Annotated in this window: 52 protein-coding genes (1 of these 52 cut by a window edge); 22 read left to right on the top strand and 30 right to left on the bottom strand. The window is 62.4% G+C overall.

Annotated elements, in window-relative coordinates:
• A protein-coding gene (locus tag OKC44_RS20450) for a bacteriohemerythrin (protein ID WP_270814822.1) crosses the window boundary here: on the top strand, window positions 1-1,788 show its 3' portion. Its footprint begins 249 nt before the window's first position; the window shows 1,788 of its 2,037 coding nt (coding positions 250-2,037); its start codon lies off the left edge, out of view; the stop codon is at window positions 1,786-1,788.
• A 77-nt stretch (window positions 1,789-1,865) separates the two neighbouring features.
• Here the strand turns inward: OKC44_RS20450 and OKC44_RS20445 are convergent, their stop codons facing one another.
• Entirely contained in the window at window positions 1,866-2,447 is a 582-nt protein-coding gene (locus tag OKC44_RS20445) for a DNA-3-methyladenine glycosylase I (protein ID WP_270814821.1), read from the bottom strand.
• A 209-nt stretch (window positions 2,448-2,656) separates the two neighbouring features.
• On the opposite strand from OKC44_RS20445, the gene glyQ reads away from it, so the two are divergent.
• Both glyQ and glyS read left to right on the top strand, forming a co-directional pair.
• On the top strand, window positions 2,657-3,580 hold the full coding sequence (gene glyQ, locus OKC44_RS20440; RefSeq protein ID WP_005339464.1) for a glycine--tRNA ligase subunit alpha: 924 nt from the start codon (window positions 2,657-2,659) through the stop codon (window positions 3,578-3,580).
• A 9-nt stretch (window positions 3,581-3,589) separates the two neighbouring features.
• A complete protein-coding gene (glyS, locus tag OKC44_RS20435) occupies window positions 3,590-5,659 on the top strand; it encodes a glycine--tRNA ligase subunit beta (RefSeq protein ID WP_270814820.1) in 2,070 nt (689 codons plus the stop codon).
• A gap of 192 nt (window positions 5,660-5,851) precedes the next feature.
• On the opposite strand, the gene OKC44_RS20430 is transcribed toward glyS, so the two are convergent.
• Together OKC44_RS20430 and OKC44_RS20425 are read right to left on the bottom strand one after the other, a co-directional pair.
• On the bottom strand, window positions 5,852-6,508 hold the full coding sequence (locus OKC44_RS20430; RefSeq protein WP_270814817.1) for a hypothetical protein: 657 nt from the start codon (window positions 6,506-6,508) through the stop codon (window positions 5,852-5,854).
• Window positions 6,509-6,766: 258 nt separating this feature from the next.
• On the bottom strand, window positions 6,767-7,273 hold the full coding sequence (locus OKC44_RS20425; RefSeq protein WP_270814815.1) for an AAA family ATPase: 507 nt from the start codon (window positions 7,271-7,273) through the stop codon (window positions 6,767-6,769).
• A gap of 230 nt (window positions 7,274-7,503) precedes the next feature.
• Here OKC44_RS20425 and OKC44_RS20420 point away from each other — a divergent pair, with 230 nt between their 5' ends.
• Entirely contained in the window at window positions 7,504-7,908 is a 405-nt protein-coding gene (locus tag OKC44_RS20420; protein WP_073348582.1) for a g-type lysozyme inhibitor, read from the top strand.
• 111 nt (window positions 7,909-8,019) lie between these two features.
• Window positions 8,020-8,499 (top strand): DM13 domain-containing protein, encoded by a 480-nt coding sequence (locus tag OKC44_RS20415; protein WP_270814813.1) that lies wholly within the window; start codon window positions 8,020-8,022, stop codon window positions 8,497-8,499.
• A gap of 90 nt (window positions 8,500-8,589) precedes the next feature.
• Here OKC44_RS20415 and OKC44_RS20410 read toward each other — a convergent pair whose 3' ends face one another.
• The 5 genes from OKC44_RS20410 to norV form a co-directional block, all read right to left on the bottom strand.
• Window positions 8,590-9,816: an aromatic amino acid transporter gene (locus OKC44_RS20410; protein WP_270814811.1), complete on the bottom strand. Its 1,227-nt coding sequence runs from the start codon at window positions 9,814-9,816 to the stop codon at window positions 8,590-8,592.
• Between the two features lie 287 nt (window positions 9,817-10,103).
• Window positions 10,104-11,321, bottom strand: a complete 1,218-nt coding sequence (locus tag OKC44_RS20405; protein ID WP_270814809.1) for a 4Fe-4S binding protein — start codon at window positions 11,319-11,321, stop codon at window positions 10,104-10,106.
• A 121-nt stretch (window positions 11,322-11,442) separates the two neighbouring features.
• Window positions 11,443-11,784, bottom strand: a complete 342-nt coding sequence (locus OKC44_RS20400; RefSeq protein ID WP_016348974.1) for a DUF1971 domain-containing protein — start codon at window positions 11,782-11,784, stop codon at window positions 11,443-11,445.
• A 51-nt stretch (window positions 11,785-11,835) separates the two neighbouring features.
• The gene (norW, locus tag OKC44_RS20395) at window positions 11,836-13,002 is read right to left on the bottom strand and encodes an NADH:flavorubredoxin reductase NorW (protein WP_270814807.1); all 1,167 of its coding nucleotides are present in this window, start codon (window positions 13,000-13,002) and stop codon (window positions 11,836-11,838) included.
• On the bottom strand, window positions 12,999-14,483 hold the full coding sequence (gene norV / locus OKC44_RS20390; RefSeq protein WP_029305246.1) for an anaerobic nitric oxide reductase flavorubredoxin: 1,485 nt from the start codon (window positions 14,481-14,483) through the stop codon (window positions 12,999-13,001). Before norV ends, norW begins: the two co-directional genes overlap by 4 nt.
• Window positions 14,484-14,653: 170 nt before the next feature.
• Between norV and norR the strand changes: the two genes are divergently transcribed.
• Window positions 14,654-16,180 (top strand): nitric oxide reductase transcriptional regulator NorR, encoded by a 1,527-nt coding sequence (norR, locus tag OKC44_RS20385; protein WP_073348576.1) that lies wholly within the window; start codon window positions 14,654-14,656, stop codon window positions 16,178-16,180.
• Between the two features lie 78 nt (window positions 16,181-16,258).
• Here norR and OKC44_RS20380 read toward each other — a convergent pair whose 3' ends face one another.
• Complete coding sequence (locus OKC44_RS20380) at window positions 16,259-16,966, bottom strand: GntR family transcriptional regulator (protein WP_010635556.1); 708 nt, start codon at window positions 16,964-16,966, stop codon at window positions 16,259-16,261.
• Between the two features lie 284 nt (window positions 16,967-17,250).
• Between OKC44_RS20380 and OKC44_RS20375 the strand changes: the two genes are divergently transcribed.
• Both OKC44_RS20375 and OKC44_RS20370 read left to right on the top strand, forming a co-directional pair.
• The gene (locus tag OKC44_RS20375) at window positions 17,251-18,837 is read left to right on the top strand and encodes an alpha-glucoside-specific PTS transporter subunit IIBC (protein WP_270814806.1); all 1,587 of its coding nucleotides are present in this window, start codon (window positions 17,251-17,253) and stop codon (window positions 18,835-18,837) included.
• A 2-nt stretch (window positions 18,838-18,839) separates the two neighbouring features.
• The gene (locus OKC44_RS20370) at window positions 18,840-20,159 is read left to right on the top strand and encodes a 6-phospho-alpha-glucosidase (protein WP_270814804.1); all 1,320 of its coding nucleotides are present in this window, start codon (window positions 18,840-18,842) and stop codon (window positions 20,157-20,159) included.
• A gap of 69 nt (window positions 20,160-20,228) precedes the next feature.
• Here the strand turns inward: OKC44_RS20370 and OKC44_RS20365 are convergent, their stop codons facing one another.
• Window positions 20,229-21,233: a substrate-binding domain-containing protein gene (locus tag OKC44_RS20365; protein ID WP_011704143.1), complete on the bottom strand. Its 1,005-nt coding sequence runs from the start codon at window positions 21,231-21,233 to the stop codon at window positions 20,229-20,231.
• 435 nt (window positions 21,234-21,668) lie between these two features.
• Between OKC44_RS20365 and OKC44_RS20360 the strand changes: the two genes are divergently transcribed.
• The 6 genes from OKC44_RS20360 (at window position 21,669) to OKC44_RS20335 (ending at window position 27,469) form a co-directional block, all read left to right on the top strand.
• Window positions 21,669-22,790 (top strand): branched-chain amino acid ABC transporter substrate-binding protein, encoded by a 1,122-nt coding sequence (locus OKC44_RS20360; RefSeq protein ID WP_044798807.1) that lies wholly within the window; start codon window positions 21,669-21,671, stop codon window positions 22,788-22,790.
• 64 nt (window positions 22,791-22,854) lie between these two features.
• Window positions 22,855-23,781, top strand: a complete 927-nt coding sequence (gene livH / locus OKC44_RS20355; RefSeq protein ID WP_011704141.1) for a high-affinity branched-chain amino acid ABC transporter permease LivH — start codon at window positions 22,855-22,857, stop codon at window positions 23,779-23,781.
• Complete coding sequence (locus OKC44_RS20350; protein WP_017410832.1) at window positions 23,778-25,046, top strand: high-affinity branched-chain amino acid ABC transporter permease LivM; 1,269 nt, start codon at window positions 23,778-23,780, stop codon at window positions 25,044-25,046. Before livH ends, OKC44_RS20350 begins: the two co-directional genes overlap by 4 nt.
• Window positions 25,047-25,146: 100 nt before the next feature.
• The gene (livG, locus tag OKC44_RS20345) at window positions 25,147-25,920 is read left to right on the top strand and encodes a high-affinity branched-chain amino acid ABC transporter ATP-binding protein LivG (protein WP_024945484.1); all 774 of its coding nucleotides are present in this window, start codon (window positions 25,147-25,149) and stop codon (window positions 25,918-25,920) included.
• 10 nt (window positions 25,921-25,930) lie between these two features.
• Window positions 25,931-26,632: an ABC transporter ATP-binding protein gene (locus OKC44_RS20340; protein ID WP_011704138.1), complete on the top strand. Its 702-nt coding sequence runs from the start codon at window positions 25,931-25,933 to the stop codon at window positions 26,630-26,632.
• 3 nt (window positions 26,633-26,635) lie between these two features.
• Window positions 26,636-27,469, top strand: coding sequence for an AraC family transcriptional regulator (locus tag OKC44_RS20335; protein ID WP_270814801.1), 834 nt, complete (start codon window positions 26,636-26,638; stop codon window positions 27,467-27,469).
• Here OKC44_RS20335 and OKC44_RS20330 read toward each other — a convergent pair.
• Window positions 27,466-28,152: a LysE family translocator gene (locus tag OKC44_RS20330; RefSeq protein WP_270814800.1), complete on the bottom strand. Its 687-nt coding sequence runs from the start codon at window positions 28,150-28,152 to the stop codon at window positions 27,466-27,468. The genes OKC44_RS20335 and OKC44_RS20330 overlap by 4 nt on opposite strands.
• 70 nt (window positions 28,153-28,222) lie before the next feature.
• On the opposite strand from OKC44_RS20330, the gene glpE reads away from it, so the two are divergent.
• Both glpE and glpG read left to right on the top strand, forming a co-directional pair.
• Complete coding sequence (gene glpE, locus OKC44_RS20325; RefSeq protein WP_011704135.1) at window positions 28,223-28,546, top strand: thiosulfate sulfurtransferase GlpE; 324 nt, start codon at window positions 28,223-28,225, stop codon at window positions 28,544-28,546.
• Entirely contained in the window at window positions 28,543-29,376 is an 834-nt protein-coding gene (glpG, locus tag OKC44_RS20320) for a rhomboid family intramembrane serine protease GlpG (RefSeq protein ID WP_011704134.1), read from the top strand. Before glpE ends, glpG begins: the two co-directional genes overlap by 4 nt.
• Before the next feature lie 140 nt (window positions 29,377-29,516).
• Here the strand turns inward: glpG and OKC44_RS20315 are convergent, their stop codons facing one another.
• Window positions 29,517-31,940 (bottom strand): VolA/Pla-1 family phospholipase, encoded by a 2,424-nt coding sequence (locus tag OKC44_RS20315; RefSeq protein ID WP_139393786.1) that lies wholly within the window; start codon window positions 31,938-31,940, stop codon window positions 29,517-29,519.
• Window positions 31,941-32,241: 301 nt separating this feature from the next.
• On the opposite strand from OKC44_RS20315, the gene ubiK reads away from it, so the two are divergent.
• The gene (gene ubiK, locus OKC44_RS20310; protein ID WP_005307315.1) at window positions 32,242-32,499 is read left to right on the top strand and encodes a ubiquinone biosynthesis accessory factor UbiK; all 258 of its coding nucleotides are present in this window, start codon (window positions 32,242-32,244) and stop codon (window positions 32,497-32,499) included.
• A 129-nt stretch (window positions 32,500-32,628) separates the two neighbouring features.
• Here the strand turns inward: ubiK and fre are convergent, their stop codons facing one another.
• The 5 genes from fre to trxA all read right to left on the bottom strand — a co-directional run bounded on the left by fre (window position 32,629) and on the right by trxA (window position 37,909).
• Window positions 32,629-33,327 (bottom strand): NAD(P)H-flavin reductase, encoded by a 699-nt coding sequence (fre, locus tag OKC44_RS20305; protein ID WP_270814798.1) that lies wholly within the window; start codon window positions 33,325-33,327, stop codon window positions 32,629-32,631.
• A 168-nt stretch (window positions 33,328-33,495) separates the two neighbouring features.
• Window positions 33,496-34,965 (bottom strand): 4-hydroxy-3-polyprenylbenzoate decarboxylase, encoded by a 1,470-nt coding sequence (gene ubiD, locus OKC44_RS20300; protein WP_029305255.1) that lies wholly within the window; start codon window positions 34,963-34,965, stop codon window positions 33,496-33,498.
• A gap of 30 nt (window positions 34,966-34,995) precedes the next feature.
• Window positions 34,996-36,003: a hypothetical protein gene (locus OKC44_RS20295; RefSeq protein ID WP_270814796.1), complete on the bottom strand. Its 1,008-nt coding sequence runs from the start codon at window positions 36,001-36,003 to the stop codon at window positions 34,996-34,998.
• 106 nt (window positions 36,004-36,109) lie between these two features.
• Window positions 36,110-37,375, bottom strand: coding sequence for a transcription termination factor Rho (gene rho, locus OKC44_RS20290; RefSeq protein ID WP_005307308.1), 1,266 nt, complete (start codon window positions 37,373-37,375; stop codon window positions 36,110-36,112).
• 207 nt (window positions 37,376-37,582) lie between these two features.
• The gene (trxA, locus tag OKC44_RS20285) at window positions 37,583-37,909 is read right to left on the bottom strand and encodes a thioredoxin TrxA (protein ID WP_005307306.1); all 327 of its coding nucleotides are present in this window, start codon (window positions 37,907-37,909) and stop codon (window positions 37,583-37,585) included.
• 113 nt (window positions 37,910-38,022) lie between these two features.
• On the opposite strand from trxA, the gene rhlB reads away from it, so the two are divergent.
• From rhlB to OKC44_RS20265, 4 genes are all read left to right on the top strand, one after another.
• Entirely contained in the window at window positions 38,023-39,312 is a 1,290-nt protein-coding gene (rhlB, locus tag OKC44_RS20280; protein ID WP_043165727.1) for an ATP-dependent RNA helicase RhlB, read from the top strand.
• Between the two features lie 14 nt (window positions 39,313-39,326).
• The gene (gene gppA / locus OKC44_RS20275) at window positions 39,327-40,817 is read left to right on the top strand and encodes a guanosine-5'-triphosphate,3'-diphosphate diphosphatase (RefSeq protein ID WP_065480373.1); all 1,491 of its coding nucleotides are present in this window, start codon (window positions 39,327-39,329) and stop codon (window positions 40,815-40,817) included.
• 204 nt (window positions 40,818-41,021) lie between these two features.
• A complete protein-coding gene (locus OKC44_RS20270) occupies window positions 41,022-42,002 on the top strand; it encodes a DUF4382 domain-containing protein (protein ID WP_270814793.1) in 981 nt (326 codons plus the stop codon).
• Window positions 42,003-42,027: 25 nt separating this feature from the next.
• Window positions 42,028-42,297, top strand: coding sequence for a Rho-binding antiterminator (locus tag OKC44_RS20265; RefSeq protein ID WP_139389030.1), 270 nt, complete (start codon window positions 42,028-42,030; stop codon window positions 42,295-42,297).
• Between the two features lie 58 nt (window positions 42,298-42,355).
• On the opposite strand, the gene OKC44_RS20260 is transcribed toward OKC44_RS20265, so the two are convergent.
• From OKC44_RS20260 to OKC44_RS20200, 13 genes are all read right to left on the bottom strand, one after another.
• Window positions 42,356-43,102, bottom strand: a complete 747-nt coding sequence (locus tag OKC44_RS20260) for a class I SAM-dependent methyltransferase (protein WP_270814791.1) — start codon at window positions 43,100-43,102, stop codon at window positions 42,356-42,358.
• A 94-nt stretch (window positions 43,103-43,196) separates the two neighbouring features.
• Window positions 43,197-45,740, bottom strand: a complete 2,544-nt coding sequence (locus OKC44_RS20255; protein ID WP_270814789.1) for a sensor domain-containing phosphodiesterase — start codon at window positions 45,738-45,740, stop codon at window positions 43,197-43,199.
• A 204-nt stretch (window positions 45,741-45,944) separates the two neighbouring features.
• On the bottom strand, window positions 45,945-47,987 hold the full coding sequence (prlC, locus tag OKC44_RS20250) for an oligopeptidase A (RefSeq protein ID WP_029305261.1): 2,043 nt from the start codon (window positions 47,985-47,987) through the stop codon (window positions 45,945-45,947).
• A gap of 222 nt (window positions 47,988-48,209) precedes the next feature.
• Window positions 48,210-49,229, bottom strand: coding sequence for a porphobilinogen synthase (gene hemB / locus OKC44_RS20245; protein ID WP_024945496.1), 1,020 nt, complete (start codon window positions 49,227-49,229; stop codon window positions 48,210-48,212).
• 3 nt (window positions 49,230-49,232) lie between these two features.
• On the bottom strand, window positions 49,233-50,018 hold the full coding sequence (locus OKC44_RS20240) for a TatD family hydrolase (protein WP_270814785.1): 786 nt from the start codon (window positions 50,016-50,018) through the stop codon (window positions 49,233-49,235).
• Between the two features lie 111 nt (window positions 50,019-50,129).
• Entirely contained in the window at window positions 50,130-50,885 is a 756-nt protein-coding gene (tatC, locus tag OKC44_RS20235; protein WP_011704121.1) for a twin-arginine translocase subunit TatC, read from the bottom strand.
• Entirely contained in the window at window positions 50,882-51,325 is a 444-nt protein-coding gene (gene tatB / locus OKC44_RS20230) for a Sec-independent protein translocase protein TatB (RefSeq protein ID WP_042065848.1), read from the bottom strand. Before tatB ends, tatC begins: the two co-directional genes overlap by 4 nt.
• A 3-nt stretch (window positions 51,326-51,328) precedes the next feature.
• Window positions 51,329-51,577: a Sec-independent protein translocase subunit TatA gene (gene tatA, locus OKC44_RS20225; protein WP_011704119.1), complete on the bottom strand. Its 249-nt coding sequence runs from the start codon at window positions 51,575-51,577 to the stop codon at window positions 51,329-51,331.
• Between the two features lie 39 nt (window positions 51,578-51,616).
• Entirely contained in the window at window positions 51,617-53,257 is a 1,641-nt protein-coding gene (gene ubiB / locus OKC44_RS20220; protein WP_043165743.1) for a ubiquinone biosynthesis regulatory protein kinase UbiB, read from the bottom strand.
• Complete coding sequence (locus OKC44_RS20215; RefSeq protein WP_270814784.1) at window positions 53,257-53,865, bottom strand: ubiquinone biosynthesis accessory factor UbiJ; 609 nt, start codon at window positions 53,863-53,865, stop codon at window positions 53,257-53,259. Before OKC44_RS20215 ends, ubiB begins: the two co-directional genes overlap by 1 nt.
• A gap of 8 nt (window positions 53,866-53,873) precedes the next feature.
• Window positions 53,874-54,626 (bottom strand): bifunctional demethylmenaquinone methyltransferase/2-methoxy-6-polyprenyl-1,4-benzoquinol methylase UbiE, encoded by a 753-nt coding sequence (ubiE, locus tag OKC44_RS20210; RefSeq protein ID WP_011704116.1) that lies wholly within the window; start codon window positions 54,624-54,626, stop codon window positions 53,874-53,876.
• A gap of 65 nt (window positions 54,627-54,691) precedes the next feature.
• Complete coding sequence (crcB, locus tag OKC44_RS20205) at window positions 54,692-55,069, bottom strand: fluoride efflux transporter CrcB (protein WP_016348946.1); 378 nt, start codon at window positions 55,067-55,069, stop codon at window positions 54,692-54,694.
• An 87-nt stretch (window positions 55,070-55,156) separates the two neighbouring features.
• Window positions 55,157-56,422, bottom strand: a complete 1,266-nt coding sequence (locus tag OKC44_RS20200; RefSeq protein WP_270814783.1) for a cytosine deaminase — start codon at window positions 56,420-56,422, stop codon at window positions 55,157-55,159.
• A gap of 93 nt (window positions 56,423-56,515) precedes the next feature.
• Between OKC44_RS20200 and OKC44_RS20195 the strand changes: the two genes are divergently transcribed.
• Complete coding sequence (locus OKC44_RS20195; protein WP_016348944.1) at window positions 56,516-56,770, top strand: hypothetical protein; 255 nt, start codon at window positions 56,516-56,518, stop codon at window positions 56,768-56,770.
• Window positions 56,771-56,893: the final 123 nt, after the last annotated feature.

Below are 56,893 nucleotides of genomic sequence, written 5' to 3'. Positions count from 1 at the left end.
GAGGCCGAACAGCATGCCCAGGCGGCCCGCCAGTTGCTGGAGCGGCTGCCGCAGCTGAAAGCGCCGCTCACCCCGCTGCTGGCCCGCCAGCTGGAGATCGGCAAGCGGATGGTGGATATCTATCTGAAAGAGGGGCGCGAGGCCGGCAACCAGCTGATGAAGCAGCCGACCGAAGGGTTTGACGCCCTCACCGACAACATCGCCAGCCAGGTCGAAGCGGTGCTGGAACAGCAGCAACACCAGTTCCAGCAACGGGAGCAGGATATCCGCGGCCAGAGCGAGGCCCTGCAGCATCAGGACATGCTGCAGCTGGCCGTCAGCCTGGCCATCATCCTGTTGATGCTGCTGCTCATCTACTTCAAGACCGTCGGCCCGCTGCAACATCTGATGGGTCAGCTGGTCGAACTGGCCAACCACAGCCACAACCTCACCTTCCGGCTGCACAGCCAGGGCAAGGACGAGTTCGCCTATCTGGCGGAGGTGTTCAACCGCTTCCTCGGCAATATCGACAGCCTGATCGGTACGGTGCAGCAGGTTTCGCGCAAGACCCACGACAAGATGGCCCTGCTGATGTCGCACTCCGGCAGCACTCTCAGCAGCATGCAGCAGGCCCAGCAGAACACCGACATGCTGGCGACCGCCATCAACGAGATGACCGCCACCGTCCACAACATCGAGCACAACACCGAGCAGGCCAGCCAGGATACCCTGCTCACCCAGCAGCAGGCCCACGACGGCCAGCGGCAGGTGAGCCAGACCATCTCCCTGATCCGGCAGGTGGCCGACCACATCGAGCAATCCGCCGGGGAAGTGACCCAGCTGGATCAGGAGAGCACCCAGATCGGCAACATCCTGCAGGTGATCCGCACCATCTCGGAACAGACCAACCTGCTGGCGCTCAACGCCGCCATCGAGGCGGCCCGCGCCGGTGAGCAGGGCCGCGGCTTCGCGGTGGTCGCCGACGAGGTGCGCCAGCTGGCAACTCGCACCCAGGCCGCCACCGTCGACATCCAGCAGCGTATCGAGGCGCTGCAGCACAACACCCGCCACGCGGTGACCACCATGCACACCACCCGCAACGTGAGCGAACAGGCGGTCAACCAGGCAGCGGGTACCGGCGAGACCCTGACCTCCATCGTCGAAGCCATCACCCGGGTCAACGACATGAACGGCCACATCGCCACCGCCGCCGGCCAGCAGGCCCAGGTCACCGAAGAGACCAACCGCAATGTGATGGAGGTCGCCAGCATCGCCCGCGAATGCCTGGAGCTGGCGCGCCAGAGCCGCAGCCACACCCGGGACATGAACCAGGCCAACGAGGAGATCGGCCTCATCAGCGATCAGTTCGACGTCAGCAAGGCAGGCTCAGCCAGCCAGGATCAGGAGCTGCTGCACTGGAACGAGGCCTTCATGGTGCAGGTGCCCAGCATGGACAGCCAGCATCTGGGCTTGTTCGAGGCGATGAACCGGCTCTACCAGGCGGTGCTCGACAAGAGCCCGGCCCAGCTGCGCAAACAGCGGCTCGACGAGCTGCTCAAGCTCGCCACCCAGCACTTCGCCGACGAGGAGCGCGTGATGGAGCAGGCGGGCTACCCCGAGCTGCGCCGCCACAAGCAGGAACATGCCCGGCTGCTGGCGGAGCTCGACACCCTGATGCAGCGCAACGGCACGGATGACGAGGAGTTCAACATGGAGCTGCTGGTGTTTCTCAAGAACTGGCTGCTCAACCACATCTCCAAGGTCGACAAACAGTACTCAGGCACGCTGCGTCAGGCCGGGATCGCCTGACGGACACCATGGCTGACGCCATGCCGATATGCAAAAGGGAGGCATCAGCCTCCCTTCTCTTTTGCCTTGCGCCCGGTTTATTGGCGCGCAGGCTCCTGCTGGCACTCGGCGTGGCAGGGGCAGGTCACCAGATGATCGTTCACCATCCCCACCGCCTGCATGAAGGCGTAGCAGATGGTGCTGCCGACGAAGGTGAAGCCGCGTTTCTTGAGCGCCTTGGACATGGCATCCGACTCCGCTGAGGTCGCCGGAATGTCGCCGTTGCCCTGGCGCTGGTTGACGATGGGGGCGCCGCCCACGAAGCCCCACAGATAATCGACAAAGTCGACGCCTTCAGCCTCCAGCGCCAGATAGGCGCGGGCATTTTTGATGATCGACTGCACCTTGAGCCGGTTGCGGATGATGCCGGTGTCCAGCATCAGCCGCGCCACATCCTGCTCATCGAACTGCGCGATGCGCACCGGATCAAAATCCGCATAGGCGCGATGGTAGCTCTCGGTGCGCTTCAAGATGGTGATCCACGACAGCCCCGCCTGCTGGCCGTCGAGGCAAAGCTTGGCGAACAGCTCGCGGGCGTCATACACCGGCCTGCCCCACTGTTTGTCATGGTATTCGATGTATTCCGGGTCCTTGGTCACCCAGGCGCAACGCAACTCCATTCCCTCTCTCCTGTCATTTCATCCAATCCCCGGGGTCGATGCCAACCCGGGCGTGGGAGTGCCGACAACCCCTCCCGCCCAGGCCCGGCGCAGCGCCATCACATTAATCCGCTGTAATTTCGCCTATTATCCGACCATGCCAGACGGTATACTCCTTCGGTTCACATTCAGCAAATCTTGCTCTGATTTCATTTCGCGCGAAAAAAATTATGCAAAAATTCGATGTCAAAACCTTTCAGGGCCTGATCCTGCAGCTGCAGGACTATTGGTCCCGCCAGGGCTGTACCATCATTCAGCCGCTGGATATGGAAGTGGGTGCCGGTACTTCTCACCCCATGACCTGCCTGCGCGCCCTGGGCCCCGAGCCCATCGCCTGCGCCTACGTGCAACCGTCCCGCCGTCCGACTGACGGCCGCTACGGTGAAAACCCGAACCGCCTGCAGCACTACTATCAGTTCCAGGTGATCATCAAGCCTTCCCCCGACAACATTCAGGAACTCTATCTGGGCTCCCTGAAAGAGCTGGGTATGGATCCTGAAATCCACGACATCCGCTTCGTGGAAGACAACTGGGAAAACCCGACTCTGGGTGCCTGGGGTCTGGGTTGGGAAGTGTGGCTGAACGGCATGGAAGTGACCCAGTTCACCTACTTCCAGCAAGTTGGCGGCCTCGAGTGCAAGCCGGTCACCGGCGAGATCACCTACGGTCTCGAGCGTCTGGCCATGTACATCCAAGGTGTGGACAGCGTCTACGATCTGGTCTGGTCTGACGGCCCGCTGGGCAAGACCACCTATGGCGACGTGTTCCACCAGAACGAAGTGGAGCAATCCACCTACAACTTCGAACACGCCGATGTGGAGTTCCTGTTCCACTGCTTCGAGCAGTACGAGAAGGAAGCCCAGAACCTGCTGGCACTGGAAAAACCGCTGCCGCTGCCTGCCTACGAGCGCATCCTCAAGGCCGCTCACTCCTTCAACCTGCTGGATGCCCGCAAGGCCATCTCGGTCACCGAGCGTCAGCGCTACATCCTGCGCATTCGCACCCTGACCAAGGCCGTGGCGGAGGCATACTACGCCTCCCGCGAAGCGCTGGGCTTCCCTATGTGTCAGCGCAGTGAGAACAAGCAAGGTTAAGGAACGGACATGGCACAACATACATTTCTGGTAGAGATCGGTACTGCTGAGCTGCCGCCCAAAGCCCTGCGCTCCCTGGCCGAAGCCTTTGCCGACAACTTCAAAGCCGAGCTGACCAAGGCCGATCTGGCCTTTGGCGACGTCGAGTGGTTTGCCTCCCCGCGACGTCTGGCGCTGAAAGTGAGCGAGCTGGCTGGCGAACAGCCGAGCAAGAGCGTCGAGAAGCGCGGCCCGGCCGTGGCGCAGGCGTTCGATGCCGAAGGCAAGCCGACCAAGGCTGCCGAAGGCTGGGCCCGTGGCAATGGCATCACCGTTGAACAGGCCGAGCGTCTGGTCACCGACAAGGGCGAGTGGCTGGTGCACACAGCCAAGGTCGAAGGCCGTCCGGCCGTCGATCTGCTGGGCGAACTGGTTAACCAAGCGCTGGCCAAACTGCCGATCCCGAAGATGATGCGCTGGGGCGACAAGACCATCCAGTTCGTGCGTCCGGTCTTCACCGTGACCCTGCTGCTGGATGGCGAGCTGGTTCCCGCTCACATTCTGGGTATCGACTCTGCCCGCACCCTTCGCGGTCACCGCTTTATGGGCGAGAGCGAGTTCACCATCGACAACGCCAGCCAGTACCCGCAGATCCTGCAGGAGCGCGGCATGGTGATTGCCGACTTCATGGCACGCAAGGCCAAGATCAAGGCTGACGCCGAAGCGGCCGCTGCCGCCTTCGGTGGCGTGGCCGATCTGGACGACGCCCTGCTGGAAGAAGTGACCGCACTGGTCGAGTGGCCGGTGGTACTGACCGCCAACTTCGAAGAGAAGTTCCTGGCCGTGCCGGCCGAGGCGCTGGTGCACACCATGAAGGGTGACCAGAAGTACTTCCCGGTCTACGACAAGAACGGCAAGCTGATGCCGAAGTTCATCTTCGTCACCAACATCGAATCCAAAGACCCGAGCCAGATCATCAGCGGCAACGAGAAGGTGGTTCGCCCCCGTCTCTCTGACGCCGAGTTCTTCTTCAAGACCGACCTCAAGCAGACTCTGGCCTCCCGCCTGCCGCGCCTTGAAACCGTGCTGTTCCAGCAACAGCTGGGCACCGTCAAGGCCAAGGTCGAGCGCATCGAGACCGTCGCCGGCTTTATCGCCGAGCGCATCGGCGCCGATGTGGCTCAGGCCAAGCGTGCCGGTCTGCTCTCCAAGTGTGATCTGATGACCAACATGGTCGGCGAGTTCACCGACACCCAGGGTGTCATGGGGATGCACTACGCCCGTCACGATGGCGAAGACGAAGCTGTTGCCGTGGCCCTCAACGAGCAGTACATGCCGCGCTTTGCCGGTGATGCCCTGCCGTCCGGTCTGGTTGCCTGCGCCGTCGCGCTGGCCGACAAGTTCGACACCCTGGCCGGTATCTTCGGCATCGGCATGCTGCCCAAGGGTGACAAGGACCCGTTCGCCCTGCGTCGCGCCGCCATCGGTGCCCTGCGCATCATGACCGAGAAGCAGCTGGATCTGGATCTGGTTGAACTGGTTGAAGAAGCGGTACGCGTCTACGGCGACAAGCTGACCAACAAAACCGTCGTCACCGACGTGGTCGACTTTATGCTGGGCCGCTTCCGCGCCGCCTATCAGGACGAAGGCATCGGTGCCGACGTGGTGCTGGCCGTACTGGCCCGCCGCCCGACCCGTCCGCTCGACTTCGATCGCCGGGTCAAGGCCGTCAGCCACTTCCGCACGCTGGATGCCGCCCTGGCACTGGCTGCCGCCAACAAGCGCGTGAGCAACATTCTGGCCAAGGTCGAAGGCGAGTTGCCGACCGCCGTCAAACCGGAACTGCTGGCCGATGCCGCCGAGAAGGCGCTGGCCACCCAGGTTGCCGAACTGCAAGCCGAACTGGCCCCGCTGTTCGCCGCCGGTGACTATCAGGCTGCCCTCACCCGTCTGGCCGCCCTGCGCGAGCCGGTCGACACCTTCTTCAACGAAGTCATGGTGATGGCCGACGACGAAGCCCTCAAGGCCAACCGTCTGGCGCTGCTGAACAACCTGCGCAACCTGTTCCTGCAAGTCGCGGATATCTCCCTGCTGCAGTGATGTTGGTTGAGTAAGTGATATTAAAAACGGCGCCGTAAGGCGCCGTTTTTATTGAGTCCTTACCAATATATTTAACATTCACTAATAAAACAGGAAGTGTGGCGATTAAGAAGTGATCAATGGCTCTACCTAATAGGTCCGCCCATGCGATGTAGAGTGCCAGTTAGTTGGTCTGAGTTGGAGTCTCCATGATCACTTCCATGGACTTTTTTGAATCACTCTCAAGGGAATGAAATTCATAATAAATCGCTTGAGGCATCCAAGGTCAACATAATCTCTAAGGGCTTTTGTAAACTCTTGTATCTCAGAAAACTTATTTTTAAGGTGCCTATCATATTCGAGCCTTAGCCCTGTTAATTCCCACTCCTGCTCACCGTGGGAGGCTTTTCTAATCTCTATATCTAGCCTAGCTCTTTGTTCTAGCATTGACGCTAGTTGCGCATGATGTGAGTTCAATGCTGTGGTTTGCATGCGGATTAAAAAAAACTCTGCAGGTCTAAATTTTGCAGGTGCATAAAGTAACGTATTTTCGTAGTCTTGCAGCAAAGCAAGACCATTCAATGTGAATTTTCCCCGAGAAGATAATCCATCTATCTCATTATCTAGAACACCTATATTAATTTGACATCGCATGATATTAGATTCGGTTAAATCATGAATTTGCATTCTGACCGACTTGTTATAGCTTAATTTATTCAGAAATCCCGAGAGAAGCGATACAAAGATTGTAAGTAGTGCGCCGACCACCGCACCTAATAAAGCGGCAAAGATCGTGAGGTATAAGTTTGATGATTTTAATTGCACTGATAACTCAAAAATGAATTGTCTTATAAAATCAACAATATCCATAATTGCTACTCATATCCCTGAACACATTTAATAAAAACACATTAACACAATTAAAAACTGTGACACCTACCTATTTTTCCCTCACCCGAGCAGCCCGTAGGTTCGATTAGCCGTCAGGCGTAATCGGACATTCGCGTAGATGGATTCTCCCACCATAACGGCCAGCCTAATTCTCTCCTCCGGCTGGCCGCCGCTGATCCACGGCAACAAATGCAATCAAAGCCTCTCGTTCGTCCGATTACGCTGCGCTAATCAAACCTACGATTCCTGTGCCAACGCGGCGACAATCTTTTCCACGCTCTGGGTGACCGACAGGGTGGCGCTATCCAGCACCAGACGCTTCCTGTCCCAGGGTTGATAGTCGCGCTCGATCACCGCCTGCCAATCCGGCAATGCCAGCCCCTCGATATCCATCGTCCGGTTCTCGACCCGCTCGCGATGCAGCTTCGGATTGGAGCAGATCACCTCGATATCGAGACAGGGCACCCCGACCGAGAGGGCGATGTCGTGGTAAGCATCCCGGGTGAGCTGTATGGGGTTAACGGAATCCGTGATGACGATCGAGCCAAGTGCCAGGTTCTCTCTGGCCAGCTCATAGGCAACGAAATACCCGGCGGGCCCCATCTCCTTGTTTGTCTGGTCGGCGTCACGAATGGCCTGCTCTATGGTATCAATGCGCAGGTAGACGGCGCCCAGCCGCTGGGCCAGCGCTCGTGCGATGGTGCTTTTCCCGCTACCCGGCAAACCACTGAAGATGATCAGCATGTTCCATTCCCGTGATAAAAGAAGAACCCGAGCCATAGGGTATCGGATTGCCATCGCGCCCACAGCGTCTGATCCAAAGCTGCACGGGATATTCCCGCCAGGTATCTCACCCGTTCATGCCAACTCGGCCGGGACGATACCTCTGACCCGGGTAGGCAGCCCACCGAATTGGGCATATCTTGTCGGGGCGGCTCTGCCAGGGTGACAGGGCCCCTTCACGAGGTGCAGCGATGAAACGAGCAATCCAGGCCGCCCTGCTGGCCGTCACCATGGCCGCCGGTGCGCAGGCCGCCGACAAGGTCACCACGGTTCCGGTGCAGTTTGCCAAGGGGGCCCACAGCGCCCAGCTCAAAGGCAGCTTCACCGGCTATGACACCATCCATTACACCCTGGTGGCCAAGGCGGGCCAGACCATGACGGTCAAGATCGGCGGCAGCAGCAACGCCAACTTCAATGTCTTCGCCCCCGGCGCCCAACCCGGCCAGGCCGAGGCGATCGGTCGCAACGATGGCGATGGTCAGTGGCAAGGCGCCCTGCCCACCTCCGGCAAGTACCTGATCCAGGTCTATCAGATGCGTGCCTCCGCCCGCCGCGGCGAGCAGGTGCCCCACACCCTGGCGGTCAGCATCCAGTAAACCCCGCCCACGCTATGCCCGTGCAACCACCGTCATGCCCATCCCGGGGTAGGCATGACGGCGGCCTGCTGGTAGGGTGGTGCCATCAATTAATCAACGACCGAGACAGTCATGCAACGCAAAACCCTGGCCCTGCTGCTGGCTAGCCATCTGCTGGTGGGCGCCGCCGGCTTTGCGGCCGGCATCTATGCCCTGCCGATCCTGATCGCACCACCCGCCCCCGCCAACGAGCAGGTTGCCGCCCGGCAGGCTCAGGCCAGTTTTCACGGCACCTTTCGCCGGGATCTACAAGACAGCGACCGGCTGCACTGGGGCGAAGGGCCGGTCAGCATCGGGCCCGATGCCATCAGCCTGATGGGCAAGCTGGCGCCCGGCCCCGACTACCAGCTCTACCTGTCACCCACCTTCGTTGAGACCGAGGCCGACTTTGCCCGCCTGAAGGAGAAGATGGTGAAAATCGGGCCGGTGAAGACCTTCGACAACTTTATCGTCCCCCTGCCTGCCGATGTGAACCCGGCCGACTACGACAGCGTGATCATCTGGTGCGAGACCTTCGGCCAGTTCATCACCGCCGCCCGCTACCGGCAGTAGCACCACAGGTGGCCGCCTGCGCTGCATCATAAAAAAACGGCGCCATCAGGCGCCGTTTTTTGTCGCAGTCTGCCGGAGCAGGCCGGGGGATCAGCCGGTGTAGACGGGCAGCATGCCCGCCATGTTGAGCAGGTGGAACGCCGCGGTCAGTACCCCGAACAGGAAGACGCCGGCGATCATCGGCATGCCGCCCGGCGCCCGGAAGCCCCCCTGTTTGTCCCCTTGCTTGCCCTTGCCGGCGCGCACCTTCCAGGCCAGCAGGGCCGGGATGATGCAGGTCCACAGGGTAGCCACGGCGCCCGCGTAACCGATGGCCATCAGGAAGCCGAACGGGAACAGCAGGGAGAGCAGCAGCGGCGGCAGGAAGGTGGCCGCCCACGACTTGGCGCGGCCGCCTCGGCCGTTGTCGAACTTGAACAGATCCGCCAGATAGTCGAACACCCCCAGCCCCACCCCGATGAAGGAGGAGAGGATGGCAGCCATGGAGAAGAGGTTGAGGGCGCTGGCGACCGCCTCGGATTCGATCACCGAGGCCAAGGCCTTGAGCAGCACGTCGACGTTGCCGCCCTGGGCTACCACGGGGCCGAACTCGCTGCGCGGCAGGTTGCCGAACACGCTCACCAGCCAGATGAGGTAGAACAGCAGCGCGATGGCGGTGCCGCCGAGGATGGCGTAACGGGCGCGGCGCTCCTCACCGTAGTAAGCGCGCATGGACGACACCGAGTGGTGATAACCGAACGAGGTGAGCGCCACCGGCAGCATGGCCAGCGCATAGGGGGCATAGCTGGCGTGCTCGCTCAGGGTGTCGAACAGCAGGGTCGGCTTGATGTTGAGCGACAGGCCAGAGATGCCGAACACGAAGCTCAGCCCCATGGCGATGACCAGCACCACTGAGATGCGATCCACCGCCCGGGTGGAGTGCCACACCAGGCCGGAGAAGCCCAGGGTAAACAGGATTGAGCCCCACTGGCTGCCGATGCCGGTCATGCCGTCGATGATGAGGCCGGCCGAGGTGATGTAGGCGTAGAGCAGGATGCCGCCGACGAAATAGACGGTAAGGTTGTTGAGGGCGTTGAGCTTCTCCCCCAGCAGTTCGCGGGTAACGGTATCGAACGACACGCGCAGCGGATAGCCCTGATAGGACTCCAGCAGCATCCAGCCGGAGAGCGTCATCACGATCATGGTCAGGGTGATGGCCAGCACCGACCAGATGGTCCAGGCGCCCGCCCCCGCACTCGGCAAGCCCAGCATGCCGGCCCCTACACAGACGCCGGCAATGATGCATGCCCCGCCCACCAACGATGGTTTCTGTCCCATTTACTTCTCCAAAGACGATTGTGGATCTGATCGCGACCGCGGACCGTTGCATTTGCTACGCCGGTTGTCATGGTAGATCGCGCTCATCTAGGTGCCGGCGCCCGGCGCTAGCTGCTTCGCAAGGGAAGCAAGGTGCGCTCAAGGCGGGCTGCCGGCCCGACACGGCAGCAGGGCCGCATGTCGGGGAAGGGACTTTACCCTGCTACTCCTCAGGTATCAAATGCGGGTGCATGTTCAGGCTGCCCAACGGGCCCTTCGCAGACAGCCTGCAACTGGCTCCTTGTGACTCAATGAGTGAGTTGCGGCAATAGTTGCAGCAGGTGGGCGCGATCTGCCAGCGGCGTCTGGCTGACCCAGATCCCCAGCAGGCCGTAAGCGAGCAGCGGCAGCACCAGCAGCAACAGGCAGAGCAGCCCCAGCAGCTGGCGAGGCGCGAGCCGGCGCCCCCGCGTGCCCAAGTGCAGCGCATCGGCCCGCTTGGGGCAGGCGGCCACGCAGCTCAGGCAGCTGGTGCACTCGAGACTGCGCACCGCGATGAGCTGGTGCACCTGGATGCGCGACGGGCAGGCCCGGCTGCACTTGTCGCAGTCGTGGCCCGCACTGCGCAGGCAGCGAGCCGGGTCACGGCGAATGCGCAGTGGGGTCAGCAGGCCGAGCAGGGCCAGCCAGGCGCCATAGGGACAAAGGTAGCGGCAGAACCCTTGCCGGAAGGTGGCAGTGAGCAGCAGCACCCAGCCAAGGCACAGACCCGAGACCAGGGTCAGGTTGAAGAAGAAGGCCCCCATCTTCATGTCCGCCGCCTGATGGTAGGGGCTGGTGAAGTAGCCGGGCAGGGCGGCGCTTGGCACCGCGATCAGCACGATAAACAGCAGAAAGGCGAGCACCAGAAACTTCTGGCCACGCAACACGACATCAAGCCAGCGCGGTGGCGTCCACTCCCCCGCCAGCCATCGACTGCGCAGGCCGTGCAGCCACTCGCCTACCAACCCGAGCGGGCAGAACCAGGCACAGAACGCCCGCCCCAGCAGCAGGGCCGACAGCGAGAGCACCAGCACGGTGACGGTGGCCGCCGGATGGTGCGGATCCACCAGCCCCTGCCCGAGCCAAGCCCGCAGCCCGAGCCCGCCGGCGATGGGCAGGAAGCCGTCCACCACATCCGGGCGCAACAGCCAGGGTCTCATCCCCTGCCCCAGCTGCCAGACATGCAGGCCGTATTGCAGCGTCACCAGCCCCCAGCAGAGCAACAGCAGCTGGCGCGTGCGCGTCCGCAGCCACTGGCTGTCGAGCGCCTCGAGGGCGGGCAGCGGCCGCCGCTGGTGCCAGAGGGCAAGCACCCCGGCTACCAGCCCCACGCCGAACCAGAGCAGGCTGTCCGCCGCCAGCAACCAGAGCATGAGCAGCAGGCCGAGGGCAAGACGCCACTGCCAACCCGATCGCGCCTGCCACGCCAGCAGCACCAGATAGGCCAGGCCGGCGGCCATGGTCACGGCTTCGATCACGCTCATGTTTCCCTCACTGCCTCATCTACCACTGGCGGCAAGGATAACGGACATCTGAATTGATTATTTTGATCTGCATGGGCAGAGGGGGACATTTGCGCCCAATGCCCCTCCCCATGGTTGAACCTTATGCCTTGCGGCTGTTGAACAGCGGCTGGTCGGATTCGGCCTGCTCGGCCCAGAAGTGGATGTTGAAGCGGGCATCTTCCGACAGCTCGACCCTGTGCCAGTACTGGGGCGGGCTGGTGGCAAACTCCCCGGCCCGGATCACCAGGCTCAGCTCAGGCTCCTCGGCCTGCTCGTCGGCAAAGCCGTGATAGGTGACGGTGCCCTCCATCACGCAGAGCTGGCCGAACACCCCGGCCGCGGTGTTGTGGTGGGTGAGCAGGGCCTGGGGCACGTTCTGGCGGGTGAAGAAGGGGGTGGAGCGGCGCACTACCCAGTGAGACGGAATCAGTTGCATGGCCATATCGGTTCTCCTCAGATGGCCGGGTCGACCCGGCCGGTGCAATGAAAGGGGTTAACGGGGCAGCTGACGCAGCAGCGGGAAGGCGGCGCTCATCTGATCGCCCCCCACCACGAAACCGCACAGCTCGCCGGCTTGGTCGCGCGCCTCGGCCACCATGCCGTGGCTGTTCCAGCGGCACTGCCAGGCGAGATCCTCGCCCTTGGTGCGGCCGGCCAACTGCAAGGGGTAGCGCGGCGTCTTCACCTTCACCAGCATGGGCGGCAGGGTCAGCGGGGTCGGTGTGCCGAGCAGGGTGCGCGCCAGCGCATTGGCCCCCAGCACTATGGGTTGCAGGAAGGGGAGCAGCTGACCCTGCCACTGCACGCAATCCCCCAGCGCGAAGATATGGGGGTCGCTGGTCTGCAGCCGATCGTCCACCAGGATGCCGCGCTCCACGGCCAGCCCGGCCCCACGGGCCAGGGCCAGATTCGGCCGCAGGCCGATCGCGGCGATCACCAGATCCTGCTCGCTGGTGCGGCCATCGGTCAGAGTCACCCGCCAGCCATCGCCCGGCTGGGCATCTATCCTGGCGATACCCAGCCCGAACTGCAGGCTGACCCCCTGACTGCGCAGCGCCTGTTGCAGCGGCTGGGTCAGGGTGGCGGGCAGCAGGGCACTGAGCGGGCTGTCGGCCAGATCCAGCAGGGTAACCTCGCGGCCATCGCTCGCCATGTCCATCGCCAGCTCGCAGCCGATGAGGCCGGCCCCCAGCACCAGGATGCGGCGAGCCTGCTGGATTGCCCCCTCGGCGGCGGCATACTCCTGCTGGCTGTTGAGGGTGACCAGGTGTTCGCTGCCCGGCAGCTCGGGGCGTACCGCACTGGCACCGGTGGCCAGCACCAGCTGGCCATAGGGGAAGCTGCCCTGCGAGGTCAACAGGGTGCGCCGGGCGGGATCGATACCGAGCACAGAGCAGTGGGGCAACAGCGCAATGCGCTGCTGCTCGGCAAAGTCGCTGCCACTCTGGCGGGTCATGGCTGCGGCGGCGCAGCCCCGGCTCACCACATGGCTCAAGTCCGGCTTGTTGTACTCGTCGCCGCTGTCGGCGGTGATGAGGCGGATGGGCTGCTCGGCGTCCAGCTTGCGCAGGCTCTTGACCAGCTGCTGGGCGGCGAAGCCGCTGCCGATCACCACTATCTCCTGGCTGATGCCGGCGTCACTCTGCGTTGTTGTGCTCATACACAGGCCTCCACGGCACAGGGTTCGAATACCTCCTTGCCGATGCCGCAACCCGGGCAGAGGAAGCTGTCAGGTACCTGGGCCCAGGGGGTGCCCGGCGCCACCAGCTGATCCGGCTCGCCCTGGGCCGGGTCATAGACCCACTGGCAGACGGTGCAGAGCATGGCCTGGTCGTCATCCCATTCGGCGGCAGCCGCTGTGGCTTGCGCCTCAGCAGCTGGCATCAGGGGGGCAGGCGTCACGCCTGTCTGAGTTGTGGTGATCGGGCGGGGCGTCTCGAGCGGGTGCAGCGCCCACTGACGGGCGAGCTGGCGACCGTGTTCGCGGCATTCGGCCAGCGCCGAACCATCCGGCCGCCACTTGGCCTTGAGGGAGATGCTGATATCAAAGCCTGCATCCATCAGCCGGGTCTGGATCCGGTCCACCGCGCCGCCGGTCCAGCCGTAGCTGCCGAAGGCCGAGGCGCGCTTGTTGCGAAAACGCAGGCCGGTGATCTCTTCGAGCATGCCCGCCACCTTGGGCATCATGACGTTGTTCATGGTGGAGGAGCCCACCAGTATCCCCTTGGAGCGGAACACCTGGGTCAGGATCTCGTTCTTGTCATGGCGGGCCACGTTGTAGATCTTCACCGCCACGCCGGGGTCCACCTCGTGGATGCCCTGGGCGATGGCGTCGGCCATCATGCGGGTGTTGTTGGACATGGAGTCGTAGAACAAGGTGATGCGGTCTTCCTGATAGTGGTCGGCCCACTCCAGGTATTTCAGGATGATCTGGGTGGGGTCCTCGCGCCAGACGATGCCGTGGGAGGTGGCCACCATGCTCACCGGCAGATTGAAACCGAGCACCTCCTTGATCTTGGCGGTCACCAGCGGGCTGAAGGGGGTGAGGATGTTGGCGTAATAGCGCTGGCACTGCTCCATCAGCTCGGTCTGATCCACCTCATCGTTGAACAGGTGTTCGTCGCAGTAGTGCTGGCCGAAGGCGTCGTTGGAGAACAGCACGGCGTCCTCGGTCATATAGGTCATCATGCTGTCGGGCCAGTGCAGCATGGGGGTCTCGATGAACACCAGCTGCTTGCCGTTGCCGATGTCCAGGCTGTCACCTGTCTTGACCGGATGGAAGTTCCACTCCGGGTGATGATGATGGCCGGTGATGGAGTCGATGGCATTGTGGGTGCAGTAGATGGGGGTGCCGGGGATGCGGGCCATCAGCTCGGTCAGGGCGCCGGCGTGATCCTCCTCGGCATGGTTGATCACCACATAGTCGATGGTGGCTAGATCGATCTCGGCCGCCAGGTTCTGCACGAACTCGCGGCTGAACTTGTGATCGACGGTGTCGATCAGCACGTTCTTCCCTTCACGGATGAGATAGCTGTTGTAGCTGGTGCCCTTGTGGGTCTTGTACTCGGTACCGTGGAAGTCGCGTACCTCCCAGTCCCGTTGGCCGACCCAGTGGATGTTGTTCTTGACGTGAATGCTCATCAGGCAGTTCCTCGAATGCAATAGTGTATGTTCGACTGAACCAGCTATTGCAGAGGATGTGCCAACTCATAACATGTTGTTTTTATTGACAACTCAAATCATTCATTGTCATTTAGACAGCCACTGATTATAGTCAAAAACACAAACACACTGTCATTTGGACAATCATCGTGATCTCGACCGACAGCCTGGCGCGCATCGCCCTCGACCTGCAACTCGGCATCTCCCATCAGGACCGCTTCCACCGCCTGATCCAGAGCGTGCGCAGCCTGCTGAACTCGGATGCCTCGGCCCTGCTGCGTTACGAGGGGGGCCAGTTCATCCCGCTGGCCATCGACGGCCTGATGCAGGACGTGCTGGGGCGCCGCTTCGCCCTCAAGGATCACCCGCGCATGGAGGCCATCGCCCGCGCCGGCGACGTGGTGCGCTTCCCTGCCGACAGCAGCCTGCCCGACCCCTATGACGGCCTGCTGCCGGATCACGACGACTTCAAGGTGCACGCCTGCGTCGGCCTGCCGCTGTTCTCGGATCAGGCGCTGATCGGCGCGCTGACCATAGACGGCATGAACCCGACCCAGTTCGACGCCATCAGCGACGAGGAGCTGCGGCTGGTGGGCGCCCTGGCCGCCGCCGCCCTCAACAACGCCCTGCTGCTGGAGCGGCTCGCCCGCCAGAGCAGCGAGCCGCTGGTCCCCGGCACCCGGCCCGGCCCTGAGCAACCGGAGATGATCGGCCAGTCCCCTGCCATGGCCCGACTGCGCCACGAGATCGAGGTGGTGGCGAACTCGGAGCTGAACGTGCTGATCCTGGGGGAGACCGGGGTCGGCAAGGAGCTGATCGCCAAGGCGGTGCATCGCGGTTCCCAGCGTGCCAAGGCCCCGCTGGTCTACCTCAACTGCGCCGCCCTGCCGGAGTCGGTGGCCGAAAGCGAGCTGTTCGGCCACGTGAAGGGGGCCTTTACCGGCGCCATCCACAACCGGGCGGGCAAGTTCGAGCTGGCGGATCAGGGCACCCTGTTCCTCGACGAGATCGGCGAGCTCTCCCTGCCGCTGCAGGCCAAGCTGCTGCGGGTACTGCAATACGGCGATCTGCAGCGGATCGGTGACGACACCCCGCTCAAGGTGAACGTGCGCATCCTGGCGGCCACCAACCGGGATCTGAAGCAGGCGGTGGTCGAAGGGCAGTTCCGGGCCGACCTCTACCACCGGCTGAGCGTGTTTCCGATCCACGCCCCGGCACTGCGCGAGCGCCCCGGCGACATCCCCCTGCTGGCCGGTTACTTTTGTGAGCGCTGCCGGCTCAGCCTGGGGCTGGAGCGGCTGCGCATCCAGCCACAGGCGCTGCAACTGCTCGAGCGCCACGACTGGCCCGGCAACGTGCGGGAGCTGGAGCACGCCATCCACCGCGCCGCCGTGCTGGCGCGGGCCGAACAGGGCAGCCAGGCCCCGACCCTCGCCAGCCATCACTTCAACCTGGCAGCCGGCCCCCTGCCCCCCTCCACCAGCCCCGCCATGGCGCCGGTTGCCCCCTTGCCCGGCGGCCTCGGCCTGCGCGCCGCCACCGACGCCTTTCAGCTCGCGCTGATCGAGCAGACGCTGGCCGCCCATGACGGCAACTGGGCCGCCACCGCCCGCGCACTGGAGCTGGACGGCGGCAACCTGCACCGGCTCGCCAAGCGGCTCGGCCTCAAGGCCTGAGGCGTCCATTCAGGGCCATCAAGCAAAAACCCCCTCGCTGGCGAGGGGGTTTGCATACGTAGCAAGATGGGGGACGAGCTAGCCGCGGGCGCGGCGCAGGTGATAGTCGACGTGATAGTCGTTGGCATTGCGGAACATGATGGAGTAGTTGAGAAACTCGCCGTTCTCACCGTATGAGAGCGAGGTGAGCCGCAGGATGGGCGCCCCCTGCTCGATGTGCAGCAACTCGGCCATGCGCCGGTCGGCCAGCACGGCGCTGAAGCTCTCGTAGTTGCCGGCGATGGGGAGCTGGCACTCGTTCTCGATGTAGGCGAACTTGGATCCCTCCAGGTGTGCCACCGAGAGGGTGCGAAACAGCCGCACCGGCATGTAGCTCTCCTCCACCAGCAGGGCCCGGCCGTCCACCGAGCGCACCCGGTTGGAGAAGTAGACCGGCTCGTTCACCTTGATCCTGAGCTGGCTGGCGATGGCGGGCGGGGCAGGCATGGTGCGAAACTCCAGCACCTCGCTGGTCAGGCTGCGGCCCTGTTCACGCATCAGCTCGGTGAAACCGCTCAGCCCCTTGGTCTCGTGCTGCACGTCCTTCTTGGTCACGTAGGTACCGCTGCCATGGCGCCGCTCCACCAGCCCCCACTCGATCAGCATGTCCACCGCCTTGCGCACCGTCATCCGCGATACCCCGAACTGACTCGCCAGGGTTTTCTCGCTCGGCAGGACATCCCCCACCCGGCAATCTGCCCCATTGACCCGGATACGCAACCGATCCGCCACCGATTTATAGATCACTGCTAGACCTCTCTTCACCCAGCCGGGGTGGCGACCCATTTGCTCGCCTTTATTTCAACTAGCTGAAAATAAACAATTTTAAATTCAAACAACCCGATAAAAACGTCACAAAAACAAGACGTACAACAATATCGCAAAATTTAGATCTCTTTGTCTAAATAAGTGCATGCGCCGGATCACATAACCACCACATATTTCATGAGGGCCTGATCGCTTGTTGTTAGGTTCAATTCAGCAACACGACAACAGCAGTCAGACAATTCTCTAATAAAAAGGGACGCTATATGCTCAGTCAAATTCAACGTTTTGGCGGGGCAATGTTTACGCCTGTATTACTGTTTCCATTCGCAGGTATGGTGGTAGGCATTGCAATCATGCTGAAAAATCCCATGTTCGTGGGAGAGACGCTGGCCAATCCTCAGGGACTGTTTTTTCAAATAGTCCATATTATTGAAGAGGGTGGCTGGACGGTATTTCGAAATATGCCGCTGATATTTGCCATCGGCCTGCCGATCGGTCTGGCAAATAAGGCTCAGGCCCGCGCCTGCCTCTCCGTGCTGGTCAGCTTCATGACCTGGAACTACTTCATCAATGCTATGGGGATGACCTGGGGCGACTATTTCGGGGTCGACTTCAACCAGGCGGTGGGTGGCGAGAGCGGGCTGGCCATGGTGGCCGGCATCAAGACCCTGGACACCAGCATCATAGGTGCCATCGCCATCTCCGGCATTGTCACCGCCCTACACAACCGGTTGTTCGACCGACAGCTGCCGGTCTTTCTCGGCATCTTCCAGGGCAGCTCGTTCGTCACCATCGTCGCCTTCTTCGTGATGATCCCCTGCGCCTGGCTGACCCTGCTGGGCTGGCCCAAGGTACAGATGGGCATCGCCTCCCTGCAGGAGTTCATGCTGGTCTCCGGCCCGCTTGGCGTCTGGGTTTACACCTTCCTCGAGCGAATTCTGATCCCGACCGGCCTGCACCACTTCATCTACGGCCCCTTCATCTTCGGCCCCGCCGCGGTGGAAGGCGGCATCCAGCTCTACTGGGCCCAGCACATGCTGGAGTTCAGCCAGAGCACCCGACCGCTGATCGAGCTGTTCCCCCAGGGCGGCTTCGCCCTGCACGGCAACTCCAAGATCTTCGGGGCCATGGGGATTGCGCTCGCCATCTACGCCACCGCCGCCAGAGAGAACAAGGCCAAGGTGGCCGGCCTGCTGATCCCGGCCACCCTGACCGCCATGCTGGTGGGGATCACCGAGCCGCTCGAGTTCACCTTCCTCTTCATCTCGCCCCTGCTGTTCGCCATCCATGCCCTGCTGGCTGCCACCATGGCGACCGTGATGTACCTGTTCGGGGTCGTCGGCAACATGGGCGGCGGTCTGCTCGACCAGTTCCTGCCGCAGAACTGGATCCCCATGTTCCACAATCACGCCGGCATGATGTTTACCCAGATTGCCATCGGGCTGACCTTTACCGGGATCTGGTTCCTGATATTCCGCACGCTCATTCTGAAATTCAATTTGAAAACCCCTGGGCGGGATGAGAGCGAAATAAAACTGTATTCCAAGGCCGATTATCAGGCCGCCAAAAAACAGCGTGGCCATGATATTGCCGGCCATCTTCTGGCGGCGCTCGGTGGCGCGGAAAATATCAACAGCCTGAACAACTGTGCCACCCGGCTGCGCATATCGCTGCATGATGCGGGGCTGGCGGCACCGGATGATGCTTTCAAACAATTGGGTGCCCACGGCGTGGTCCGCCACGGTGACAGCATCCAGATCATTATCGGTCTGCATGTCCCCCAGCTAAGGGAAAACATGGAGAGCCTGATGAACAACCCCTCCTCCTCTTCTTTCGTAACGGAGTCATGATCATGAAAAAATTCTCTGTCGTCATTGCCGGCGGTGGCAGCACCTTTACCCCGGGCATCGTTCTCATGCTGCTGGAGAACCAGCACCGCTTCCCGCTGCGGGAGATCAAGTTCTACGACAACGATGGCGCCCGCCAGGAGGTGATCGCCGAAGCCTGCCGCATCCTGCTGCGGGAACAGGCCCCGGACATCGCCTTCAGCTATGGCACCGACCCCAAGGCAGCCTTCAGCGGGGTGGACTTCGTGATGGCCCACATCCGGGTCGGCAAGTACCCCATGCGCGAGCTGGACGAGAAGATCCCGCTGCGCCATGGCGTGGTCGGCCAGGAGACCTGCGGCCCTGGCGGCATCGCCTACGGCATGCGCTCCATCGGCGGTGTGCTGGAGCTGGTCGACTACATGGAGCAGTACTCGCCGGATGCCTGGATGCTGAACTACTCCAACCCGGCCGCCATCGTGGCCGAGGCGACCCGTCGCCTGCGCCCCCACGCCAGGATCCTCAACATCTGCGACATGCCCATCGGCATCGAGGGACGGATGGCCCAGATCGCCGGCCTGCCGTCACGCAAGGAGATGCGGGTGTGCTACTACGGCCTCAACCACTTCGGCTGGTGGACCCGCATCGAGGATCTGGCGGGCAACGACCTGATGCCGGCCATCAAGGCCCACGTGGCCAAGCACGGCTATGTGCCCAAGCAGGCCGGCCACGCCGAGGCCAGCTGGAACGACACCTTCGCCAAGGCCAAGGATGTGTGGGCCCTTGATCCGGACACCCTGCCCAACACCTATCTGAAGTACTACCTCTACCCGGACTATGTGGTGGCCCACTCCAATCCGGAGCACACCCGCGCCAACGAGGTGATGGAGCACCGCGAGAAACACGTGTTCAGCGCCTGCCGCGCCATCGTGGCGGCCGGCAACGCCGCGGCCGGCGAGCTGGAGATCGACGAGCACGCCTCCTACATAGTGGATCTGGCCACCGCCATCGCCTTCAACACCCAGGAGCGGATGCTGCTGATCGTGCCGAACCGGGGTGCCATCCCCAACTTCGACCCGGAGGCCATGGTCGAGATCCCCTGCCTGGTGGGCAGCAGCGGCCCCGAGCCACTGCAGGTGGGCAACATCCCGCTGTTCCAGCAGGGCATGATGGGCCAGCAGGTGGCCGTCGAGAAGCTGGTGGTGGAGGCGTGGATCGAGCGCTCCTATCAGAAGCTGTGGCAGGCGATCACCCTCTCCAAGACGGTGCCGAGCGCCTCGGTGGCCAAAGCCATCCTGGACGACCTGCTCGCCGCCAACAAGGAGTACTGGCCGCCGCTGCAATAAACGCGGGCCAAACAAAAACCCCCTCGCTGGCGAGGGGGTTTTCTTGTTGATGGCGCTGCCGTGGCGCGCTCAGCGCAGGGACTTGACCGAGCGGCGGACAATCAGCTCCGGCTGGACTGTCATCGACTCGACTTCCAGCTCCTTGTTGCGGATCCGGCTCACCAGCTGCTGCACCGCCAGCAGACCGAGCTCGGCCTTGGGGTGGCGGATGGTGGTGAGCGGCGGGCTGGAGAAGCGTGCCATCTCCACGTCGTCATAACCGATCATGGAGATATCGTCCGGCACCTTGACCCCGGCTTCCCAGGCGGCGCAGATGGCGCCGATCGCCATGGGATCGTCGAAGGCAAACACCGCGGTCGGCCGTGGCTTGAGGGCCAGGATCCGCTGCATGGCATCGAATCCGCTCTGGCTCTCGTAATCCCCTTCGAAGATCTGCTCATCTTTCAGGGTCAGCCCCTGCTCGCCCAGGGCATCGCGCACCCCGTCCAGCCGCTGCTGGGTGGTCGGCTTGGCCAGCTGACCCGTGATGCAGACGATGTCGCGGTGACCCTGCTCCAGCAGGTGGCGCACCGCCAGGCGCGCACCGATGCGGGCGTTGTCGTTGATGACGTTGGCAAAGTCACACTCGGTACCCCAGTCCAGCACCACTTGCGGCACGTTCTTGTGGATGCGCAGCATGTCGCGCAGCGGGGTATCGATGTCGGTTCCCAACACCAGCAGACCGTCGACCCGCTTCTCCATCAGCATGCGCAGGTAGTGCTGCTGACGGGGCGGCTGGTTCTCGGTGTTGCAGAGGATCAGGCTGTAGCCCTGCTCGAAGCAGTACGCCTCCACCCCTTGCACCACTTCCGCAAAGAAGGGGTTGGCACTGGTGGTCACCAGCATGCCGATGGTCTTGGTCGAGTTTATCTTGAGGCTGCGCGCTACCGAGTTGGGCGCGTAGTTGAGTTCTGCCACCGCCTCAAGCACTTTTTGGGTTGCGTCTTCGCTGACCCGACGGGTGTGATTGAGTACATGTGAGACGGTGGAGATGGATACGCCTGCGCGGGAGGCGACATCCTTGATAGTGGCCATCTCTGTCTCCTGAAGATCAAAGGCGGAACATTAGCAGATTTCCCGAATAAAGGCTTGGTTTTAACGAGCACTGCCAATGAATTGTCAATGCAGGCTAATCTAGGCGCTCATTTCTATTTGCGCAAACGGATTTTGGTCAAAATGGGAGCAGTGTCAGGGTAAAATATCGTCAGTTTTTTCATCTATCATTTATCGAAAGCACACCTTGTTGAGAAGATGTTAATCAACACCTTTAGCATCAATATCTAAATCAGATTTCAATATTGGTTATTTGTTTCAAAAAAGCACTATTCCATCCTCTCTGGTTAGTATCTTTAACAGCTTGTTATTGCCCAGCGAGGAATGATAGAACCATACCTATTGCCGGACTGGCGGGATCACGGTTCGGAATGGCACACGGAAAATGAAACAATCCACTGATTAAGGGACGAATCGATGAATAAGTTGAGCAAAATGGCAGTCAGGGCAGCGGTTTCTATGGCCCTGTTCGGATCGGTATCACTGGTCCACGCGGCGGACACCATCAAGATCGGCATCGCCGGTCCGGTCACCGGCCCGGTCGCCCAGTACGGCGACATGCAGTTCACCGGCGGCAAGATGGCGGTCGAGCAGATCAACAAGGCCGGTGGCATCAAGGGCAAGCAGATCGAAGCCGTCATCTATGACGACGCCTGCGATCCCAAGCAGGCCGTGGCGGTCGCCAACAAGGTGATCAACGACGGCGTCAAATTCGTGGTCGGCCACCTTTGCTCCGACAACACCCTGCCCGCTTCCGACATCTATGAAGATGAAGGCGTGCTGATGGTCACCCCGGCCTCCACCAACCCCAAGATCACCGAGCGCGGCTATCAGCTGGTGCTGCGTACCATCGGCCTGGACAGCGACCAGGGTCCGACCGCCGCCAAGTACATCATCGAGCAGGTCAAACCCAAGCGCGTGGCCGTCATCCACGACAAGAAACAGTACGGCGAAGGCATCGCCTCCAGCGTGAAAGCGGCGCTGGACAAGGCCGGCGTCAAGGTAGTGGCGTTTGAAGGCATCACCGCCGGCGACAAGGACTTCTCCGCCCTGATCGCCAAGCTGCAAAAAGAGAACGTCGACTTCGTCTACTACGGTGGTTATCACCCCGAGCTGGGTCTGATCCTGCGTCAGGCTGGCGAGAAGGGCCTCAAGGCCAAGTTCATGGGTCCGGAAGGGGTCGGCAACAAGGACATCTCCGCCATCGGCGGTCCGGCCTCCGAAGGCCTGCTGGTGACCCTGCCGAACAAATATGACCTGGTGCCGGCCAACGCCCCGCTGGTGGCCGCGTTCAAGGCCAAGGGTCAGGACTCCTCCGGTCCGTTCGTGTGGACCACCTATGCCGCGGTGCAAACCCTGGCCGCCGGTATCGCCAAGGCGGGTGAGGATGACCCGGCTGCCGTTGCTGCCGCCATCAAGGCCGCACCGATCGATACCGTCATGGGCACCCTGAGCTGGGCTCCGAGTGGCGACCTGAAAGGCTTTGAATTCGGTGTGTTCCAGTGGCACGCCGACGGTACCTCCACTCAAGTCAAATAATCTGCCGGTCGGGGTGACATGAGTCACCCCTCCTTTCTTTGCGGGCAAGTACAGGGAACGCAGTATGTCCGAACACTTCCTTTACCTGGTTCAGCAGTTGCTGAACGGGTTAACCATAGGCAGCACCTATGCGTTGATCGCCATCGGCTACACCATGGTCTATGGCATCATCGGCATGATCAACTTCGCCCACGGCGAGGTCTACATGATCGGCTCCTATGTCGCTTTCATGGTGATGGCGGGGCTCATGATGATGGGCATCGACAGCACCTTCCTGCTGCTGGGGGGCGCCTTCCTGGTCAGCATCGTCATCACCGGCACCTATGGCTGGACCATAGAGCGGGTCGCCTACCGCCCGCTGCGGGGCGGCAACCGGCTGATCCCCCTGATCTCCGCCATCGGCATGTCGATCTTCCTGCAGAACATGATGCGGATGGCCCAGGGCTCGCGCGACATCGCCATGCCCACCCTGATCTCCGGCGGCTGGACCCTTGGTGAAGCCGACGGCTTCCAGGCCAGCCTCTCCTGGATGCAGCTCATCATCTTCGTGGTGACCTTCATCACCATGCTGGCGCTGACCCAGTTCATCGGTCGCTCCCGCATGGGCCGCGCCTGCCGCGCCTGTTCGGAAGACATCAAGATGGCCAACCTGCTGGGGATAGACACCCACGTGGTCATCTCCATCACCTTCGTGCTGGGGGCCACCCTGGCCGCCGTCGCCGGCGTGCTGCTCGGCATGTATTACGGCGTCATCAACCCCTACCTCGGCTTTATGGCCGGCTTGAAGGCCTTTACGGCGGCGGTCTTGGGCGGCATCGGCAGCATTCCCGGCGCCGTGCTGGGCGGCCTGCTGCTCGGCGTGGTCGAGGCGCTCACCGCCGGCTACCTCAGCACCGAATACAAGGATGTGATGGCCTTTGCCCTGCTGATCGGCGTGCTGCTGTTCATGCCCACCGGCATTCTGGGTCGCCCGGAGGTCGAAAAGGTATGAAAAAACAATTCATTCATGCCTGCATCGCCAGCCTGGTGCTGCTGGTGCTCTCCTTCTGGCTGCTCGGCTTCAAGCTCGAAACCGACGGTACTCGCCTGCTGGTGACCAGCCGGCTCGACGTGTCGCTGGCCTGGCTACTGGGCGGCGCCACCCTGGTGTTCTGGTTCCAGATGCTGCGCGGCCAGATATCCAGGCTGTTCCAGGCCTCCATCAGCGGCTTCTCGGTCGGCTTCACCAAGCTGGTGCTGCCAAGCCCCGAAGAGGCCCCCAAGCTCTATAACCTCACCGCCGTGCTGGTGCTGCTGTTCGCGGTGAGCTGGCCCTTCATGGCCTCGCGCGGTGCCATCGATCTGGCCACCCTGGCCCTCATCTACATCATGCTGGGGCTGGGCCTTAACGTGGTGGTCGGCCTCGCCGGCCTGCTGGATCTCGGCTACGTCGGCTTCTACGCGGTCGGCGCCTACAGCTATGCCCTGCTCAACACCTACTTCGGGCTCAGCTTCTGGGAGTGCCTGCCCATCGCCGGGCTGACGGCGGCCACCTTCGGCTTTTTGCTCGGCTTCCCAGTGCTGCGGCTGCGGGGGGATTATCTGGCCATCGTCACCCTGGGCTTTGGCGAGATCATCCGCATCCTGCTCAACAACATGACCAGCCTGACCGGCGGCCCGAACGGCATCTCCGGCATTCCCAAGCCGACCCTGGGCGGTCTGGAGTTCAACCGCACCGTCAAGGATGGCGGCTTCGAGACCTTCCACGAGTTCTTCGGCATCGCCTACAACGCCAACCACAAGGTGATCTTCCTCTACCTGATGGCGCTGGTGCTGGTGATCGCCACCCTGTTCGTCATCAACCGCCTGCTGCGCATGCCGCTCGGCCGCGCCTGGGAGGCATTGCGGGAAGACGAGATCGCCTGCAAGTCGCTGGGGCTCAACCCCACCATTATCAAGCTGACCGCCTTCACCATTGGTGCCTGCTTCGCGGGCTTCGCCGGCAGCTTCTTCGCCTCGCGCCAGGGCTTCATCAGTCCGGAGTCCTTCGTCTTTATCGAGTCGGCCATCGTGCTCGCCATCGTGGTGCTGGGCGGCATGGGCTCCCAGATCGGGGTGGTGCTGGCCGCCATCGTGATGACGGTGCTGCCTGAGCTGGCGCGCGAGTTCAACGAGTACCGCATGCTGATGTTCGGCCTCTTGATGGTGTTCATGATGATCTGGCGGCCACAGGGATTGCTGCCGATGACCCGTCCGCATCTGGAGTTGAAAAAATGAGTGCCAATCAGAAGTTAATGGAAGTCTCTGATCTGTCGATGCGCCACATGGGTGGACTGTTGGCGCTGGCTCACTCCACTCTGACCCGGGAGCTGAGAAAATGAGTACTCATCAGAAGTTAATGGAAGTCTCTGATCTGTCGATGCGCTTCGGAGGGTTGCTGGCGGTCAACGGGGTCAAGCTGGACGTGGACAAGGGGGAGGTGATCTCCATCATAGGTCCCAACGGGGCGGGCAAGACCACCGTCTTCAACTGCCTGACCGGCTTCTACCGCCCGAGCGGCGGCATCATCCGCTACAAGGGTGAGGAGATCCAGGGGCTGCCCGGCCACCTCATCGCCCGCAAGGGGATAGTGCGCACCTTTCAGCACGTGCGACTGTTCAAGGACATGACGGCGGTGGAAAACCTGCTGGTAGCCCAGCACAGGCACCTGAACACCGGCTTTCTGGCCGGGCTGTTCAAGACCCCGGCCTTTCGCCGCGCCGAGCGGGAGGGGCTGGAGCAGTCCGCCTTCTGGCTGGAGAAGGTGGGGCTCAAGGATCTCGCCAACCGCGCCGCCGGCAACCTGGCCTATGGCCAGCAGCGCCGGCTCGAGATTGCCCGCTGCATGGCGACCCGGCCCGAGCTGCTGATGCTGGACGAACCGGCCGCCGGCCTCAACCCCCACGAGACCGACGAGCTGAACGAGCTCATCTCCAACCTGCGGGACGAGTTCGGGGTCTCGGTACTGTTGATCGAACACGACATGAAGCTGGTGATGGAGATCTCCAACCGCATCTTCGTGGTCAACCAGGGTACCCCGCTGGCCCACGGCAAGCCGGACGAAATCCGCAGCAATCCGGCAGTGATCAAGGCCTATCTGGGCGAGTCGTAAGGACAAAAAGATGTTAGAACTTCGCAACGTATCGACCCACTACGGCAAAATTCAGGCGCTGCACGACGTCAGCGTCCAGGTCAAAGAGGGGGAAATCGTCACCCTGATCGGCGCCAACGGCGCCGGCAAGACCACCTTGCTGATGACCCTGTGCGGCGAACCCAAGCCCAGCAGCGGCTCCATCTGGTTCGAGGGAGAGCAGATAGACTCGCTCTCCACCGCCCGCATCATGCGCAAGGACATCGCCGTGGTGCCGGAGGGGCGCCGCATCTTCGCTCGCCTGACGGTGGAGGAGAACCTGCTGATGGGGGCCTTCTTCGTCGACAAGGCCGAGCAGCGCGGCCTGCTGGATCAGATTTTCACCCTGTTCCCCCGCCTGCACGAACGCCTGGAGCAACGCGCCGGCACCATGTCCGGCGGCGAGCAGCAGATGCTGGCCATCGGCCGCGCCCTGATGAGCAAGCCGCGCCTGCTGCTGCTGGATGAACCCTCGCTGGGGCTGGCCCCCATCGTCATCCAGCAGATCTTCGACACCATAGAGCAGCTGCGCCGCGACGGCATGACCATCTTCCTGGTGGAGCAGAACGCCAACCAGGCGCTCAAGCTGGCCGATCGCGGCTATGTGCTGGAGAACGGCCACGTGGTACTGCAGGACACCGGGGCGGCCCTGTTGGCCAACCCGGCCGTCCGCCAGGCCTATCTCGGCGGCTGACCCATGAGCAGGGCCGACACGGCGCCGGATCACCACAGTTTCTGGCACGATCCGGCCCTGCCTTTCATCGAGGCGCGGGCGGTGCAGGATGGCCGCCGCGTCTGCTACGACAAACATAGCCACCCCCACTTCTCCATCGGCGCCATCACCGGTGGCCACAGCCACTACCTCAACCAGCGCAGCCGGCAGGAGGTCGGCCGCGGCCACCTGGTGCTGATGAACCCGGAAGAGGTGCACGCCTGCAACCCCGTTGCGGATCAGCCCTGGTCCTATCTGATGTTCTACCTCGATACCGGCTGGCTGCAGCGCCAGCAGGAAGAGGCGGGGCTGGGTGACGCCTTTCGTCCCTTCGACATGACTGCAAGCCGGGATCCCCTGCTCTACCAGGGGCTGTGCCGGCTCCACCGGCAGCTGTGGCAGGAGTCGGAGCCGCTCGCGCGCGAGGTGGCCTGCCACCAGTTCAGTCGTCAGCTGCTGGCCAGGCTCACCCCGGCCAGCTGGGACGATCGGCCGCCGCAGCACCTGCAGCGGGCCGCCGAACTGATGCAGGACGACTGCAGCAGCACCCTCACCCTCGCGCAATTGAGTGTGGTGGCCGGGCTCACCCCCTCCCACTTCGTGCGCAGCTTCAGCCGCCATTACGGCATGACGCCCCACGCCTACCTGCTCGATCAGCGCATCCGCCATGCCCGCACCCTGCTCAGGCGGGGAGAGCCGCTGGCGGAGGTGGCGCTGGCCAGCGGCTTTGCCGATCAGGCTCACTTCCAGCGCCAGTTCAAGCGGCGGGTGGCTGCCACCCCGGGTCACTACCGCAATCAGCTGACCCGGCTGGGCTAGCGCACCAGATAGGCGGCGCAGAGCAGCAGCAACAGCGCCATCGCCCGGTTGAACCAGCGCAGCCGCTGCGGCGCGAGCAGCAACCCCTGCAATCGGCTGCCGGCATAGGCCCAGCAAGCGATGGAGCACAGACAGATGACCAGATAGAGGCCGCTGAACAGGGCCACCTGCCCCACCCCGCCCGCACTGCCATAGGCACCCATCCCCATGCTGGCGGCGAGCCAGGCCTTGGGATTGAGCCACTGCATCAGTGCCCCGTACCAGAAGGAGGGCGCCACCCCGTCGACCCCCTCCACCCGGCCGCTGTCCACCAGCAGTTGCCAGGCCATCCAGCCGAGAAAGATCACCCCGGCCCAGCGCAGTGCATCCGCCGCCAGCGGCCACTGCAGCAGGGTGGCGCCCAGCCCCAATCCCATCAACAGCAGCAACAGAATGAACCCCAGGCTGGCTCCGACCACGTGGCGCAGGCTGGCCGCAAAGCCATGCCTGGCGCCGCTGCCGAGGGCAACCAGATTGACCGGCCCCGGGGTGATGGACATGGCTAGGGCAAACCCGGCCATGGATAACAGCAGACTCGTCTCCATGAATAACGCTCGTATCGGCAAAAGGAGCCCCCAGCCTAGCCGGCCCCCCGCCCCCGGTATTGAAGGAAATTGCGATCGGTCACGGCAATAACCGGACACATTGCGGGCTTAGCGCCGGCCCCTGCTTGCGGTAAACTGACCCTCAATCACCTATTCGCAGGACATGTTAATGGACCAGTTTGCCCATATCAGTGCCCATGATGCCCACCAGAAGCTTGCCGCCGGTGCAGCCCGCCTCGTGGATATTCGCGACCCCCAGTCGTTCGAGACGGCCCACGCGGTCGGCGCCTTCCACCTCACCAACGGCACCCTGGTGCGTTTCATGAACGAGGTGGACTTCGATACCCCGGTGATCGTGATGTGCTATCACGGCAACAGCAGCCAGGGCGCCGCCCAGTACCTGCTGCAACAGGGGTACGATGAGGTCTACAGCCTGGATGGCGGCTTCGAGGCGTGGCGCAGGGAGTTCCCGATCCAGGCGGGCGACGCATGATCCAGCTGCTGGTGCTCGACAATGCCCGCATGGCCCAGGCGCTGGTGGACTATCTCTCCACCCTCGGCATCTCGTGCGAGCTGACCCAGTCCGAGCTTGGCGTCTCGGTCTGGCTGGCGGACGAACAGCGCCTCGCCCAGGCCCAGCTGGAGGTGAAACGCTTCCTGGCCGAGCCGACCCACCCCCGCTACATGGAAGCCTCCTGGCAATCCGGCCGGGCCGATGCCCGTATCGACTACAGCAAGGGGATGACCGACCCGGTCACCGACTTCCTGCATCAGGCCGGGCCGCTGACCCTGGTGGTGATCATCGCCTGTCTGGCCATCTACGGGCTCGATGCCATTGGCCTGCCGATCTTCGATGAGCTGGCCTTCCACCCGACCCTGGCCCAGTTCACCGACTGGCAGGCGTGGCGCTACTTCACCCCGGCCTTCATCCACTTCTCGGTACTGCACCTGGTGTTCAACCTGCTGTGGTGGTGGTATCTGGGGGGCCAGATCGAACAACGGCTCGGCAGCGGCAAGCTGCTGATCCTGCTGCTGGTAGGTGCCGCCCTGCCCAACCTGGCCGAGTTCTTCGCCAGCGGCCCGCTGTTTGGCGGCCTTTCCGGGGTGGTCTATGCCCTGCTCGGCTACTGCTGGCTGCGCAGCAAGTTGCAGCCGGCCTGCGGCCTCACCCTGCCACCGGCGCTGATGGGCTTCATGCTGTTCTGGCTGGCACTCGGCTTCTTCGATCTGCTCGGCACCCGCACCGCCAACATGGCCCACCTGGCCGGCCTGCTGGTCGGGCTGCTGCAGGGCTGGCTGGACAGACACCACCAGCCCGCCTGAGCGCTAGTGGTCATCAAGGTGCAGCAAGCTGCTCGGCAGCCTGAGCGGCCACCAACCAGGCCAATCTGAACCAGCGACAAGCGCGATGCTGGAAAACAAAACGCCGCCCCGAGGGGCGGCGTTTTTATTGGCCAACTGGCTTACTGCTTGAGCAAATAAGGCTTGGAAACCACAACTGCCGTGCCGCCGCTCATGAAGAAGCTGGCGAACTGGGACTGCATCTCGGTGGTCACATCGCCGTTCGGGTCGAAGTTCTCGTCCGGCGCCAGCAGCGAGCTGTGGCCACCGGCCACGAAACGGGCCGCGTTGTGGCTGGCCGCACCGGTGGCGGTCAGCGGCTGCAGAGCCAGCACCTTGAACAGCGGCTCGGTACCACCCAGCGGGGCGGAGGCGATGCTGTTCGGGATCACCTGGTCAGACAGGCTCAGCGCGCCATCACCGACGATCTCGGTAGCGAACAACCGGAAGTCGCTCTTGATGCCGCTGCCGAGGTTGATCGGGTCAGCCGAATCCAGCACCGACTGAGCCGCGAAGCTGTAGCTCTGCAACGTGCTGGCCGCCGCCGCCTGCTGGGTAGTGCTCAGGCTTGGCAGGAACTCGTTGACGAAGCAGGTCGGCACCGCGGTCTTGCAGTTGGGTGCGTAGGCGGTGAAGCCCGCTTTCAGCTCGGCACTGCCGCTGGTCAGCACGCCCATCTTGATGGTCGGGCCGAAGGTCGGCGAGTTCAGCAGCAGCGGCGCGATGCCGCCACCCGGCATGGCCAGGCCGCCGGTATCGAACTTGAACAGGGCATCCGCCTGCGCATTGCCGATGGGCTGGTTGGCAACCGCCAGCAGGTTGGTACCGGAGATGGCACCCAGGGAGTGGCCCAGGAAGTGCACCTTGAGACCTGCCCCCCCGATCTGGGTTCCCAACCCCTTGGCATTGGCCAGACCGACCGCCAGACGCAGGCCCAGCAGATCCGCCACGCTCTGTTTCAGGTTGTCGCGGGCCACGGTCAGGTAGCTCAGGTTCAGATACGGGGTCGGGTTGTCGGAGGTGGTCACGGTCGCCATGCTGCCGCTCAGGGCGAAGCCGCGCTCACCGTGCAGTGGGTGATCGATCACCACCAGCGCCACCTTTCTGTTTGCCTGCATGCCGGCATAGATCTGGCCCAGCGCCAGTGCATAGGCGTTCTCTTTCACCGAGGTGACGCCGTGCTGGTAGATGATCACGTCGGTGATGGTGTTGAGGTCATCCTTGGCGAAGATGCGCATCGGCACCGACTGCACCTCTTCCAGCATGGGCAGCGGGTTGAAGCGGCCGATGTTCTGCTCGGCATCCAGCGGCTTGCCGCCGGAGGTGAGGGTCACCCCGATCAGCTTGCTCGCCTCGGCCAGCAGCTCGGCCTGACGGGTCGGATCGGCAATCAACGTCGCCAGCAGGGCAGGATCCACACCCGCGCCCACCAGCCCGGCGATCACTTCGCTGTCGGAGGCTTTCAGGGCATTGGCGATGGCATACAGGCTGGGGATGGCGCCGTGCCAGGACTGGGTCTTGGCCTTGTCCCAGGAACCGGCGGTGGCCGGCGAGGCGAGGAAGTAAGGCAGCTTGACGGTGCCGGTATAGACCTTGGTTCCTTGGGCAATCGGGTAGAGCTGAGCACCGGGGCCGAAGGCGGTGGCGATCGCATCTTTCTGCTCCGGCGGCAGGAACTGCTCTGCGTCCAGCTGGGTCAGGAAGGGGTTGTTGCCGGTCACGCTCAGGGTATAGGTGCCCGGCAGGCTGGTGTTACCCTTGGCATCCTGCTTCCACAGGGCGGCCGCATCCAGGGTCGGACTCTTCAGCACGGACGCCGCAGCCCCTTTCACCGCCACCAGCACGTCGGCACCGGACTGGGTACCGAACCAGTCAGAGAAGATGACGTGATCGGTGGAGACGCCGGTGGCAGCCTTGAACAGGCCTTCCTGCAGGGCGATCAGACCGTTGATGGTCTGCTCCTGGGCATTGCTGCCGACGTTGTTCTTGTAGTTGCCGTAGTCGTTGCCGGCCTTGACCGCGTTGCCGCTGCTGTCCTTGAGGGAGTCGGTGGCCACGATCATGTAGTAGGAGGAGGGATTCAGCGGCTTGAGCGGCACCAGGTTCAGCTTGCCGGCCGAAGCGGCCACCACGAAGTCCACCCCGTAGGTCAGCACCTTCTTCACGCCGTTCGGGCGCAGGGCGGCGCTGTCAAAGCTCAGCTCCAGCAGGTAGAGCGGCGCGACCGAAGCGGCAAACTCCGCCGCGGCCGGGGCCTGCACCTGGATGCCGGATGACGTCACGGGCACGATCTGGATAGCCTGGGTCGTGGACCAGCCATCCAGGGTCGACATGGCCGAGACCGGGTTGGAGAGATCTGCCGTTTCGGTGGAGAATTTCAGGGTGCCATCGCTGGCCCGGGCTGCCAGAGCACTGGGGCGCACGGCGTTGGAACCGGTCAACAGATAGTCGAGATAGCTGGAGGTGTCGCCTTTGTTATCGTCACTGCCACCACAGCCAGCCAGCATAGCACTGACAACCGCGGCATAAATTAGCTTCTTTTTCATATCCTTATCTCTTTTTAGTTGTTATCCATGAAATGCTGACTGAGTTGGGTGAGAACCCGACCGGTACATCTTAACAGCAACGCAACAATTATTAAGCCTCTGGTCGGTTATCTGATCTGCTTTTTTTGTGTACAGCATCAAGGAATTGGAATAGAAACGGGACTCGATAGGTTAACAGCTTCATCCCGAATACCAGACCCGACCAGCGACTGCCCGTATGGCAGCTGGCAAAAAGCGACCCTCGATCTCGGCAAAGCGGATCAATTGCCGGTAGAATGGCGCATTGCTTAAGGAGAACCACATGATCGACCCGAAGAAACTGGAAGAGATCGCCAAACAGGTGCACAACTCCCTGCCGCCCGGCATTCGCAGCATGGGTGAAGAGGTGGAGAAGAAGATCCGTCAGGTGCTGCAGTCCCAGCTGGGCAAGCTGGATCTGGTCAGTCGCGAAGAGTTTGACGTGCAGACCAAGGTGCTGCTGCGCACCCGCGAGAAGCTGACCGCGCTCGAGGCCAAGCTGGCCCAGCTCGAGCAGCAGCTCGGTGCCAAGGGCGAATAACGCAGGTCGCCCATAAAGCAAACCCCAGCCAGGCTGGGGTTTGTTGTTTCTGGCCTGCCGCAAGGCAAGCAGCAGGCTGATTCAGCGAGGCCGCCTCGGTCACGCTATGTGACCGGCCTCATGCCGAACTCAGATGAATTCGTAGGCGTCGCCGAAGATGCGCTCTGGCTCGGCGCCCAGGATCTTGAACTCCTCCCGCGCCGCGCCTGCCATCTCGAAACGACCGGCGACATAGATGTCGTAGTCGTGCAGGCTGACGAAATCATCCATGATGGCCTTGTGCACCAGCCCGGTCTTGCCGGTCCAGTCCGCTTCCGGCTCCTGTACCACCGGGATGAAGGTGAGCGGGGCGTAGTCGCGCTCCCACTGCTGCATCTGCTCCTGCTCGTAGAGCCAGTGCGCCTGGCGCACGCCCCAGTAGAAGAACACCGGGCGCTTGCTGCCGGTATCGATCAGGTATTCCAGAATGGAGCGGGCATAGGAGAAACCGGTGCCACCCGCCATCAGGATCAGCGGCCGGGGTGACTCTTCCCGCAGAAAGGCCTTGCCCGCCGCCAGTTCAATCTCGATCTCCCCCTGCTCGCGCATGCGGGCCAGCACCTGACTGGCATAGGCGTTTTCCGGGGTGGCGCCGATCTGCAGCTCCAGCATGCCCGGACGGGTCGGCGAGTTGGCGATGGAGAAGGGACGCTTGTCCGAATCGCTCATCACCACCAGCAGATACTGGCCTGGCTTGAAGCTGACCTCTTGCAGTGGCGTCAGGGCCACGTGCCAGATGGTGTCGACATATTCGCGCAGTTCCTCTACGCGGCACTTGATACGTTGCATTCTTATCCTTGTGACGGGCTCGCTCGGCCCGCTTTCGCTCTTGATTCACTGTGGACTGGCGACCAGCAAAGTGGTCAGGTCAGTCGAGCATACCCAATTCAGCTCAAATGGCATCAATCTTTTGCATCCCGGCCAGGCGGCACGGCCCGTCGGGCCTGCCGCCGGTCTTCAGCCGAGAATGTTCAGCTCGTCCCAGAGGGCATCGATCTTCTGCTTGACCGCCTCGTCCTGCACGATGGGCTGGCCCCACTCGCGATTGGTCTCCCCCGGCCACTTGTTGGTGGCGTCCAGGCCCATCTTGGAGCCGAGCCCCGAGACCGGCGAGGCGAAGTCCAGGTAGTCGATCGGGGTGTGCTCGATCAGGGTGGTGTCGCGGGCCGGGTCCATCCGGGTAGTGATGGCCCAGATCACGTCCTTCCAGTCGCGGGCATTGATGTCGTCGTCGCAGACGATCACGAACTTGGTGTACATGAACTGGCGCAGGAAGGACCAGACCCCCAGCATCACCCGCTTGGCGTGGCCAGGGTAGCGCTTCTTGATGGTCACCACCGCCATCCGGTAGGAGCACCCCTCCGGCGGCAGGTAGAAGTCCACGATCTCGGGGAACTGCTTCTGCAACAGCGGCACGAACACCTCGTTGAGCGCCACCCCGAGCACCGCCGGCTCATCGGGCGGACGGCCGGTGTAGGTGCTGTGATAGATGGCATCCTTGCGCATCGTCATGTGGGTGATGGTGAACACCGGGAACTCGTCCACCTCGTTGTAGTAGCCGGTGTGATCGCCATAAGGCCCTTCGGGGGCCATCTCGCCCGGCTCCAGATAGCCTTCCAGCACGATCTCGGCGCTGGCGGGCACCTCCAGATCGCAACTGACGGCCTTCACCACCTCGGTGCGGCTGCCACGCAGCAGACCGGCAAAGGCGTATTCGGAGAGGGTATCCGGCACCGGCGTCACCGCGCCTAGGATGGTCGCCGGATCGGCACCGAGCGCCACCACCACCGGGAAGCGCTCACCCGGGTGCGCCTCCTGCCACTCGCGAAAATCGATGGCACCGCCGCGGTGATCTAGCCAGCGCATGATCAGCTTGTTCTTGCCGATCTTCTGCTGGCGATAGATGCCGAGGTTCTGCCGCTTCTTGTAGGGGCCGCGGGTGATGGTCAGACCCCAGGTCACCAGCGGGGCCACGTCGCCGGGCCAGCAGTGCTGGATCGGGATCTGGTCCAGATCGACCGCCTCTCCCTCCAGCACCCGCTGCTGGCAGGGGGCAGAGGAGAGCCGCTTGGTCGGCATGTTGAGCACCTGCTTGAAGATCGGCAGCTTCTCCATCAGCTCCTTGAAGCCACGGGGCGGCTCCGGCTCCTTCAGGTAGGAGAGCCAGATCCCCACCTGGCGCAGGGCGGCCACGTTGGGCTGGCCCATGCCCATGGCGACCCGATCCGGGGTGCCGAACAGGTTGGTCAGCACCGGCATGGCGTAACCCTTTGGATTTTCAAACAGCAGGGCAGGGCCGCCCGCCCGCAGGGTGCGGTCGCTGATCTCGGTCATCTCCAGATAGGGGTCTATCTCGCGGCTGATGCGCTTGAGTTGTCCGCTTTGTTCCAGCTGCGCGATGAAATCACGCAAATCCTTGTATTTCATGCAGGTACCCTGTGTTCAGGCGATGCCGCATTATAACCCTGGGCGGGCGGCGGGTGTACCCGAATCGGGCAGCATCACCGGACTTGCATGGCGCTTTTCCTGCCGGGTCAGCCGATCGGCAAGCTGGGCCAGCAGCCTGGGTTCGTCCATCTGCAGCAGCAGGCTGGCCACCTGACCGCTGTATTGGCGATTGCCCAGCTCCGCCAGCAGGAACTGCTGGGCCGTGTCTGGCAGCGGCGAAAGTTGACTGAGTTGCTGCAGAGCGGGCAGCTTGAGTCGGGCATTGCGACTGGCGGCAATCAGCAGATCGCTGGCCGCCTGGCCCTGATGAAAACGGCTCACGCTGGCGAGCGCGGCCACGCTGTCGTGATCCACCGGTTGATGCCACAGCTTCTGATAGAGGGCGCTGTCACCGGTACGCTCGGCCAGCAGCCGCAGCAGCCGGTTGTCGGGCAGGAAGATGCTCATGGCGGCCAGCGTGTGCGCCTCCCGTTGCAGGAGCGGAAGCGGCTGCCGATCGAGTACGGTCAGCAGCGCCGGCTGCTGCTGGGCCAGATCAGGATTGCGGCTGTTGTAGATCTGCTTGAACTCGAACGTGCCCTCTTCCAGCTGCTGGCGATAGTTGTCCTGCCAGGCCTGCTGTTGCCAGCGGCTCAACACCTGCCGCGCGACGGCGGCAAAGTCGTAGGCGGGTTGCTGCACCAGAAAGCCGTCCACCTCTTTTTCCACCAGCCAGCTGGGGGCCTTGAACGACTGGGCGCGCACCCAGGCCAGCAGTTGTGGACTGGTGGCCCTGGGTTGGCTATTGAGGGTGGCCAGCAGCTGGCACAGCAGATACTCCCGCTGCCCCACCGCCAGGGAGTCCAGCAGGGTATCGATGGCGGCAAACTGCCCCAGCTGCAGCCGGCCGGTCAGGTAGTCGAGGTGACCCTGCAGCCCCTCGTCGGCCACCAGTGCCGCCCGGGGAGACTGCGTCTCGGCAGCCCCGACCGGCAGCACCAGCAGCCAGCTCAGCAATATCAGGAGTACATGCTTCATGACGTCCCTATCCTTGTGACATCGAGGTTTCATACTACTCAGGCGACCGTAAAATAGATAAACAAAAACCGCGACCTGGGCCGCGGTTTGATGATTTTCGAGTCGGTTACTTCTGCTGGCGCCGCATGGCGTCGAAGAACTCGTCGTTGGTCTTGGTCATGGCCAACTTGTCGATCAGGAACTCGATGCCGTCGATCTCGCCCATCGGGTGCACAATCTTGCGCAGGATCCACATCTTTTGCAGCTCGTCGCCGGTGGTCAGCAGCTCTTCCTTGCGGGTGCCGGAACGAGTGATGTCGATGGCCGGGTAGACGCGCTTCTCGGCAATCTTGCGCGAGAGGTGCAGTTCCATGTTGCCGGTACCCTTGAACTCTTCGTAGATGACTTCATCCATCTTGGAGCCGGTATCGATCAGCGCGGTGGCGATGATGGTCAGGCTGCCGCCCTCTTCAACATTGCGCGCGGCACCGAAGAAGCGCTTCGGACGGTGCAGGGCGTTGGCGTCCACACCACCGGTCAGTACCTTGCCGGATGACGGGATGACGGTGTTGTAGGCACGGGCCAGACGGGTGATTGAGTCCAGCAGGATCACCACGTCCTTCTTGTGCTCGACCAGGCGCTTGGCCTTCTCGATCACCATCTCGGCGACCTGGACGTGACGGGAAGCCGGCTCGTCGAAGGTGGAGGCGATTACTTCACCCTTCACCATGCGCTGCATCTCGGTCACTTCTTCCGGACGCTCGTCGATCAGCAGGACGATCAGTTCGCAGTCAGGATGGTTGTAGGCGATGCTCTGGGCGATGTTCTGCAGCAGCATGGTCTTACCGGCCTTGGGCGGTGCGACGATGAGACCGCGCTGGCCTTTACCGATCGGGGAAGCCAGGTCCAGTACGCGGGCGGTGATGTCTTCGGTAGAACCGTTACCCCGTTCCATGCGCAGACGCTCGTTGGCGTGCAGCGGAGTGAGGTTTTCAAACAGGATCTTGTTGCGGGAGTTTTCCGGACGGTCGTAGTTGACCTCGTTGACCTTGAGCAGCGCGAAGTAACGTTCGCCCTCTTTCGGCGGCCGGATCTTGCCGGAGATGGTATCGCCGGTACGCAGGTTGAAACGGCGGATCTGGCTCGGGGAGACATAGATGTCGTCCGGGCCGGCCAGGTAGGAGCCGTCTGCACTACGCAGGAAGCCGAAACCATCGGTCAGGATTTCCAGCACACCGTCGCCAAAGATATCCTCGCCACCCTTGGCGTGCGCCTTGAGGATCGCGAAAATAATGTCTTTCTTGTGCGCCCGAGCCAGATTTTCCAACCCCATGGATTCGCCAAGCTGTACCAGCTCGGACACAGGAGTGTTCTTTAATTCAGTCAGATTCATAGTGGTGAAAGTCTGTAAGCAAGGATTGAAATGAGGAGACAGTCTGCTGGATTGATGCTGATCGGATTTGATTTGCCAGGCTGATGTGTGAGCAAAGAGTCAGGCAAAAAGGTTAGCAAACGAGCGATAAATTAGCACCAATCGGGGTGAGCGTCTAGGTGATAAAACAGAAGGAGCGCATTATTGCAATGCGCTCCTCTTTGATTATTACAGGTTACCGTCCAGGAACTCTTTCAGCTGAGTCTTGGACAGGGCACCGACCTTGGTCGCTGCCACTTCGCCATTCTTGAACAGCAAGAGGGTCGGAATACCACGAATGCCATACTTGGGCGGAGTGTCGGCGTTATGGTCGATGTTCAATTTCGCCACGGTCACGCGACCGGCATACTCTTGGGCGACTTCGTTCAGGATCGGGGCAATCATCTTGCACGGACCACACCATTCGGCCCAGAAGTCGACCAGAACGGCGCCATCGGCTTTGATTACATCTGCCTCGAAGCTGGCATCGCTCAGCTGAACAATCTTGTCACTCATCTCCAACTCCAGTCAGTAATTAAGGCTTTATTGACGTATCAACAAAGGCAATAGTTGCCCTATTTGAAATGATCCTGTTTATTATTGCAAGCCTAACCTGATAACCTACCGCCATGAGCAAAACACATTTAACGACCGACAAATTCGCCCAAATGGGCCTCGAACCCGAAGTTCTGGCTGGTCTGGAATCAAAGGGATTTCACTATTGCACCCCCATCCAGGCACTGTCTCTACCACTGCTGGTAGAAGGTCATGACCTCGCCGGTCAGGCCCAGACAGGGACCGGCAAAACCCTTGCCTTCCTGGCTGCCACCTTCAACTATTTGTTGACCCATCCGCTGACCAAGCCGCGCCTCATCAACCAGCCGCGCGCCATCATCATGGCCCCGACCCGGGAGCTGGCGGTCCAGATCTACAACGATGCGGAGAGCATGTCCGCCTCGACCGGCCTCAAGCTCGGCCTCGCCTACGGTGGCGAAGGGTACGACAAGCAGCTGGCCGTGCTGGAGCAGGGCGTCGACATCCTGATCGGCACCACCGGCCGCATCATCGACTACTTCAAGTCCAAGGTCATCGATCTGAGCAATATTCAGGTCGTGGTGCTGGACGAAGCGGATCGCATGTTCGATCTCGGCTTCATCAAGGACATCCGTTTCCTGTTCCGCCGCATGCCGCCCGCCACCGAGCGTCTGAGCATGCTGTTCTCCGCCACCCTCTCCCTGCGGGTGCAGGAGCTGGCCTACGAACACATGAACCACCCGGAACATGTACAGATCGAGCCGGAGCAGATGACCGGCGTGCGGATCAAGGAGGAGCTGTTCTACCCCTCCAACGAAGACAAGATGTTGCTGCTGCTCTCCCTGATGGAAGAGGAGTGGCCGGAGAAAGCCATCGTCTTCGCCAACACCAAGCACGTCTGTGAAGACGTTCATGCCTGGCTGGAGAACGACGGCCACCGCGTCGGCCTGCTGACCGGTGACGTGCCGCAGAAGAAGCGGATGAAGATCCTGGAAGAGTTCACCAAGGGCACGGTCGACATCCTGGTTGCCACCGACGTGGCCGCCCGCGGTCTGCACATCCCGGACGTGACCCACGTCTTCAACTATGACCTGCCCGACGACGCCGAAGACTACGTACACCGCATCGGTCGTACCGGTCGTGCCGGCAAGAGCGGTCACTCCATCAGCCTGGCCTGTGAAGACTATGCCTTCAACCTGCCGGCCATCGAGGAGTACATCCACCACCCCATCCCGGTCAGCAAGTATGACCGCGAGGCGCTGCTGGATGACGTGACCGCACCGAAGCGGGTGTTCCGCAACCGTCAGCCGGTGAACCGCAACATGCGCGATCGCCAGGGCGGTGGCAACAGCAACAACCGCCGTCGTCCGCCCCGCAAGAGCTGAAAGGACTGGCCCAGTTGCACAACTCGCCGCTCTATGCCGCCATCGACCTCGGCTCCAACAGCTTTCATATGCTGGTGGTGCGCGAGGTCGCCGGTGCCCTGCGCACCGTCACCAAGGTAAAGCGCAAGGTTCGCCTCGCCGCCGGGCTCGATCCGGAGTTTCGTCTCAGCCGTGCCGCCATGGAGCGGGGCTGGGACTGCCTGCGCCTGTTCTCCGAACAGTTGCAGGACATTCCGGCCGACAACATCCGGGTCGTGGGCACCGCCACCCTGCGCCTTGCCACCAACGTCGACGAATTCCTCAGCGAAGCGGAACGGGTGCTCAACCACAGCATCGAGATCATCTCGGGCGAGGAAGAGGCCAAGACCATCTATGAGGGGGTCTCCTGGACCTCGGCCGGGGAAGGCAACCGGCTGGTGATCGACATCGGCGGCGCCAGTACCGAGCTGGTGATCGGCGAGCACAGCGAAGCGAAACTGCTCAACAGCCTGCACATGGGCTGCGTCACCTGGCTCAACAACCACTTCGGTGACGGCGAGCTCTCCGAGGTCCGCTTCAAGCAGGCCATCGCTGCCGCCAAGGCGGTGCTGGAGAAGGTGGCGGAAGATTATCGTGCGCTCGGTTGGCGTACCTGTGTCGGTGCCTCCGGCACGGTGCAGGCATTGCAAGAGATCATGCTGGCACAAGGAAAGAGCGAGCGGGTCACCCTGCCCAAGCTGCAGGAGCTGATGGGTCAGGCCATCGCCTGCGGCAAGCTCGACCAGCTGCAACTGGAAGGACTGGCGGCCGAACGGCTGACCGTGTTCCCCTCCGGTCTCGCCATCCTGATCGCCATCTTCGAAACCCTCAACATCGAGAGCATGACCCTGGCGGGTGGCGCCCTGCGTGAAGGCCTGATCTACGGCCTGCTCGGCAACAATCACGACTGTGATGCCCGCGATCGCACCGCCGACAGCCTGATCAATCGCTACCAGCTGGACAAGGAGCACGCCGAACGGGTGCGCGACACCGCCGTCGAGGCGTTCAACCAGCTGCAGCCGGCCTGGCGACTCTCGAAACGCTACGGGCGCCCGATCCTGCGCTACGCGGCCCTGCTGCACGAGATCGGTCTGTGCATCGAGTACAAGAAGGCGCCGCAACACGCCGCCTACATCATCGACAACATCGACATGCCTGGCTTTACCCCGGCCCAGAAGAAGCTGTTGTCGGCCCTGCTGTTCAACCAGCGGGACGAATTCAAGCTGGAACCACTGGAGAAGCAGGGTGCCGTCACCGGTCGCCAGGCGATCCGGCTGGCCCGCATCCTGCGCATCGCGCTGATCCTCTGCATGCGCCGCACCCAGGGCACAGTGCCCCGCTTCACCCTCGAAGCCGATGAAGATGCGCTGACCCTGACCCTGCCGAGTGGCTGGCTGGACGAGCACTACCTGCGCGCCAGCGAGTTGCGCTTCGAGGTGGAACGCCAGCAGAAGATGGGCTGGCCCACCCGGCTGCTGGAAGCCTGATTGGGCCTCGCCCAATCAGTGCCCCAACTACCCGCCCCGCCGTTCCGACAATCTCTTTCGCAGCCATGACTGGCGCCGTTCAAAGCTGCCCCTTGATTTCATTGGGCTGGCGCACCGACCTCATCCTTTTCCCGCTGGCTGCCACCTGCGCCATTAGCACCGCTCGACTAGAGTAGGGTTGTCTTCACAACCGGAATGGACGCCATGAAACCCTTGACCCTGATCGGCCTGACCGCCCTGCTCACCGCCTGTGGCGGCGGAGGCGGCGGCGACAACAACAGCCCGCAACAGGCCCAGCTCTCGCTGGCCTTCTCCGACGCCCCGGTGGATGCCGTCAGCAAGGTCTGCATCGCCGTCGCCAACATCAGCATCCACCCCGTCGCCGGTACCGAGCAGAGCTGGACCACCGCCAGTTTCCTCACCTCGGCCCAGGACGATGGCTGCACCCCGAGCGGCGAGACCATCCCGCTCGACAGTGCGGGCCGGCCGCTGTTCACCTACATCGACCTGCTGCACTACCAGGGTTCCGTCAGCCGCCCGCTGCTGGCCAGCCAGAGCGTGGTGCCCGGCGACTACAGCCAGATGCGGCTGCGGGTGCTGGACGGACGAGAGGTTGCCAACCAGTTTCTGGATGGCACCCCCTACTCCTACGTCAAACGGGATGATGGGGTGATCAAGCCGCTGGAGGTGCCCAGCAGCGAACTCAAGCTGGATGCCTTCACCATCGCCGCCAACGGCCTCAGCGCCTTCACCACCGAGTTCGATCTGCGCCAGGCCATGGTGCTGCCGGGCCACGAGCAGTACTACAAGCTCAAGCCAAGAGGGGTGCGACTGGTGAACAACACCCAGGTCACCACCGTCAAAGGCACGGTCGCGGCCGGGCTGTGCGGTGGCCAGCTGACCGACAAGGCCTTCGTCTACTTCTACCAGCCCAGAAGCGATGACAACTACCCCGACATGGCGGACAGCGACAACGGCTTCTATGCCAGCGCGCCCGTGCTGCCGCAAAGCGGTGGCGGCTTTGGTTACGAACTGGGATTTGTTAATCTCGGCAGCTACGATCTGGCGCTGGTCTGCAATGGCAACGAGGACGATCCGGCGCTGGCCGGCGACCCGCTGCAACTTGAACAGGTGCAGAAAGCCCAGCCGGTGGTGGCGCCCGCCACCAGCATCAACTTCCAGTAACCGGCGACCAGAGGGCGACCCGCACATGAGCACCTATCAACCCATCAGTTGCGATCTCTACGACTGGCTGGAGATCGCCGCCAGCTGGCAGCTGCCGGTCACCCTCACCGGCCGGGATGGCCGCCAGTGGGCGGACAGGATACGCACCATCGAGGCCAGAGCAGGGGTCGAGTACCTGCTGCTGCACGGTGGCGAGCGACTGAGCCTGGCGGAGCTGGCCACCATGGCGCTCAGCTGGCAGGGGGAGGAGAAGCTGATCCGCTTTGCCCCGCCGGCCCCAGCCGACAGCCAATAGATGGCAAGAGGGCCAACCCCATCGGGTTGGCCCTCTTCTTTTACCCTCGCGTGCGGCGTTATCCCACCAGCGCCGCCATCACGTAGACATCGAAGCGGTTGCTCTTGGTCTCGATGGCCATGCTCGGCTTGTGCTCGTTGAGCCAGCCGGCGTAGTCCGGCCGTTTCACCACCACCCGCTTGTCCGCCATGGCGAGCGCCGCCGGCAGCAGGGCATCGGCGTCAAGATCCGGCCCCACCAGCGACTGGAACACCCGCATCTCTTTTTTCACCAGCGCCGACTTCTGCTTGTGGGGGAACATGGGATCGAGGTAGATGACGTCGGGCCGCTCGGTCAGCCCCAACAAGGTCTCCACCGCCGGGCCGTGCAGCAACTGCATCCGCTCGCGCACCCAGGGGCCGATCTCGGGATCCAGCGCGGCCCGCGCCAGCCCGTCCTGCAACAGGGCGGCCACCACGGGGCTGCGCTCGATCATGGTCACCTTGCAGCCGAGGGAGGCGAGCACGAAGGCATCGCGCCCCAGCCCGGCGGTGGCATCCACCACGCGCGGCATGGCACCCGCCTTGAGTCCCACCGCCTTGGCGATGGATTGGCCACGGCCGCCGCCGAACTTGCGGCGATGGGCGACCGCTCCTTCGACGAAGTCCACGTAGACCGCACCCAACTTGGGCTCGTCCAGCTTGCGCAGCTCCAGCCGCGCCGCGGTGAACACCAGGGCAAACTGGGGAAGGTCGGTCTGGCCGAGCTGGCTGGCCAGGGCTTCGGCCTGGGGCGCCTTGGCGGGGTCTTCGAGGAGGATCTGCATGGTATCGACTGTGTGGCGGTATCAGTGGGCGGAGTGTATCACAGCCCCCGAAGGTCGCTGTAGGGGCTCTGGCCGAAGGAGGGCAGCAGAGGGGCTAGCTGGTCTGCAGGAACATGCTCTTGTCGTTGAGCTGCAGGTACTCGGTGAGGTCGTCGTAGGCCAGTGGCCGGCTCAGCAGATAGCCCTGGGTGAAGGCGCACCCCTTCTGGCAGAGGAAGTTGAGCTGCTCGCGGGTCTCCACCCCCTCGATCACCACCTGCATGCCGAGGTTGTGCACTATGTTGATGATGCCGTCCAGCAGCAGCCGGTCCTGTTCATTGAACGGGATGTGGCGCACGAAGGCCCGGTCGATCTTGACCAGGTCCACCGGGAAGTTGCGCAGATAGTTGAGCGCCGAATAGCCAGTACCAAAGTCGTCGATGGCCAGCTTGCAGCCCGCTTCGCGCAGGGCATCGATCCGCACCCTGTGCTGATCGCTGGTCTCCATCAGCAGGGACTCGGTGATCTCGATGACGATGTCCGCCGGGTCCAGCCCGAAGTGGTGGATCACCTTGAGCCACTCGCTCGCCTCCGGATCTATGGTCTGGAACTCCAGGGTGGAGCGGTTGATCGACATCTGCAGATCCGGGAAGCCGGATTGCTGCAGCCGCGCCAGATCCCGGCACGACTGCCACAGTACCAGCGCCCCCAGCCCCTGGATCAGCCCGGCCTCCTCCGCCAGCGGAATGAAGTCCGCCGGCGACACCTGGCCCCAGTGCGGGTGATACCAGCGCACCAGCGCCTCCAGCTTGGCGACCCGGCCGCTGCGGTTGTCCCAGATCGGCTGGTAGGCCATGGTCAGCTGCTCGAGCTTGATCGCCTCAGCCAGATCCTGCTGCATCTGGTGGCGCTGGCGCACCTCTTCGCGCATGGAGGCACAGTAGCTGCCGAGCAGCCGTCCCTGCCGCTTGGCGGCAAACAGCGCCTGCTCGGCGTTGCGCAGCAGCTCGTCGCTCTCCAGACCATCGCCCGGGCAGAGGGTGATGCCGATGGTGGCCGTCACGTAGAGGTGCTGGTTGGCCAGCATGAAGGGACGGGCGAAGCCGCCGATCACCTGCTTGGCAAACACCTCGGCCTGACGACGGTTGACGATGCCGGGCACCAGGAAGGCGAACTCGTCGCCGCCGATGCGGGCCACCAGGTCCTCGGTGCGCACCCGGCTCACCAGCCGATCCGACACCTCCCGCAGCAGGGCGTCACCGGCGTGGTGATCCATGCTGTTATTGACCGCCTTGAAGTTGTTGAGGTCGAGCACCATCAGCGCGAAGCGCTCGCCCCGCTCGCAGAAGCGGCTGAGGCAACGGCCGAACAGCCAGCGGTTGGGCAGCCCGGTGAGGTTGTCGTAATTGGCCTGGGCGGCGATCTTCTGCTCCGCCAGCTTGGTCTGGGAGAGATCGCTGAAGATGGCGATGTACTGGCTGATCCGCCCCCCTTCCCGCAGGGTGCTGATCATCAGCTGCTGGGGGTAGAGCTTGCCGTTCTTGCGCTTGTTCCACACCTCGCCGCGCCACACCCCCACCCGCTCCAGCGCGTGGTACATGTCGGCGTAGAAGGCCTGATCGTGCAGCCCGGACTTGAGCATGCTGGGCCGCTGGCCGCACACCTCCTCCTCGCTGTAACCGGTGATCTGCTCGAACGCCGGGTTGACCGAGATGATGCGGCTGTCGGCATCGCACACCAGGATCGCCTCCGAGAGGTTGTCGTAGACCCGGTGGGAGAGCTTGAGCTGTTCTGCATGGCGCTTGAGGGGATCTATGTTCTCCAGCACCACCATCAGGTAGTCGGGCTGCAGCTGATCGTCCCGCACCAGGGTGACGGTGACCCGCCCCCACAGCACCTGGCCGTCCCGGTGCAGGTAGCGCTTCTCCTGGGTGAAGGCGGTGCGCTCGCCACGCTTGAGCTCTTCATAACAGGCTACGCTGCGCAGCCAGTCTTCCGGGTGATTGAGCTCGGCGGCGGTGCGGTGCAGCAGCTCGCTTTGGCCGTAACCCAGCATCTTTTCGATGGCCGGGTTGGTCCAGAGGATCTTGCCGTTCAGATCGAGTTTGCCGATCCCCACCGGCGCATGGGACATCATGGTGTGCAGAAAATCGTGGTACTCGGGCTGGGGCGGTGCCGGCTGTTGCAGCATCAGCGCCAGTTCGCGCCCGGCCAGCGGAGCCAGCAGGCGCAACAGGCCCATCACCTTGTCCATGTTGGTGAGCGGCCGCTTGAACAACACGCTGCAGATACCGACCGTCTCCCCCTGGGCACTCTTGAGGGCGATGCCGGCATAGGCCTGGATGTGCCAAGCCTGCAACACGGCGGCATGGGGAAACAGCTGCTGTACCCGATCGCTGAACCAGGTCTCTCCCTCCTGCAGGGTGATCTCCCCCAGGGTGGCGCTGACCGGAAAGCTGAAGTTGGTGATGTCGAGAGAGGCGGGGTGGGCGGCGTGCACCTTGAAAGAGAGCCCCGCTTGATCCCTGCCTGAAATCAGGACGAAGTCGGCCCCGACCGCTGCTGCGATTTCACTCACAAAGGTATCGAAATATCCCTGACCACTCGAATGAGACAGACTTGAGATGATTTGATAGACAGACTCGAGTGCTCGCCTCATGGCAAGGTTCTTTCTCTCCTTGGAAGGTAGGACCCGACTCTACTGAAGAGCCGGGGACAGTGCAAACATGCTATCCGCAAGATATTAAAAAGCCTTGAGAAAAGGGACCAAAAGGTCCCTTTTTATCTCAAAAATCACGCTGCGATCCCACTATGTGGCAAAACTGTACCTGCTTGAAGCTCACGCCAGCCGGGGCCCGCAAACTCACGCGGCAATCCCGCTGTGGCGGAGCAGCGCATCCACCTGAGGCTCGCGGCCACGGAAGGCTCGGAACAGCTCCATCGGCTCCTTGGAGCCACCCTTTTCCAGGATGTTCTTCAGGAAGGACTGACCGGTAGCCGGGTTGAAGATCCCCTCCTCCTCGAAGCGGGAGAAGGCATCCGCAGAGAGCACCTCGGCCCACTTGTAGCTGTAGTAGCCCGCCGCATAACCGCCGGCGAAGATGTGGGAGAAGCTGTGCTGGAAGCGGTTGAACGCCGGCGGTGTCATCACCGCCACCTGGCTGCGCACCTCATCCAGCAGCGCCGGGATCTGATCCGCGCTGGCCGGGTCAAACTCCTGGTGCAGACGGAAGTCGAACAGGGCGAACTCCAGCTGACGCAGCATCTGCATCGCCGCCTGGAAGTTGCGGGCGGTCAGCATCTTCTCCAGCAGATCGGCAGGCAGCGGCTCACCGGTCTCGTGATGGCCGGAGATGAAGGCCAGCGCCTCGGACTCCCAGCACCAGTTCTCGAGGAACTGGCTCGGCAGCTCCACCGCGTCCCAGGCCACGCCGTTGATGCCGGCCACGCCGGCCACGTCGATGCGGGTCAGCATGTGGTGAATGCCGTGGCCGAACTCGTGGAACAGGGTGACCACTTCGTTGTGGGTGAACAGGGCGGGTTTGCCGTCCACCGGACCGTTGAAGTTGCAGGTCAGGTAGGCCACCGGCTTTTGCAAGGATCCATCCTGACGGTAGCGACGACCTAGGCAGACATCCATCCAGGCACCGCCCTGCTTGTGCTCGCGGGCATAGAGGTCGAGGTAGAAGCTGCCGCGCAGCTCGTCCTCGGCGTCGAAGATGTCGTAGAAGCGCACATCCGGGTGCCAGGTGTCGATGCCGAGGCGCTCACGCACCTTCATGCCGAACACCCGCTTGACCACCTCGAACAGCCCCTTCACCACCTTGCTGGCGGGGAAGTAGGGGCGCAGTTGCTCGTCGGAGATGGAGAACTTGTGCTGCTTGAGCTTCTCGGCGTAGTAGGCGAGATCCCAGGCGGCCAGCTCGCCCTGACCATGTTGCTCGGCGGCGAAGGCGCGGATCTCTTCCAACTCGGCCTTGCCCTGCGGCAGGGACTTGGCCGCCAGATCGGTGAGGAAGTTCACCACCTGCTCGGGCTTGTCCGCCATCTTGGTGGCTAGTGACAGCTCGGCGTAGTTGGCAAAGCCGAGCAACTGGGCCAGCTCGCGGCGCAGGGCAAGCAGCTCGGTCATGATGGCGGAGTTGTCCCACTTGCCGGCGTTGGGGCCCTGATCCGAGGCGCGGGTGGTGAAGGCCTCATACAGCTCGGCACGCAGCGCGCGGTTGTCGGCATACATCATCACCGGCAGGTAGGAGGGGATGTCCAGGGTGAACAGCCAGCCCTCCTTGCCCTTCAGCTCGGCCAGCTGGCGGGCGGCGGCCTGCGCGCTCTGCGGCAAACCGGCCAGCTCGGCCTCGTCGGTCACCAGCTTGTTCCAGCCCTGGGTCGCGTCCAGCACGTTGTTGCTGAAACGGGAAGCCAGCTCGGAGAGGCGGGCCTGGATCTCGCCGTAGCGCTGCTGCGCCTCGGCGGGCAGGCCGATGCCGGACAGGCGAAAATCGCGCAGGGTGTTCTGGATCTCCTTGCGCTGGGCGCCGCTCAGCAGCGGGAAGTCGTCGCTCTCGGCCAGTTCGCGATAGGCCTGATAGAGCCCCTCGTGCTGGCCGACATAGGTCTGGAATTCAGACAGCAGCGGCAGGCAGGCGTCGTGGGCCGCGCGCAGCGCTTCGCTGTTGAGTACGGAGTTGAGGTGACTGACCGGCGACCAGATCCGCGCCAGGCGGTCGTTGACCTCTTCCAGCGGGGCGATCAGGCTGTCCCAGGTGTGCGGGTCGCGCTGGGCCAGCACATCGCTGATTTTCTGTTTGCAATCGGCGATGGCCTGCGTCACGGCAGGCTGGACCTGATCGGGCTGGATCTGGCTGAAAGGGGGCAGCGAGTCCATTGTCAGCAAAGGGTTGTTCATCCTGCGATACCTCTAAATTCTCTACAGCCCCTGCCGTCCAGAAGCTTGCTTGGACTACCTAAGATGTAGGCAGAAACCTCATTAATCAAGCCTTTGCCTGCCAGAGCGCGGCCTGTTGTCCACTTTTCGCCGAGATCTGCTCATTAAAACGGCGATCCGGATGCCAAAGACGACAATGCCGGCCCTTGGGCCGGCATTGTGGGTGGCATCAGACAAGATGCATCAGCGTCTGGCGTCTTCCTGCAGCCACTGGGCAGCCCGCTTGGCGAAGTAGGTGAGGATGCCGTCGGCACCGGCCCGCTTGAAGCAGAGCAGGGACTCCATGATGCTCTCCTTCTCCTTCAGCCAGCCGTTCTGGATGGCCGCCATGTGCATGGCGTACTCGCCGCTCACCTGATAGGCGAAGGTCGGCACGCCGAACTGATCCTTCACCTGACGGATCACGTCCAGATAGGGCATGCCCGGCTTGACCATCACGCTGTCGGCCCCTTCTTGGATATCCAGCGCCACCTCGTGCAGGGCTTCGTTGCTGTTGGCCGGATCCATCTGGTAGGTGGCCTTGTTGCTCTTGCCGAGGTTGCCGGCAGAGCCCACCGCGTCGCGGAACGGGCCGTAGTAGCAGGAGGCGTACTTGGCGGAGTAGGCCATGATCTGGGTGTTGATGAAGCCGTTCTCTTCCAGCGCCGCGCGGATGGCGCCGATGCGGCCGTCCATCATGTCGGACGGTGCCACGATATCCACCCCGGCAGCGGCGTGGGAGAGCGCCTGCTTCACCAGGATCTCGGTGGTGATGTCGTTCAGCACATAGCCTTCGTCATCGATGATGCCGTCCTGACCATGGGTGGTGAACGGATCGAGCGCCACGTCGGTGATGACCCCCAGCTCCGGGAAGCTTGCCTTGAGGGCGCGCGTCGCCCGCTGGGCCAGCCCGTCCGGGTTGTAGGCCTCTTCCGCCAGCAGACTCTTCTGCTCCAGCGGGGTGACCGGGAACAGGGCGATGGCCGGCACGCCCAGCGCAACCAGCTCGGCAGCCTCTTTCAGCAACAGATCGATGGAGAGCCTGTCCACCCCCGGCATGGAGGTGACGGCCTCACGACGGTTCTCCCCCTCCAGCACAAACACGGGATAGATGAGATCGTTGGCGGTCAGTACGTTCTCGCGCACCAGACGACGGCTGAAATCATGTTTGCGCACCCGGCGCAGACGGCGACCCGGAAAGGCGCCTGGAAGAGTTGTAGCCATGAATCACTCCTGAAGAGGAAGTTGGAAGAACGCGGCGGAGGTGGCCCGGGTGTGGGCCAGCAAGGCCTCGGGCGCTTCACCACGGCAGGCCGCCACCACCTGGGCGATGTGCGGCAAAAAAGCGGGTTCGTTGCGTTTTGGTCTGGGCTTCAGATCCCGCGGCACCAGATAGGGGGCATCGGTCTCGATCATCAGCCGGCCGGCCGGAATGCGGGCCACCTGCTCGCGCAGCAGCTGGCCGCGACGCTCGTCGCACAACCAGCCGGTCACCCCGATGTGCAGCCCCAGCGCCAGACACTGATCCAGCTCCTCATCGGAGCCGGTGAAGCAGTGCAGCACGGCCCCCGGCAGTTTCGGCAGCCAGGGGCGCAGGATCTCCATGAAACGGGCGTGAGCATCGCGGCAGTGGAGAAACACCGGCATCCCGAGCTCGGCGGCCAGCGCCAGCTGGGCGTCGAATACCGCATCCTGCACCGGACGGGGGGAGAAATCGTGATTGTAGTCGAGCCCGCACTCGCCGATGGCCACCACCTGCGGCAAGGCGGCCAGCGCGCGCAGGGCGGGCAGGGTCGCCTCATCGACACTCTTGGCGTCGTGGGGGTGGACCCCGGCGGTGGAGAAACAGTAACCCGGCCAGCGGGCGGCAAGGGTGGCGCTCTCGCGGCTGCCGACCAGATCGGTGCCGGTCAGGATCAGCGCCTCCACCCCGGCGGCGCGGGCGCGGGCCACCAGATCGGCCTGTTCATCGGCAAACTGGCTGCTGGTCAGGTTTACACCTATGTCGATCATGGGGTCAGCGGGTCCGAACAAAAGGAAGACATATCAGGTATTTGAAAACCATCTACTCAATGGGGCCTTACCATACGCCTCGAACGGGGGCATGAAAAGAGGAAGGGAGCCTTAGCTCCCCTCTTCAGTCTGTTCCTGCTTCTCTTCGCTCTCTTCTTTCACGTAGAAGCGGGCGAAGAACAGACCGATCTCCCACAAGCCCCACATGGGGATCGCGAGCAGGGTCTGGGAAAAGACATCGGGCGGCGTCAACAGCATGCCGACCACGAACACCCCAACGATGACGTAGGGACGCTTCTCCCGCAGGCTCTTGGGACTGGTCACCCCGGTCCAGCACAGCAGTATGGTGGCCACCGGAATTTCGAACGCCACCCCGAACGCAAAGAACAGGGTCAGTACGAAGTCCAGATAGCTGGCGATGTCGGTCGCCACCGTCACCCCGGCAGGCGCGGTGCTGGTGAAGAAACCGAACACCAGCGGGAACACCACGTAGTAGGCGAACGCCATGCCGGCATAGAACAGCACGGCACTGGAGGCGACCAACGGCATGATCAGGCGCCGTTCATGCTGGTACAGACCGGGGGCGATGAAGGCCCAGGCCTGATAGAGCAGATAGGGGATCGCCACGAAGAAGGAGACCACCAGGGTCAGCTTGATCGGCGTCAGGAAGGGGGTCGCCACATCCGTCGCTATCATGCTGGTCCCTTCCGGCAACTGACTCAGCAGCGGCTGGGCCACGAAGTCGTAGATGTTGTTGGAGAAGTAGATCAGCGCGATGAATACCAGCAGGATGGCCGAGATGGAGCGCAGCAGGCGCGTTCTCAGCTCGACCAGATGGCTGATCAGGGGTTGCTCGGCCTGACTCATGGCTTCACCTCCCCTTGTTCGGCGCTCGGCTGGGCACTTGCGGCGGGGATCACGGTAGGCTCCTCATCAGGTGTCGCCACACTGACGGGGGCTACCGGCTCTTCCTTCACCTCGGCGGCGGCCGGCGCTGGCTGGATGGTATTTTGTTGTTCGTATGGACGGGTCACCGATTGTGCGGCCGTTTTCAGCTGCTCGATAGACTCCTGCAGCTCGGGGCTCAGGTTGTTCATCTGCAACTGTTCGGCCTTCTTCAGGTCGTTGTGCAGATCCTGCAACTTGAGCTCCTGCTCCAGCTCGGCCTTGACCGAGTTGGCGGTGCTGCGGATCAGTCTGATCCAGTGGCTGGCGGTACGGATCGCCACGGGCAGCCGCTCGGGGCCGAGCACCACCAGGGCGACGACACCAATGACAACCAGCTCCCAGAAACCGATATCGAACATGGCTTAGGCCTGATCTTTATCTTTCTGCTTGGCAGCATCGCTAGGCTGACCGGCTGCTTCGTTCAGCTGTTTCGGCGGAAACTCGGCATCCTTCTGCTCGGACTTGGTCTCCGGCTCGTCGGACAGCGCCTTCTTGAAGCCCTTGACCGCGGCACCCAGATCACCGCCGATGCCGCGCAGTTTCTTGGTACCGAACAGCAGCACGACGATGACTGCAATGATCAACAATTGCCAAATACTGATACCACCCATGACTTTCTCTCCAGACAGGCGCCTGCTGGCGCAGTTTATTTAATGAGAACGGGTTCGCAACCAACCCAGCAGCCAGCATAACCCGGCGCCGGCGAGGCTGATTTGTCCCCACTCAATGTGTTGTTTTTGGGTCAGCAAGAATACACCGGCCAATAGCAGGCTGGCTCCAACCCCTAAGAGGTAGCGAGCCTGACCCTGGCGGCGACTGTGCCGGCGAAAATCGGCAAACATCTGGTCGAAGTGACGCTGCTGATGACGGGTCTGGCGCAGGGTCTCGTAGACCAGCTCCGGCAGTTCCGGCAGCTTTTCCGCCCAGAATGGCGCCTTCTCCTTGATGGCATTCCACACCGCCTTGGGCCCCACCTGCTGGTACATCCAGTTTTCCAGATAGGGCTTGGCGGTCTGCCACAAATCGAGCTGCGGGTAGAGCTGGCGACCCAGCCCCTCCACATAGAGCAGGGTCTTCTGCAGCAACACCAGCTGCGGCTGCACCTGCATGTTGAAGCGGCGCGCGGTGTTGAACAGGTTGAGCAGCACGTGGCCGAACGAGATCTCCGACAACGGCTTCTCGAAGATGGGCTCCAGCACGGTGCGGATGGCGAACTCGAACTCGTCCACCTTGGTATCGGGCGGCACCCAGCCGGACTCCACGTGCAGCTCGGCCACCCGACGGTAGTCACGGTTGAAGAAGGCGAGGAAGTTCTCGGCCAGGTAGCGTTTGTCTTCCCGGTTGAGGGTGCCGACGATGCCGCAGTCGATGCCGATCCAGAGCGGATTCTCCGGATGTTCGTAGGAGACGAAGATGTTGCCCGGGTGCATGTCGGCGTGGAAGAAGCTGTCGCGGAACACCTGGGTAAAGAACACCTCCACCCCGCGCTCGGCCAGCAGCTTCATGTTGGTGCCGTTGGCCTCCAGCGCGGAAATGTCGGAGACCGGAATGCCGTAGATCCGCTCCATCACCAGCACCTGCTCACGGCAGTGCTCGGTGAACACCTCGGGCACGTAGAGCGCCTCGGAGCCGGTGAAGTTGCGGCGCAGCTGGATGGCGTTGGCCGCCTCCCGCATCAGGTTGAGCTCGTCGAGGATGGTCTTGCGATACTCTTCCACCACCTCGATGGGGCGCAGTCGTCCGCTCTGGGGCACGAAACGGGCCACCAGACGGGCCAGCGCCTGCATCAGCCGCAGGTCGGCCTCGATGACCGGCTCGATGTCGGGACGGATCACCTTGATGACGATCTCGCGGCCATTCTCCTTCAGCCGGGCGGTGTGCACCTGGGCGATGGAGGCCGACGCCAGCGGCGTCTCGTCGAAATCGTCAAACAGGGTCTCGATGGTGCAACCCAGGCTCGCCTCGATCTGGCGGCGGGCCGCCTGACCACAGAAGGGAGGCACCCTGTCCTGCAGCAGTGCCAGCTCCTCGGCGATGTCCGGCGGCAGCAGATCGCGCCGGGTCGAGAGCATCTGACCGAACTTGATGAAGATGGGGCCGAGCGCTTCGAAGGCGAGCCGGATGCGGGCACCGCGGTTCAGCCCCTGGCGTTTGTTCTTGAGCCAGAACAGGCTGCGACGGGCCAGCCGGCCGGGCCAGGGCTGGTAACGGGCGGGCACCAGCTCGTCGATGCCCTGTTCCAGCAGGATGCTGATGATGCGATAGAGGCGTTTGAACTCCTTCGGGGTCATCAGGCTACCTGCTGCTCGAAGCGGGCCAGCCGCAGCTCGACCGCTTTCATCTGCTGGGCCAGCAACTCGACATCGTCGTTGAAGCTGGCCACTTCCAGCGGACCCGGCGCAAGCCGGATCTCTTCGATCAGGTATTCGGCCAGCTGGCGCTGGCTGCGGCACAATTCACGTCCCAGCAGCCGACGTGCCTGACTGGCGCCGCGCAGCAGGGTGTGAGCCAGCACATCGCCGGTATAACGGGACAGCTCCTCTTCCCAGTCGATATTCAGCTCGCCCAACAACACGCTGAACGCCTGCACCAGCTGAGGGTCGCCGCTCAGATCCAGCTTCTCCTCGCGGATGTAGCGGGTCAGGGCGGAGGGATCCTTGAGCAGGCCGAGCGCTGTCAGGGAGAGGCTCAGCACCGCATCGGCCTCCCCTTCGAATTTGGCCAGCACATCCAGCCGGCGCTCGGAGAAGACAAACCAGAGTGGCTTGAGCTCGCGCAGCTCCAGCTTGAGTACCTTGCCCGTCAATTTGCGCAGCCGCTCCGGACTCTGCTTGTTGAGTCGCAGCAGCTGGTTGAGGCTGGTTTCGATCACCGCGGTGACCATGGCATCCATCGGCATAGGCGACCTTAAAACTTGTAACCGCGGTGCAGGGCGACCACGCCCTGGGTCAGGTTGTAAAACTCAACCTGCTCGAAACCGACATTCTCCATCATGCCTGCCAGAGTCTGCTGATCCGGATGCATGCGGATCGACTCCGCCAGGTATTTGTAGCTTTCGCTGTCGTTCGCAACGATTTCGCCCATTTTCGGCAGCAGTTTGAAGGAGTAGAGATCGTACAGCTTGGCGATCACTTCGCTGACCGGCTTGGAGAACTCCAGCACCAGCAGGCGGCCACCCGGCTTGAGCACCCGGAACATGGAGGCGAGCGCCTTGTCCTTGTCGGTGACGTTGCGCAGGCCGAAGCCGATGGTGATGACGTCGAAATGGTTGTCAGGGAACGGGAGCGCCTCGGCATTGGCCTGTACGTAGGAGACGTTGTTGGCCACTCCCAGATTGCGCAGCTTGTCGCGGCCCACCTTGAGCATGGAGTCGTTGATGTCCGCCAGCACCACCTGACCGGTCTCGCCGACGATGCGGGAGAACTTGGCGGTCAGATCGCCGGTACCACCGGCCAGATCCAGCACCTTCTGACCCTTGCGTACGCCGGAGCAGTCGATGGTGAAGCGCTTCCACAGGCGGTGGATGCCGAACGACATCAGATCGTTCATCAGATCATACTTGGCTGCCACCGAATGGAAGACGCCGGCGACCAGGGTTTCCTTCTCGGTCGAGGCCACGGTTTTAAAGCCAAAATGCGTTGTCGTAGTCTGTTCTGACATCCCTTAAACACCCATAGAGCAAAGAATGGCCGCCAGTTTACCAGAGCCAATGGCGTGCGGACACCTTAAACCCGGCTGGCGACCAACTGCATCCCCAGCACCACCATGGCCAGACAGAGAAACAGGTTGAGGCCGATATTGAGGGCGGCTTTCAGATAGGCCCCCTGCTGGGCCAGTACCACGGTATCCAGCGCAAAGGAGGAGAAGGTAGTCAGGGCGCCGAGGATACCCACCATCAGCAGCGGTTTCAGCGGGTGCTCCACCACATGACCATGGCTGATCAGCGCAAAGGCAATGCCCATGATGAAGGAGCCGACCACGTTGACCATCAGGGTGCCATAGGGGAAATGACGTCCCAACAGCAGCGCCATCAGTTCGGCGATACCAAAGCGCAGACAGGCGCCGATGGCCCCGCCGGCGGCAACATATAACCAGGTTTGCATGGGAGCACGCCTCCATAGTATCGGGCCGACATTATGCAAAATGTCAGGCCCGGGGGACAGCAGGGCAATTAATCGACTTCACCCGCATCAGCGGCGAAAGTCGACCGGCTCGACCTGAGCGAGATGAATCGAGGTGCGGGATGGAGTGGTTTGTGCAATCACCCGGCCGTGGCGAATGGAGTAACGCACCGCCACCTGGCGGCGCACCGCATCAAAGCCGTTCTCGGCGGGCAGGATCAGCAGGTTGGCCGGTTTGCCCACCTCGATGCCGTAGCGATCCAGCACGTTCAGGGTGCGTGCACTGTGGCTGCTGATCAGCTTGAGGCTGTCGTTGATCTGCTCGTAGCCCATGATCTGGCAGACATGCAGCCCCATGTGCAGCACCTGCAGCATGTTGGCGGTGCCCATGGGATACCAGGGATCGAACACGTCGTCATGACCGAAACAGACATTGATGTTCGCTTCCAACATCTCCTTCACCCGGGTGATGCCGCGACGCTTGGGATAGCTGTCGAAGCGTCCCTGCAGGTGGATGTTCACCAGCGGATTGGCGACGAAGTTGATGTTCGCCATCTTCAGCAGCCGGAACAGGCGGGACGCATAGGCACCGTTGTAGGAGTGCATGGCAGTGGTGTGGCTGGCGGTCACCCGCTGACCCATGCCCCGCTCGTAGGCCAGGGTCGCCAGCGTCTCGATGAAGCGGGACTGCTCGTCATCGATCTCGTCGCAGTGCACATCCACCAGAACCTGATACTTCTCGGCAAGATCGAACACATAGTGCAGACTTTCGACCCCATATTCCCGGGTGAACTCGAAATGGGGGATGGCTCCTATCACGTCGGCGCCCAGCTTGAGCGCCTCCTCCAACAGCACCTTGCCGTTGGGGTAGGAGAGGATTCCCTCCTGCGGGAAAGCCACTATCTGCAGCTCCACCCACTCCTTCATCTCCTCCCGCACCTCCAGCATCGCCTTCAGGGCGACCAGATTGGGGTCGGAGACATCCACGTGGGTGCGGACGAACTGGATGCCATTGGCAATCTGCCACTTCAGCGTCTGGATGGCCCGTTGCTTCACATCCTCATGGGTCAGCAGTGCCTTGCGCTCGGCCCAGCGTTCTATCCCCTCGAACAGGGTGCCGGAGAGGTTCCAGCTCGGCTCACCGGCCGTCTGGGTGGTATCAAGATGGATGTGAGGCTCGATAAAGGGGGCGATGGCGAGCCCCTCCTCACCATCAAGCTCGTGGGCTGCGAGCAGAGGGGTGCTCATGGGTTCGATGGCTCGGATCAGGCCATCCTGGCAGAGGATCTGCCACATCCCCTCCCTGCCGACCAGACGCAGGTTCTTTATCAGCATGTTTTTGCTTCCTTTTTTCAAACACCAACGGCTTTTTCAATCCACAACTTAGCTTGGATCAATTTGATAGAAAAGCGTTCATATTGAATACATATGAGACTGTTACTATTGATAAACAGCAACAATAAAAGGGAGTTGATTGGGATGAAAGCAGGATTGACCGAGATCGGCAGCGCAGGCTTGTTTCACGAGTATCTGCAGACACTGGGTATCAACAAGCCACCGTTGACGTCGATCGACAAGCAGTGGGAATACACCCGCAATGAACGACTGGTGGCAGCCATTCAGATAGAAGCCTCCGGACAGGCTCGGTTCTATCTCGATGCCAGGCAGATTTCGGTAAACTGAGAAAAGCGGATACAAAAAAGCCTCCCGATTGGGAGGCTTTAATATTTAATGGTGCTGATACCCAGAGTCGAACTGGGGACCTCATCCTTACCAAGGATGCGCTCTACCAACTGAGCCATATCA

Source organism: Aeromonas sp. S41-2 (assembly GCF_027705845.1).
Classification (GTDB): Bacteria; Pseudomonadota; Gammaproteobacteria; order Enterobacterales; family Aeromonadaceae; genus Aeromonas; species Aeromonas hydrophila.
Note: the sequence above shows the minus strand (reverse complement) of the source record. Positions and strands in the feature narration are given on the sequence as shown.

Coding starts and splice junctions, on each gene's coding strand:
- OKC44_RS20445 (WP_270814821.1), bottom strand. CDS start 2,447: ATGGAGTTGCGTTGCGCCTGGGTGACCAAGGACCCGGAATACATCGAA.
- glyQ (WP_005339464.1), top strand. CDS start 2,657: ATGCAAAAATTCGATGTCAAAACCTTTCAGGGCCTGATCCTGCAGCTG.
- glyS (WP_270814820.1), top strand. CDS start 3,590: ATGGCACAACATACATTTCTGGTAGAGATCGGTACTGCTGAGCTGCCG.
- OKC44_RS20430 (WP_270814817.1), bottom strand. CDS start 6,508: ATGGATATTGTTGATTTTATAAGACAATTCATTTTTGAGTTATCAGTG.
- OKC44_RS20425 (WP_270814815.1), bottom strand. CDS start 7,273: ATGCTGATCATCTTCAGTGGTTTGCCGGGTAGCGGGAAAAGCACCATC.
- OKC44_RS20420 (WP_073348582.1), top strand. CDS start 7,504: ATGAAACGAGCAATCCAGGCCGCCCTGCTGGCCGTCACCATGGCCGCC.
- OKC44_RS20415 (WP_270814813.1), top strand. CDS start 8,020: ATGCAACGCAAAACCCTGGCCCTGCTGCTGGCTAGCCATCTGCTGGTG.
- OKC44_RS20410 (WP_270814811.1), bottom strand. CDS start 9,816: ATGGGACAGAAACCATCGTTGGTGGGCGGGGCATGCATCATTGCCGGC.
- OKC44_RS20405 (WP_270814809.1), bottom strand. CDS start 11,321: ATGAGCGTGATCGAAGCCGTGACCATGGCCGCCGGCCTGGCCTATCTG.
- OKC44_RS20400 (WP_016348974.1), bottom strand. CDS start 11,784: ATGGCCATGCAACTGATTCCGTCTCACTGGGTAGTGCGCCGCTCCACC.
- norW (WP_270814807.1), bottom strand. CDS start 13,002: ATGAGCACAACAACGCAGAGTGACGCCGGCATCAGCCAGGAGATAGTG.
- norV (WP_029305246.1), bottom strand. CDS start 14,483: ATGAGCATTCACGTCAAGAACAACATCCACTGGGTCGGCCAACGGGAC.
- OKC44_RS20375 (WP_270814806.1), top strand. CDS start 17,251: ATGCTCAGTCAAATTCAACGTTTTGGCGGGGCAATGTTTACGCCTGTA.
- OKC44_RS20370 (WP_270814804.1), top strand. CDS start 18,840: ATGAAAAAATTCTCTGTCGTCATTGCCGGCGGTGGCAGCACCTTTACC.
- OKC44_RS20365 (WP_011704143.1), bottom strand. CDS start 21,233: ATGGCCACTATCAAGGATGTCGCCTCCCGCGCAGGCGTATCCATCTCC.
- OKC44_RS20360 (WP_044798807.1), top strand. CDS start 21,669: ATGAATAAGTTGAGCAAAATGGCAGTCAGGGCAGCGGTTTCTATGGCC.
- livH (WP_011704141.1), top strand. CDS start 22,855: ATGTCCGAACACTTCCTTTACCTGGTTCAGCAGTTGCTGAACGGGTTA.
- OKC44_RS20350 (WP_017410832.1), top strand. CDS start 23,778: ATGAAAAAACAATTCATTCATGCCTGCATCGCCAGCCTGGTGCTGCTG.
- livG (WP_024945484.1), top strand. CDS start 25,147: ATGAGTACTCATCAGAAGTTAATGGAAGTCTCTGATCTGTCGATGCGC.
- OKC44_RS20340 (WP_011704138.1), top strand. CDS start 25,931: ATGTTAGAACTTCGCAACGTATCGACCCACTACGGCAAAATTCAGGCG.
- OKC44_RS20335 (WP_270814801.1), top strand. CDS start 26,636: ATGAGCAGGGCCGACACGGCGCCGGATCACCACAGTTTCTGGCACGAT.
- glpE (WP_011704135.1), top strand. CDS start 28,223: ATGGACCAGTTTGCCCATATCAGTGCCCATGATGCCCACCAGAAGCTT.
- glpG (WP_011704134.1), top strand. CDS start 28,543: ATGATCCAGCTGCTGGTGCTCGACAATGCCCGCATGGCCCAGGCGCTG.
- OKC44_RS20315 (WP_139393786.1), bottom strand. CDS start 31,940: ATGAAAAAGAAGCTAATTTATGCCGCGGTTGTCAGTGCTATGCTGGCT.
- ubiK (WP_005307315.1), top strand. CDS start 32,242: ATGATCGACCCGAAGAAACTGGAAGAGATCGCCAAACAGGTGCACAAC.
- fre (WP_270814798.1), bottom strand. CDS start 33,327: ATGCAACGTATCAAGTGCCGCGTAGAGGAACTGCGCGAATATGTCGAC.
- ubiD (WP_029305255.1), bottom strand. CDS start 34,965: ATGAAATACAAGGATTTGCGTGATTTCATCGCGCAGCTGGAACAAAGC.
- OKC44_RS20295 (WP_270814796.1), bottom strand. CDS start 36,003: ATGAAGCATGTACTCCTGATATTGCTGAGCTGGCTGCTGGTGCTGCCG.
- rho (WP_005307308.1), bottom strand. CDS start 37,375: ATGAATCTGACTGAATTAAAGAACACTCCTGTGTCCGAGCTGGTACAG.
- trxA (WP_005307306.1), bottom strand. CDS start 37,909: ATGAGTGACAAGATTGTTCAGCTGAGCGATGCCAGCTTCGAGGCAGAT.
- rhlB (WP_043165727.1), top strand. CDS start 38,023: ATGAGCAAAACACATTTAACGACCGACAAATTCGCCCAAATGGGCCTC.
- OKC44_RS20270 (WP_270814793.1), top strand. CDS start 41,022: ATGAAACCCTTGACCCTGATCGGCCTGACCGCCCTGCTCACCGCCTGT.
- OKC44_RS20265 (WP_139389030.1), top strand. CDS start 42,028: ATGAGCACCTATCAACCCATCAGTTGCGATCTCTACGACTGGCTGGAG.
- OKC44_RS20260 (WP_270814791.1), bottom strand. CDS start 43,102: ATGCAGATCCTCCTCGAAGACCCCGCCAAGGCGCCCCAGGCCGAAGCC.
- OKC44_RS20255 (WP_270814789.1), bottom strand. CDS start 45,740: ATGAGGCGAGCACTCGAGTCTGTCTATCAAATCATCTCAAGTCTGTCT.
- prlC (WP_029305261.1), bottom strand. CDS start 47,987: ATGAACAACCCTTTGCTGACAATGGACTCGCTGCCCCCTTTCAGCCAG.
- hemB (WP_024945496.1), bottom strand. CDS start 49,229: ATGGCTACAACTCTTCCAGGCGCCTTTCCGGGTCGCCGTCTGCGCCGG.
- OKC44_RS20240 (WP_270814785.1), bottom strand. CDS start 50,018: ATGATCGACATAGGTGTAAACCTGACCAGCAGCCAGTTTGCCGATGAA.
- tatC (WP_011704121.1), bottom strand. CDS start 50,885: ATGAGTCAGGCCGAGCAACCCCTGATCAGCCATCTGGTCGAGCTGAGA.
- tatB (WP_042065848.1), bottom strand. CDS start 51,325: ATGTTCGATATCGGTTTCTGGGAGCTGGTTGTCATTGGTGTCGTCGCC.
- tatA (WP_011704119.1), bottom strand. CDS start 51,577: ATGGGTGGTATCAGTATTTGGCAATTGTTGATCATTGCAGTCATCGTC.
- ubiB (WP_043165743.1), bottom strand. CDS start 53,257: ATGACCCCGAAGGAGTTCAAACGCCTCTATCGCATCATCAGCATCCTG.
- OKC44_RS20215 (WP_270814784.1), bottom strand. CDS start 53,865: ATGCCGATGGATGCCATGGTCACCGCGGTGATCGAAACCAGCCTCAAC.
- ubiE (WP_011704116.1), bottom strand. CDS start 54,626: ATGTCAGAACAGACTACGACAACGCATTTTGGCTTTAAAACCGTGGCC.
- crcB (WP_016348946.1), bottom strand. CDS start 55,069: ATGCAAACCTGGTTATATGTTGCCGCCGGCGGGGCCATCGGCGCCTGT.
- OKC44_RS20200 (WP_270814783.1), bottom strand. CDS start 56,422: ATGCTGATAAAGAACCTGCGTCTGGTCGGCAGGGAGGGGATGTGGCAG.
- OKC44_RS20195 (WP_016348944.1), top strand. CDS start 56,516: ATGAGACTGTTACTATTGATAAACAGCAACAATAAAAGGGAGTTGATT.